Source organism: Gillisia hiemivivida (genome assembly GCF_007997295.1).
Taxonomy (GTDB): Bacteria; Bacteroidota; Bacteroidia; order Flavobacteriales; family Flavobacteriaceae; genus Gillisia; species Gillisia hiemivivida.
In genome coordinates, this window is record NZ_VORY01000003.1 from 115,344 (window position 1) to 173,014 (window position 57,671).

The following is a 57,671-nucleotide window of genomic DNA, read 5'->3' on the forward strand; positions in this document are numbered from 1 at the left end:
TTGAGACTGTTTTCAATGTTTAGGAGCTTGCTATTGGAACACAGAATTATTTTTTCCTTTTTGAAAAATCTATACATATTAAGATGTTAGTTTTCAATTAGTTAGGTCTTACGTCTTAAATCTAGCAGCGCAGCGATCTTATATCTTTTGTCGGACGACAATGATTTTATAACTTTTAATTAAAATATTTTTATATGCTAGAGCACGAATTTCAATGTCCGTATTGCTGGGAGAGCATAACCATGTTATTAGATACTTCTGTAGCTCAGCAAACTTATGTGGAAGATTGTGAAATATGTTGCAACCCTATTGAGATACAAGTTGTTTTTGAAAATAATGAATTACATGCCTTTGAAGCAAATGATATAGAGCAATAGTTAAAAATTACCAAATATTAATGAATATTCAATTAAATAGTTAAATTTATAATTATTAGTAATATTTATTCATTTTCTATTATGATCTCCACTTTCGAACTTGGAAATAATGTTGTAGGGCTTATAATAAATAGGGATATTGAAAAGGGAAACCTTGAAGAGGTTCATAAAATTATTTTAAAAAGAATTTCTGAATCCGGAAAAATCAATATTTTTTGTGAAATCGCTCAGGACAAAAATGTCGCTTTTAAGTGCCTTATGGAAGAATTGAGTTTCAGACATGACAATTCTAATAACATAGATAAATTAGCGATAGTTACGGATCTTTCCTGGTTAAGGGGAGTGATGAATATAAATGATTTTATGGTTCATACCGAAATTCGTTCATTCGAAATAAAAGATCGTCTCGAAGCCATACAGTGGATTTCTGACTAATTAATTTTTAAATCAATTAAAATGATCTCAACTTTTGAGTTTGCAGATAACGTTGCTGGAATTTTAATAAAAGAAGATCTCACCTCAGAGATCATGGAACAGGTACATCAATTAATCTTGGAGCAAGTAAATTTTGATGAAAAGATCAATTTATACGTTGAAATAGAGGATGGATTGCATGTTTCTATGCCGGCTTTCTTTAAAGATGTGACTTTTAAATTCAAGAATTCGGCAAAATTTAATAAGATCGCCGTCGTAACCAATCTCGATTGGTTTCAGAATATGATGGAAATCAAAGACTTGCTTATGGAAGCAGATGTGAAGAGCTTTACGATCGAGAACAGGCTAAAAGCGATAAGTTGGATTGCTGAATAATTTTTTTAAAAAACCTTTGCAGAAGTAGAAAAGCGTTGTATATTTGCCATCCGATAGCGCAGCATAGAAGGAATATGAAGAGCTGAAAAATCGAAAAATTTGACATTTTGAAATCACGATATATCGCGGGATAGAGCAGTAGGTAGCTCGTCGGGCTCATAACCCGAAGGTCACTGGTTCGAGTCCAGTTCCCGCTACTAGGAAAGACAAGGCTTCACAGAAATGTGGAGCCTTTCTTGTTTCTAATAGGTACAACATTCTACCATTATCATAAATCGATTTATTTTGATTCTAAATGATATCTTTTCATATCATCGTTTATGAAAAATCAATAAAATCATAGTCTTCGATCATATTTTTCAATTAGCTGCATCCAATTTTTTATCAAGCATTTAAAAAACTTTTTCTTCAGAAGTGAATTAATTTCCTGATTTGAAAAGTAATTTCACTTAGGCAAGCTTAAAACAAATTTCACTTTCTGCTGTTTTTTCTTCTTTTTCAAAATTATCAAAAATTCAAAATCGATCATTTAGCAACATCTAATATTCTCAAACGTTATGAATTAACTTTTTTTATATCAAATTGCACTATTCTCAACCAAACTAAATGTTTAATCAATATTATTCAATTAATATTGATTTTAATTATCTTTAATCGATGATTTGTCAGTACATTTTTTATCTCATAATTTTTAAATTTGATTTAAAAGAACTGTTTTAAGCTGATGACATTCCAGATTCAGATGAAAATTGAAAGCACATACATAAGAGTAGGGGTCAGTTATTATAAAATAGTTGAAGCACCAACAATTGCTGGACAGATAAATGAAATATTGGTATCCTGGAATGTTGAAACTATTAGGCAGGATCACGGAAAAACATTTTTGGCAAGTATTCCGAAATTTGATGGCTTTACTTGTATCCCAGATCATTTAAATTTCCAATCTACCTATAATAACTTCTACAATACGTACTCTCCGCTGAGTCATAAAGTCTTGAATAGTGATTGTCCAATATCTCTCGATTTTGTACAACATATTTTCGGGGATCACTTTGAACTAGGCCTTGATTACTTGCAACTCTTATATACAAAACCAATCCAAATACTTCCCATTCTTTGTCTTGTATCCCGGGAACGATCCACAGGTAAAAGCACATTTTTAAAATGGCTAAAACAGATCTTTGAAAATAATCTGACCTATCTCACCAATGAAAGTTTCAGCAGCCAGTTCAATTCCGATTGGGCAAATAAGTTACTGATTTGTATCGATGAAGTCTTGTTCAATAAAGAAGAGCTCACCGAGCGGATCAAGTATTTAAGCACGACCAATTATAATAAACTCGAAAAGAAAGGAATAGACAGAAGGGAAGTAGAATTTTTTGGCAAATTTATACTTTGCAGTAACAACGAGGAAAACTTTATAAAAATAGATCATCACGAAACCCGGTTCTGGGTTTTAAAAATTCCTACGGTTAAAAAGGAAATTACTGGTTTTTTAGAGGCATTGGAAAAGGAAATTCCCGCGTTTTTATATTTACTTCAGAATAGATCGCTACATAGTCCGCATCAAACGCGCATGTGGTTCACACCCAAACAAATTGAAACCCCCGCCCTGACTAAACTGGTTCAGAATAACCGAAACAGGGTAGAGAAAGAACTAGCCAGTATTCTACTTATGGTAATGGAGGATCATGATCTCGAAGAAATTAAATTCTGCCCGATGGATATATTAAATGCTTTGAGCAAAACAAGAATCAGAACAGATTTGACCCAGATACGGAAAATTCTAAAGAAAGACTGGAAACTTGAAAATATAGCCAACTCCAACCGCTACCAAAAGTTCACGCTTTGGTCAGATGGCAGTACGAATCTTTCAGATGCTAAAGGACGCTATTTCACTACAAATAAAATTTTCCTCTTAGAGAATTTTGAAGATCAAGATTAAGACGGAATTATAGAAATAAAAAGAGAAATGATGAATTGATGACAAAACGATGACAGGGAAACCCTTGGTTTCAGAAGGGGTTTCAGAGGTTGTCATCGTTTCATCAAAATGAAGTTGATTTTTCTGGTAAACACTTTACAAATTCTCTCTTTTTTTGATGAAACGATGACAGAATCATTTTAGACCAGTAATAATAAGGCTTAAGGCTGTCATCGTTTTGTCATCAAACTGTCATCAAAAAAAAATGATGACAAAAAAAGATGAAAATAGGTGCACCATCAAAGAAGCACATTTCTAGATAAAAAAAATGCTGTTGAAAAAAAAATAAATAGGATTTTCTAATAAATAATTTAAATCAAGTAAATAAATAATTAAAGCAAAGAGAAATGAACTTAAGAAGAATAACCTGCGAAAGAGCCCGAAATCTATCCATCGTAAAAACGCTGGCCAGATTTGGGCACTTTCCAAACAGGACAACGGAGAAAGAAGCCTGGTTTCTGAGTCCCCTTCGGTCAGAAACGCAGGCCTCTTTCAAGGTTTCTTTGATTTTGAACAGATGGTATGACCATGGAACAGGAAAGGGCGGAAACGGGCTGGATTTGATTGTGGCAATGAAAAAGTGTTCGGTTAAACAAGCCCTGGAGCTTCTAAGCAACGAAAAGAATCTTTTTTCTTTTCAGCAGCCAATTTTAAAAAAGGAAAACGCGCCAAAAATTGAAGTTATCGAAGTGAAACCAATACAACATCAGGCATTGATTCAATATATGAGTTCCAGGAAGATTAGATTACCAATAGCGCAATTTTACTGTAACGAAATTGAGTACAGCTTTAAGGGAAGAAACTACTTTGCCTTGGGACTTAAAAACCATTTGAACGGATGGGAACTTCGGAATAAATTCTTTAAAACATCTATTTCCCCAAAAGCATATACCTATTTGAACAACAATTCAGATCATCTGATAATTTTAGAAGGTATGTTTGACCTGTTATCGATGGCTGAATTATATTCTGATGAAGTTACAAATTCAGATGTGATTGTTTTAAACTCGCTTTCTTTTCTAGAACAAGTTTCCTATTTGTTTGAAAATTATAAGGAAGTTGATCTGTATTTGGATAATGATTCAGCGGGAATGAAATATTCGAAAGACTTAATAAGTCACTATGCAAACGTAAAAGATAAAAGCAAATTATTTAAAGGCTATAAAGATCTCAATGAAATGTTGATATCAGTCAAAAGGATAAAAAAAGTGAAATCTGAAATACAATTAGAAATGTAAAAGCCACAAGGGAGATTTCATTTGGGATAGCAAAGCAAGATGTGTCATTGTCATGACAATCTTGCTTTGCTCCCGGAGGTTGCAAAGTATTTTTTAAAAAGGGAAAAGAAAAAATGAAAAGGGAATACATCCAGATACGCTGCTCGATCTACGAGAAGAAGCTACTCAAAAACAGAGCGGCCAAAGCAGGAATTTCCCTATCAGAATATTTGCGATCCACGGCTTTTCAGAAAAATATAGTAGAAAGGATTACCCAAGAGCAGTTAGAATGTTATCAGCTACTTGTACGATACAAAAACAACTTCAGCCGAATCAGCAATATGTTTAAAAAGGGCAATCCAAAACTTGCCAAAGAAGTAAAACAGTTAGCCGAAGAAATAAGAAATCACCTTAAAAATTTCAGTAAATGATTGGCAAGGGACATTCCATAGCAAGAACAGGAGCCTCTATAGATTATGGATGGAATCAGGAAAAGGATGCCGAAGTTGTCCTAAAGGAATACTTGGCTGGGGATACTCCCCAAGAAATCACAGAAGAGTTTAAAATCATCCAGTCGCAAAATGAGCGATGTATCAATAATACACTAAGTTTTATTCTAAGTCCCACTATTGAAGATGGAAAAGACTTAAGCGTAAAAGACTTGGAAGAAATTTCTAAAAAGTTTTTAAAGGAGATGAATTTACAAAACAACCAATCCATTGGGTTTGTTCACCGAGATAAAGAACATACCCACGTGCATATCTATACCAACCGAATCGGTTTTGATGGAAAGGCTTACAATGACAGTTTTATTGGAAAACGTAGTCAGTTAGCTGCAGATAATGTAGCAAAAGAATTAGGTCTAACAAGAGTTAGAGAAGTGCAACAAGAAAAATTACAGGAACTACAACCCCAGCGATTGGCAATTAAACAGATCCATGACCGGGTATTGGAATCCAGGCCGAAATCACTAGATGAATATATTAATAAAATGAAGGAACACAAAGTAACAGTAATTCCAAGTATCAACAAATCAAATCAGTTGCAAGGGCTTCCGGTTTGAATATAAAGGGATCAACTTAAAAGGAAGTGATGTTCACAGATCTATGACTGGAGGTAAACTCATTGGAGAAATCACTAGAAACTCAGCATACACAAGAATGAAAGAAGTACCCAGCAGTTTAAAATTGATGGATAAAACAGTTCAAGTCAGCACTAATATGGCAGCAAGTATAGCTAAAAGCTTAGTGAAACAAGTAATAAAGAGAAGCTTGGATACTGGAATAGGATTTTAAAAAATTAAAGGAATGAAAAAGCTAGACGAAATTATGGAACTCATGGCCGATGAGATGGCCGACTTTAAAGTAGCAATTTTGGAACTCGAACTGCTTTCAAAACAACTCTTAAAAATAAGTATTCCGATTACAACAGAAGCACTCGAAAAGAACCTGAACATTTTCTTGGAGAAACAGGAAGAACAAAACCGGTTAAAAGATGAAGTTCTCAAAGAGATAGAGAAGAAGCTAAAGCATGCCAGGTTAATTCCGAATTACCTGTTGATTTTGTTCGCGACTCTGGGAATAATAGTATTAGTACTGTTGGGTTATTTTGGATATACAACAAAAACAGCAGAGAAAGAAAAGTTTGAAATGTATAGAATAATCTTGGAATCAGAGAATGATGGTTATCAGCAATATTTTTCTGAAAATCCTGAAGTTAAAGATGATTATAACCAGTGGATGGCAGCTAAACAGTAAGCTTTGTCATGACAATTAAGCTTGACGCAAATTTTACTAAATTTACAGTAAATGCCTCCGTAACCCCTGTAAAATGGTAATTTTTTACTGTAACCCAATCGAGATATGTAGAATGCGCCCTATGCTGTTTTTATTTAACGCTTAACTTCCCGTACGCTATAAAAACAGCACAGGATCCACGCGCAAGTTAGTTATGGTAGATATGGGGCTATTAAGAAAATATGTACATTAAGTGCCCCCCCCCCCGATTACACTATCGAAAAAAAATATAGGTCAAATCTGATCTGTAATGCAGCTCGTGGAATGCTCTGATTTGTTAAAATTTTTCGCACACATCAAATCAATTTCAAACACTCTTCTAATTTGTAATACGTTCAAAAGTTTGATTTTCCCATTTGTGAACTTATAAAAGGAATTTTTGGTGCTAAAAAGTATCCTGTTAGGCTTGCGAATAATATGGGTATGAAATAGGTGAACCCTGTAAGAGTTGCGAGCAAGATCGTAGTGCTCATGGGAGTTCGCGTAACACAGGCATTTATTGCAGCCATGCAAGTGATTACTGCCAAGGATAAATTTGTCTGAGGAAATATTTGATGAATAATTAACCCAAGACTAGCACCTACAAAAAATAATGGAATAATAAAACCACCTCTCCATCCAGAAGTTACTGTAATTGAGATTGCTACTATTTTAAAAAATAAAATTAGTAGTAGAAGGTTTATATTAAGTTCATTTGATAAAAGTTCATTTATTTCATGATGACCAAAATATCTGGTGATTGGGAGATAATAAGATATAATTCCAAGTAAAATTCCACCAATTAGAGTTTTAATATATATTGGGATGGGGCGTCTTTCAAATAGGAATTTGAAAAACTTCACACAATAAATAAATCCCCATCCAATAGCGGTAGCGGCAATCGCAAAAATAATTGCTATTCCAAAATCAAAAACACCAGAATATTCATAAGTTGGAAGAGCCCAAGTGGCACCGAGTCCAAGATGTACGATTAAAGCAAAAATGACATAGCTAAAGCTACTTGCAACTAAGGCAGGAATGATTGCTTTGTAATATTCTAGCGCATGTTTATGATGCAAAATTTCTAATGAAAATAAACTTCCTCCTAAAGGAGCACCAAATAAAGCCGTAAATCCAGAAGCCATCCCAGCAATACTTAAAGACCTCAATTCTTCTCCTTTTAGTCTAAATACTTTACCAAGCCAGGTACCTGTTGAACCTGTTACCTGTACCAATGGTGCTTCAGGTCCAAGACTGCCTCCGGAAGCAACACATAATAAGGATGACAAGATCATAGAGGGATTATTCTTGGGGTCAAGTTTTCCTTTATTGAATTTAATGTTATCAACAATCAAATGAATTTCTCCTGGGTCACCAATAAAATGAATTATTAACCCAGCTAAAAGCCCACAAATAGACATAACGGGTATAACTTCCCAACCCTCAAAAACAGCAATTTTATGCGTCAAATACTCAAGAATAATCCAATATACCCCAGCGATAAGCCCACCGAGAAGTCCTAGAAGAGCCCATAATAAAAAAGTCCGACTAATACGAACGGATTAAATCTAATTGGTTGATCTAAAATATTTAGATATGTTATTAATTTTCGCCTTCGTTTCAGTTTCACTTTTTTGGCATCAATTTTAGTAGAAGTCTTTTATTTAAAACAGTTTAGATAACATAATTAAAAAAATATCATCACATTCTATAGACTTAATACTTACATTTAGAAGTGTCCAAAAATAGCACTTTATGATTGATAGCAAATTATTTAATTTCAAACTGTGAAGCTAGTCTAAGAACAAATTTATTTTTCTCAATAAGACTGAAAGTTTAGAGAAGCACAAATTTTCAGAAAAAACTTCATTAAAAATATAGAATTCAATTAGAGTATTAATTACAGTGTGTTCTTTTTTAACTAATTCTCTTCTTGTTTTTCCATAGCATGTTAGGACTATTTGATACATTTAGTTTAAACTATATTAATAGATTCTGATATTTTTGTCCGAATTTAAAAAAGTTTTATATTTGTGCACATTTTAAATAAATTTTAATGTTTTCGAAAGCTTGTGAATATGGAATAAAGGCTTCTACCTATATTGCACTGCAATCTTTGCAGAATAGGAGGGTAAGCTTAAAGGAAATTGCAGAAGAAATTAATTCTCCTGTAGCTTTTACTGCAAAAATATTACATCAACTTGCCAAAAGTGATGTGCTAAAATCTAACAAAGGACCATCAGGTGGATTTGAAATACCTAAAGTTAAGATTGATACGCTTATGTTAAGTGAGATTGTTTTTGCCATTGACGGAAACTCTGTTTACGAAGGTTGTGCCTTGGGATTTAATGAATGTAATTCCAAAATACCTTGCCCACTACACGATAAATTTGTTGATATTAGAGACGAGCTTAAAAATATGCTTACAAAAACTAGTTTATATGAACTAGCAACCGGGTTGGAAGTAGGTTTGACATTTTTAAAACGGTAAAAAAATTAAGCAAATAAAAGATAAAAAGGTAATAAAACCATATTTATGAAAAAATGTATGATAAGGTTCTTCTGGTTATTAATAATTATCCCAAATGTATTAAGTGCTCAGGAGAAAATCACAACAGATAATTGGCTTTCCAGTCCCGGAATTATAGGAACTTTCACATTAATTGCGATTGTTCTAGTTATAGCGATCGTTATATTGTTTGTAAAATTGAATGGTTATGTAGATACAATAAAGCGTAAGCAAATAGATAAAAACCGCATAGCATTTGACGATGATCTCGTGGCAATGGAAGAAGGGGAGATCGATGCCATCTTGGAAAGACGGAAATCTGCCCTTAAATACAAACTAACAGGGAATGAATTAGCTGGTGATGATGAAGTAAGTGATGAAAAAGGATTATTACAACGTATTGATAATGATCCAGATAATGCTTTTTTTGATGAAAAGAAGAAAACATCCCTCAGTTTAGAAACGCCCGAAGAATTAAAGAAAATAGTTATCTACTACATTGGGGCCGCTACTTTGTGGTTGGTTTTGGGCACTTTGGTTGGCCAGTATTTGGGAATGAAATTTCTTTGGCCTGAAATGGACTCTCAGTCATGGCTTAGTTTTGGGCGGTTGCGCCCTGTACATACCAATATGGTATTTTGGGGATGGTCATCTTTGGCAATGATAGGCCTTGGGTATTTTGTAATTGCTCGTACCTCCAATGTCAAAATCTATAACTATAAATGGGCGTGGTACGCTTGGGGGCTTATTAATGCTACTGTAATACTTGGTAGTTTATGCCTAATGGCAGGTATCAATAACGGTGGGGGAGAGTATAGGGAATATATTTGGCCGGTAATGTTACTGTTTGCAATCGGATTGGTTATTACGTTTATTAATTTTTATAAAACTGTTGCCACACGTAAAATTTCAGAAATATATATATCTAATTGGTTTATACTCGCTTCCTTGATTTGGACCATTGTCTTGGCTATCATTGGATATCTACCTTTTTACCAAAATGGCTTAGGTGAAACCGTGATACAGGGATATTATATGCATCAAGGGGTAGGGATGTGGTTTATGACATTTACTTTGGGTTTGGTTTATTATTTCCTTCCTTCTGCGTTGAACAAACCTATTTATTCCTATTCTTTGGGTGTTTTGGCATTTTGGACACAAATGTTCTTTTATACCATGATCGGGACACACCACTTTGTATTTAGTCCCTTACCATGGTGGTTGCAAACCGTTGCAATTGTATTTAGTGCTGGGATGTTTATACCTGTTGTGGCCGGTACAACCAACTTTTTAATGACCATGAAGGGGAGTTGGAATCATATTACTAAAAGTTATGTACTACCGTTTTTTCTTGTAGGAACAATATTTTATTTTGTGGGTTCTACACAAGGAAGTTTGCAGGCTTTTCGTTTTACAAACTATGTTTGGCACTTTACCGATTTTAATGTTGCTCACTCTCATATGACCATGTACGGAATTATTGCATTTTTTCTATGGGCTTCCATTTATGCCATATTACCAAAACTAACAGGCAAGGAACCCTCACAAGTATTTGTTGGAGCCCATTTTTGGCTAGCTTTTATAGGTCTTTTTGCCTACATGGTTTCTCTCATGGCTGGAGGAACTTATAAAGGCTTGAGTTGGATAGAAGGAGAACCATTTATAGAATCGGTAATATTAATGAAACCATATTGGGTTTGGCGTGCCATTGGCGGTTCGCTTATGTTGGCTTCCCATCTAGTGTTTGCTTATAATTTTTATTATATGGTGAAAGACTATAGAAGGGTAAAACCCTCAACACAAACAAAAAATGTAGAAGAAATAACCGCTCAATAAATTTTATAAAATGTTTAATTTTCACAAAGATCATAAAAATTTGGTACTTACTGCGGGTGCTGTATTTATCGCTTTGAGCATTGTGGTTGCCATACTTCCGGCTTTTCAAATGCAAGAGACCGAACCGATACCTAATGAAAAGCCTTTAACAGACAACGAAAGAAAAGGACTTCATGTTTATGTTACGGAAAATTGTATGGCCTGCCACACCCAACAAGTGCGTAACATTGCAATGGATAATGTGTGGGGTGATAGGCCTTCTATCCCATCTGATTATTTTTACAGTAAAAAACGTTTGGATCTATGGAGGCAATCCCCGTCAGTATTAGGGAGTGAACGTACCGGACCCGACCTTACCAGTATTGGTGAACGGCAACCGAGTGAAGATTGGCATTTGCTCCATTTGTACAATCCAAGAGCTGTCGTTTCAGAATCTGTGATGCCGTCTTATCCATGGTTGTTTGAAGAAGTGGATAGTGTATCACTACAAAAGGATGATAAGATAGTGGCAGTTCCTAAAGAGTTTTTGAATAAACCTGGTAAAAAAATCATAGCTTCGGAAGAAGCGCTACAATTAGTGGACTATTTAAAATCTCTTCAACAAACAGAATTACCTAGTGGTAACTTTGGTGATTTTATTCCAGCTTTGGAAAAAATTCAGACGGAGGGAATGAGTGATGGCAATCAATCAGGTAAGTTAGATGGTGCCAAACTGTTTTCACAAGCTTGTGCCGCTTGTCATCAAGAAACTGGGAAAGGAGTCATAGGTGCATTTCCTTCATTGGTAGGGAGCGACATTGTTAATGATGAAAACTCTGAACAACTAATTAGGATTGTGATACAAGGATATGACGCTCGAACCGATTATGGAGTTATGCCACCTTTTGGAGATCAACTTTCTGATGCTGAAATTGCAGCCATAACTACTCACGAAAGAAGCAGCTGGGGCAACAATGCCCCTGAGGTAACCGAAGAGGATGTAAAAAAAATAAGAGAATTTATTGCAACTGAACTAAACCAATAAATCATGAAAAAGATAGTAATTGTTTTCACCTTTTTATTTCTATTAGGTCAACAAGTGGTAATAGCTTGTGAGGTTTGTAAAAAGAATCAACCAGAAGTACTGCAAAATGTTACTCATGGTGCCGGACCATCGGGAACGCTAGATTATATTATTATTTGGAGTGCGGTTATCATTGTTGGAGCTACGCTTTTCTTTAGTCTTAAATATCTTATAAGTCCTAAGGAAAATAATCCCGGTCACATAAAGAACATTGTTAAAAATGAAGGATTTTAAATTATGGAAGACAATAGAATCATAAAAGTTTTTTTGGATAATGATCTCAAACCCTTTGCGTCATTTGCACCTCCGGTTAAAATCGTTTTGGACACAACAAAAATACCCGAAGGTAAGCATAGCCTTAAAATTGTAGCCAAATCCTCAAATAATATAGAGGGAATACGAGAAATCCCATTTGTAGTGCGCAATGGACCAGAAATTACAGTGGTCGGCCTAAAGGAAAATGAAACGGTCGATAGCCAAGTCCCAATTACCATAAATGCCTATGGAAGTGAAACAAAAGACTTTTTCGTAATCCGAGGATCTGAAACGCCAAAAGCGGTTCCTGCTTGGGTTTGGGCATTGTTGATTTCGTTTTTCGCGTTTGGATTATTCTATTTGATTATGTACTGGAGCCCAGATCTTTATAAATCATTCTTTTAGGTATGGAAAACAAAATTATAAATTTAGATGACATTAAAACTCTTGTAGATTCTTTCTACGGAAAAGTTCGCGTAGATACCCTTTTGGCTCCAATTTTCAACAAGGTAATTCAGGATCGTTGGCCAGAACATTTGGAAAAAATGTATACTTTTTGGCAAACCGTATTATTAGAAGAACATACTTATTACGGAAGTCCTTTTGCACCGCATGCAACATTACCATTGACCAAACAGCATTTTGATCGTTGGCTGGAATTATTTTTTGAAACAGTCAATGAACATTTTGAAGGGAGAAAAGCAGATGAAGCCAGGTGGCGCGCAAATAAAATGGCGGAAATGTTCCAACATAAAATAGATCATTACAGAAACTCCGGTTCAAAACCTTTGATATGACTGCAATTGTAAAATATCCTGTGGCATTGGCATCCGTCTTCCTTTGGTTAGGTTTTGTAGGTGCCATCAGTTTTATGGAAGCTTGGTTAAAATTCCGAGCACCTGGCGTAACCCTATCTCTAGGTTTAGGTATTGGTCGTTTGGTGTTTGATGCCCTTAACAAAGTAGAATGGGTACTTGCTTTTGCAGTGCTTGCAAATTTAATTTTTGCCAAAGCAAGATTTTTTTCACTGAAAAATTTATTCTATTTCATTCCTCTCTTACTATTAATTTTTCAAAGCATTTGGGTTTTGCCAGCCTTGGATGCCCGGGCAGAACTTATAATTCAAGGACAAGAATTGGCATCTTCCTATCTCCATTTTTATTATGTGGGTATGGAAATCGTTAAGGTGGTTTGCCTTTTTGTTTTTGGTATCAAACTTTTAGACTTAAAAAATATTAGACGCAAACGATAGAATAATTAAGATATACGAAGAACTTGTTGAAAATCCGGAGACCTATCTGGAAGGACTTCTATACGCCAAACCTATAATTTATTAGGATTTCTTATTAAGGTTGAGATGCTGTTTTAGCTACAAAAACTGCCTGTTCTATTTAATTATTGGATTAGTTCTGAAAAAGTTCTTGTTATTTTTGAAGAAGTGCTAAAATTCTATTTCGGACAATTTTGTCATAATTATTAAATTGATTACTTTTATATAAACTTAAGCGCTTAGTTGTAAAAAGATTCCCTAACGTTTTCCTACCAAGATAAAGAGATGGTAGAATAAATTTATAATCAAAAATACTAATTAAAACATCATGGAATTAATTAATAAACCCGAAGTGACACCTCTGAAATTTGGTGACTCGTTCAAGACATTACAAATTAATGGGCTAGCGGGAACGCAAATGCCCGAGCACCATAGCACTAAAGAAGCTGTAATTGTAGTACAGGAAGGACAAGCTCTGTTGAAAATGGGCAATAGTAATCATAACTTGAAAAAGGGATCCGTTTTTATCATCCCGGCAGCGAATAATCACAGCTTAAAAATAATAGAAGATTTTAAAGCAGTGGCTATAATGGCGAACAATTCGGAAATAAAATTTATATAAAAATCCAAATCTTATGAAAACAGCATCATTAACAAGCAACCTAGAATATCACGAAAAACGACCCGCCATCCAGGTGTTGCTAGAAACGGAAACCGGAAAGGAAATACGGATTGCTTTTAAGAAAGACCAAGTAATGAAAGAGCACAAAACCCCTTTTCCTATCGTGGTTGAAATTTTTGAAGGCAGTATTAATTTTGGGGTCAACGGAAAAGCTCATACCCTAAATAAAGGAGATTTAGTTGCACTAGATGGCAATGTTCCTCATGATCTATCAGCAATAACGGATAGTATAGTTCGGCTAAGCTTAAACAAATCCGATAGTGCCAAACGTGTAGAAGATGTCGCAAAAAATTCTTAATGAAAAGCAAAACCATCAATATTAAAAAAGGCCGTTAAATTCATAACCAGGTGAGTAAAAAAGTGCTGCAGCCATTTTAAAATCAAGTTTATGACACAAAAAGAAAACAAGAAACTGTGGACCATTGGACATTCCACACATAGCCTTGACAATTTCATAGACATGTTGGAATCATACAACATAGTGCATTTGGTAGATATACGAAGATTTCCTAGTTCACGAAAATTTCCGCAGCTCAATAAAGAAAACTTGGAAAAATCATTAACGTATCATAACATTCAATACAACCATTTAGAAGAATTAGGTGGAAGAAGGAAAGCAAATCCCGATTCAAAGAATACAATATGGCGCAATACGTGGTTTATGGGCTATGCAGATTATATGGAAACTTCGGAATTTAAAGAAGGTCTGGAAACCCTTAAAAAAATGGCATTTAAAAAAAGAAAAGTAATTACGTGCTCAGAAGCGGTGTGGTGGCGCTGTCTTTGTTCTATGGTTTCTGATATAATGAAAGCGGAAGAATGGAAGGTAATGCACATTATGGGAATAGGTAAGGAGCAAGAACATCCCTACACCGAACCTGCAAAAATTATCAAATGGAAACTTAGCTATGAGAATCTTTAAGAGAATTGAAATTAGATTTTACTTTTAAACTCTCAATAAAGAATTAAATTGGCTATTGTCGTCCCTTTAACCGGACTTCAATCTTTTTCTTTTTGGCAGTCAGCCGTTTCATCAAGTCCATTAATTTTGAGTCTTTTGTTTCTTTATAAATTTCATTGATGCCTAAAATAAGTCGTTTTACCTCCCGAGATGCAGTAACCCGATCACTAGTGGACATATTACTCATCTTGGCATTTTCAAAAGCTTTGGCTTCTCCTAATATTTCCATATCCTTTTTTTATGGAATTTAATAAAAAATAGGCGCAGGTACTAACCAACACAAAATAAAAATGATAATAAAACCTATTATTATTGATATTATGCCAAATATTTGATTGTTCATCTTTTTCATAATTATCTATGAAGTGCAATTAATGGATTGCTTGGTAATGGGCCCATGCTGGTAATTCGAGAATGTGTTAGCCCAAATCTCCGCCAGAAATCTGGCTTTCTTTCCATCCAAGAAATAATATGATCAGAATTATATTGGGAAAAATTTCTAAGGTCGTGGGGAGTTTCTAGATATTCTATGGATACTGGAATTTCAAAAAGCTTTTCTATTCGAGAACGAACTTTATTTTGATTCGCTTTTTGAATAGGGGTTAATTTATCTTTCCTTGAAAGGCTAATAATCTTTACACTTCCCTTTGTAATTTTCACTATTTCATACCAATTCTCAAGCTCTTTGTTTGGAAGGTTTATCTCAAAATTTGATACGAATATATATTTGGGATTATTCTTAATATGAGCAGAAGCTGGAATAATCATAACTGGACAATCCCTTATTTTATCAATTATCCGTTTTGTGTTTCTACTGTATAAATTGGATCCAATGTTGGTTTGTCCTTTTCCGGCAAATATTAATAAATCTATCTTTAAATCTTTAATGGTCTTTTTGATGCCTTCTACTAGATTGGTGCATTCTGAAATAGCATTAAACCGATGATATTCATTCCTGTTGTTGAGGGTGTATTTTCGAAGGACACGCTGTAATCTAATCTCTGAATTTCGTTTCGGTTCGTTAAACCATTCTTCGTCAGCTTGGAGGAGATCTATGGCATTAAGCCCTTCTGCATCGTAGGTGTAAGTATTGAGAAAGTAGAAGTGGCATTTCTCTAGTTTGAAAAAGGCAACAGCATAGTCAATAGCATCATAACTATTGAATTTAAAATCGATAGGAATTAAAATCTTTTTCATCTCTTTAGTTTTATCTACGCTGATATTTCAATAAATTATGATAGATCATTTGCTTGAGCTGAATGAACTCTTGCCCTAATGCAGTAAAGACATCACGTTTTTTTTCATGTTCTTTTGCCCGCAAGCCATCATATTCTTTTGCTCCGTACTCAAATTCTGTATTCAGTTCTTGTTCATATTTACAAAGCATCCCCATAACCAAGGTGTTCTTTCTTCTCAATCCAAGAAGATTAGTTTCAATCATGCTATTTTTTAATAGCTGTTTTTCAATTAGCTTTAATTGTTCTAGTTCAATATTAAGGGCTGATAAAGTATCAATCCATTGATTCAATTCAATGATATCTTTTTTGATACATAGTTTTCTGTGAACATTTATTTTATATGGTAATTCTATTTTCAAGTAAACAATTTTTAAGAATTCATATTCAGCAAGGTAAATTTCCCTTGTACCTTACTAAAAAAATCATCCTTTAACCTTCTATATTTATCTAAATGGTATAAATAACTTCTTCTATAGGTTTCATGTTCAGTAATAAAGACCATATCACATTGGGTGTCTTCACATTCTGCAATGTTTCCTCTTGATCTCATATATTTGTTAAGCGCTTTGAGCAAAGTTTCATTTTCTGTATCTTTCTTCTGAAATTTCTGAAGTACACTTTGATCATCCGCTTTGTTATTGAAGTCTTTTTCCCAAAGACCTATAAGATTTGTCAATTCTTTTTTGATATATTTTAAATGGTTAATCCAATTGTCCAACTCAATAGTGTTTATTTTATGCGTCATATCAACATCTGTGTCGTGATGATATATTTCCGTTTGTAAGACCTCCATTTTTAAATTTTTAATAAGTATTAATTTTGTTTTGGCTTTCCACTTGAGTTACCGTAACAATTTTAAGTTTTTGCTTGCCAGAAGGAAAATCCCATTCTATACTATCTCCTTCCGAATACCCAAATAGAGCTGCTCCCATTGGTGTGAGAAAGGAAACTTTGTTCTGTTTGGCATCTTTGTCTGGTGGTATTACTAGTTGAATTACTTTCTCCCAACCATTTTCAGAATACACCATTATTTTACTGTTGAAGCGAATCACATCTTCTGGCATATCAGCTTCGTTAACTATTTGAGCGTTTTTTAGTTCTCCAATCAATCTTTGTAATGATTTCTGAGTTTCAAAATCCTCGGCATACCCTGAGATGTTGAGTATGCGCTTTATATACACATACTCCTTCTTTTCCAATATTAAACTACCATACTTCATAGTACACTCTTTAAAATGTTAGCATTAAGGGAAAATTCCTCTTTGTATATATGCTTTCTCAATACGCTTAATAGCAATACAGTAGGCAGCAGTACGTAGATCCATTCCCTCTTTTTCCGAATATTCATAAACCTTATTAAAAGATTCCCGCATTTTTTTGTCAAGTTTGGCCATCACTTCATCCAATTGCCAAAGTTCACCATTACGATTCTGTAACCATTCAAAATAACTGGCTACTACACCGCCCGAGTTACAAAGGATGTCTGGGATAATTGATATTCCTCGTTCTAAAAGAATTTTCTCACCCTCCACATTTGTTGGGCCATTGGCACCTTCTGCAATCAGACGTGCTTTGATGTCTAGCGCATTTTTATCCGTAATTTGATTCCCTAATGCCGCTGGAATACATATATCACATTCAGTTGCAAAAAATTCATTTATATTCAAAACAGTAGCTTCTGGAAAATCAACTATACTTCCACTATTCATCTTACTGTAATTGAATAGATCCTCTACTGTAATTCCGTTTTGATTTTGAATACTTCCGAAGGCATCTTGCACAGCGACTAATTTTGCACCTTCTTTTTCAAGAAAATAAGAAGCCCAATATCCTACGTTTCCGAATCCTTGAACAATAAACTTTTTATCAACTAATGTTTCATTATTAATTTCTGCCCAGAATTTGATATTCAAGAAGACTCCATACCCAGTTGCGCGATCGCGCCCTTCGAGCCCGCCACTCCCTTCTGGTTTCCCTGTCACTACATGCTGATTTGCAGTACGTTCAGCCGGTGGCCGAGTGCTCATATAGGTATCAGCAATCCAAGCCATTGTCTGGCTATTGGTATTTACATCGGGTGCCGGAATATCGTGTTCAGGCCCTATATTATCGGCCAGTGCAAAGGTGAACCTACGTGTAATGCGCTCCAGTTCTCCCTGAGAATATTTTGATGGGTCTAATTGGATACCACCTTTCCCACCACCATAAGGTAAACCTGCCAGTGAAGTTTTCCAGGTCATCCACATTGCAAGTGCTTTAGCCGCATCAATATCAACTGTTGGATGGTATCGTAAACCTCCTTTATAGGGACCTAATGCATTATTGTGTTGTACTCTATATCCTGTGAAAATTTCCACCTCACCGTTGTCCATTTTAACTGGGAAGTGTACAATAATTTCATTGTTTGTAATGCTAAGTATCTTACGGATATTTGGATGTAAATCGATTTGATCTGCAGCACTGTGAAACTGCATCATTACATTGTCCAGCATACCTTTTACAGGTGCTTTTATTGTCTTGTTGTTCAATTCTGCTGTAATTGCTGTCATAAGTATAGATCGCCTAAGCGAATATTTTAATTATTAGATTATTTAAAAAGACGGTTGCTTATCCTTCTTTGATGATATTTATTTCTGAATGAAATTTCATTCGCGTTTGGTTTTATTGAAACTTTTTGCAATTTTCGTTGTTTTATTCTTCCAGTCGTGAAAAATGTGATTAGTGCATTAATAATCATATCATGAAATTAAAATTGTTAAGACATAACCATTTCTGGATGATGCTCTTTTTTTATATTAGAATGTTCTACCGTTCCCTCATCATATTCGCTACACGACCATACTTGGCTTTTTTGATTGGTTAGTACGCAGGTTTCCCTATGCGTGCATGTGGGACATATGTTGAATGAATTTATCTTCATAGTTTGCTATTATTTATATACCAAAAGGCAATGTATATGCCAGTGGATGCCAAGAAAAGTTCTATAAAGAGGAAATCCCTTGTATTACAAGGGATTGAGAGTTTAAAAGAAGTAATAACGAAACTGTTTGACTGATACAATATTTCCCGGTTGGGACAAAATGTATCAGTCAGAAATAGATTTAATCTGAAAGTTTCTCCCGTATTGTTTTACGATCTATACCTAAAATAGCGGCAGCTTTTGTTTTATTATTGTTTGTAGCGTTTAGTACTTTTTGAATATATCGTTTCTCTATTTCTTTAAGTGGAAGTAATTTTTCTTTTGGAAAATCAATATTGAATTTGAGTGCCTCCGGTAATTGTTCAATTTCAATAATTTTATCACACATAATTACAGCACGCTGTATAACGTTTTCAAGTTCTCGTATGTTTCCTGGCCAGTCATATCGCTGTAAAACATCGGATGCTTCCTGGCTTAATTTTATAAAACGATCTTTATATTCAACTCCATATTTGAATAAGAATTTTTCGACAAGCAAAGGAATGTCTTCCTTACGCTCGCGTAATGCTGCGACTTCTATTTCAACTACAGTAAGCCTATAGAAAAGGTCTTCTCTAAAAGTTTCTTTCTTGATCATTTCCTTTAAATCCCCGTTAGTTGCTGAGATGATGCGCACATCAATTTTATCTGGTTTCTGTGCTCCCACTTTTAACACCTCTTTTTCTTGAAGTACACGTAATAAGCGAGATTGTACCGCAGAAGATGCATTACCAATTTCATCCAAGAAAATAGTTCCTCCATTGGCTGCTTGAAAAAAACCATCTCGTGCTTTATCGGCTCCAGTAAAAGCACCTTTTGTGTAACCGAACAATTCAGATTCCAAGAGGTTTTCCGGAATACCACCGCAGTTTACTACAATAAATGGAGCTCGTGAAAATTTGCCGTGGTAGTGAATAGCTCGTGCTACAAGTTCCTTTCCAGTGCCACTTTCTCCCTTAATAAATATCGTGGCTTTGTTATCTTTTACACGCTCAATGATCTGGATGACAGCGTTAATTTTTTCGGAGTTTCCAATAATTTCTCCATAACTATCTGCTTTTTGTGATACTACATTAGTTAATGAACCTTTATCTTTTTTTATACTACTAAACGATTTGGTTATTGCTGTGCTTAATTCATCCTTAGTAAAAGGCTTAGTGAGATATTCTACCACTCCAGATTTGATAGCTGAAAGTGAATCCTGCACAGAAGGATACCCTGTTACAACCAAAGTTGGAAGTTTTGGATAGTGTTCTGAAAGAAATTTAATAAGTTCAAATCCATCTATCTCGGGCATTTTTAAATCGGTAATAAGTAGATCGATCTTAGTTTCCCGTAATATTTGCACCGCTTCTTTTACAGAAATTGCCTTGTAGGTATGATAATCCCAAGATTTTAAATGACGCTGCAGCAGTTCTAAAATATTGATGTCGTCATCTACAATTAATATATTCTCTTTTTTTAATTGCATTAGTTCTTATTTTGGGAGTTTTACGGTAAATGTGACGCCTTTGTCTTTATTGTTTTCTGCTATGATAGAACCATTATGACTTGCAACAATTCCATGTACAACACTCAAGCCAAGTCCAGAACCATCACCGGTTGGTTTTGTAGTAAAGAAGGGTTGAAAAACTTTCTCTTTCGCTTCTTCTGAAAGACCTGTTCCTTCATCTGAAATTTTCAAAAAAATATCTTTTTCTGATTGAAATGCTTCAATGGTGACTAAGCTCTTTTTTGGCGAAAAATAAATAGCATTTATAATTAAATTGAATATGATTTGCGTAAGCTGAATTTTATCTGCTCGCATTAAAAGTGTATCATCTTCAATCTTAACTATATATTTTACTTCTGCTTTTTTAAAAGAAGCATCCAAGAGTGCAATTGCATTTTTAATACTCGGTACAATATTAACTTCTTGCATTTTTTGAGGCATTTCGCAGGCAAAAAACATCAATTTCTTTACAACTTCCCTCGAAAATATAGCATTTTGAATGATTTTATCGAGATCTTCAGAAATTGGATTATCAGTTTTAAATTCCTCTTTCAACAATTCTGCAAAACCTAAAATGTTGGTAAGTGGAGTATTCAATTCGTGTGCAATCCCTGCAGTGATTTCTCCTAAGATACTCAATCTATCTGCTCGCTCCATCTGCCTCTTTAAAGAAGTTTCATTTTGCTGAATTTCGAGACGTTCCAGTAAATTCCCTAATTTAATTGCAACATTGTGTATTAAAGGTTGTTCCTCATTAAGGAATACAGATTCGGATTTATGCTGAGAGGCAACGATTTTTCCTTGTATTTTATTAAAAATGATAATGTCCGAAGAAATAAAATTTTTATAATTTATAGTTCCTGTTTGATATGTTTCAATAGATGTTTCAATGGCTATCTCAGTATTTTCTGGAAATTGGAAACCTTTTTTTAAACTCATTGCGATGGCACGGAAAGTTACCTTCATTGCTTCAGCATCTGAATTTGCGATGATAGACGAGATTTCATAAAGACAGGTGAGCTCTTTAATACGTTCTTTTAAAGCTTCTTCGGTATTACTCATTTCTAGTACATTTCTAATTAATGGATTGCTGATCTCTTTTCATTACTATGGTTCTATATGGAAAAGGGATTTCAATACCTTCTTTATCAAAACGTTTCTTGATACTTTCTAATACTGCAATTTTGAGTTCGAAGCAGTCATTAAATTTTTCTCCCCAAGCCCACGCGCGAATTGTTATTGAAAAATCATTGAGCGAAATGACCCCTGTTTTGACTATCGGTTCACCGTTCTCTTTATCTAGTGCAGATCTATTATCATAGATAAGAGGGTGATTTTCACATTCTTCCTGCATTATCTTTTTGGCCAGGACTATGTCACTATCATAAGATATTCCAATCTCTATACGCTCACAACACTTAAGTTCACCAAGATCATAATTGATTAATTTTTCTTTATTAATAATAGAGTTAGGGATCACAATCATCTTATTTTCAAAGTTCCGAATCACGGTATGACGTAAGGTGATATCAGTCACAGTTCCTACCATTGTGTCAGTTACTTTTACCAGATCTCCTACTTTAAAAGGTTTAAATGAAATTATAAATACTCCACCAACAAGGTTGGCCAAAGCTTCTTGAGAAGCAACACCTATTACAATTGCAATAACTCCGGCACCACCTAAGGCTGTTTGAGCAACTCCACGAAGTGAAGGAAATGCCAATAATCCAAATAAAATACCAGTAAAATAAATAGCAAATACAGCTACATACCTTAAAAATTTGAAACTTGTTGGATCATATTTGTTCTGAATCTTTTTAATGATACTTTTTTTAAACCAGATATTCGCGGAAGTTGCGGCTACAATAGTAAAGACTGCTAAAAAACCTAAATATAGAACCAGTTTGAAATCCTCCTTTTTAGCACCATATTTTTCTTCTTCCACAAAGAGGAAACTCAATGCGATAAGGCCAAGAACTAACCATAGGACGTTGAGCACACGTTTTATCAAATTCACAGGAGTTGTTTTTTCTCCGGGAAATTTTTTATGTTCTTGATTTACCAGCCATTTATGAACAAGACTCGTTAAAAGATATAATACTACAACCACGGTAACCACGATAACCGCGTAGATGATATCCGTTTTGTAAGTCAAAAAAAGATCTTTCATAGTTACTTTTTGATTTTCTATTTTGAGCACGAGACTAATATCTTATATCTCATTCTAAATTATTCTTGTGATACTTTAATTGTAAGTTTTTTATTTTCTGAAGGAGTTCTCCGTTTGCAGGACCTTTTATTACACAATTTTTTATAATTTTTTCAATGGGAATAAAATTAATAGGCACTGGTTTGGCGTTTATTTCTTCTAACCATTTCCCAAGCTGCTCAGCCGAACTGAGATAAACAATTTCTCCCAATCCCACCCAGCCATGTGCTGCGGCACACATAGGGCAGTGCTCACCACTGGTGTATATCGTGGTGTTTTTTCTTTCTTCTGCCGAAAGGTTTTGTGCCGCCCAATTTGCCAGTTCAATCTCTGGATGTGCCAGCACATTAATTTCATTCACCCGATTTCGGGCTGTGGCTATTACCTCATTCTTTTGGTTTATCAGAATCGAACCAAATGGTTCGTCACCCGCATTAAGAGCTTCTTCAGCTAACGCGAGGCAATGTTTGAGGTGTTTTAGATCTTCTCCTGATAAGTTTTCATTTCTTTTCATGATAATATTTTAGATAGGGGATCGCTCAATTTTATTGATCAAATCAATTTTTCACCAATCATGCCCATAGCAAAACCCAGGGTTGCCCCTAAAGAGATGGCGTAGTTGTTCTTTAATTTACTTTGTGGGGCGATATCCTGAAATAATAGATACAAAATTCCCCCGCTGGCAAACATCATAAGGTGTGCAGTTGTTTTAGGATAGCTGCTAAGGAACAAATGTCCAGCCAATGCTGCCACGATACCTGAGAAACTAAGCAAAAAGAAAACAATTAAGGTTTTTTTCTCGCTAAAACCACTTACTACCATATCCCGATACGAGTTGAAAGCTTCTGGTAAATTTTGCAATCCAATAAAAATTGCCAATAAAACTGCAATAGAGTAATCTTCAGCAAAAACGGCTCCTAGGGCTATAGATTCAGGAATAAAATCCATGCACATCGCTAGTAAGGTAGCCATTTTTCCAACTTTTTTGGCCAATATTTTATCGATATAATAAAAGAGAATTGCCCCTAAACCAAAGGAAAGTAAAAGTTCCCATAAGGCAAGTTTTTCCATTCCTCGTGGAATCAATACCAGTGCCACGGCAGAAAGGATGATACCTCCCCCTATAGCGATTATAGTATGTGTGATTTCATCTTTTACAGGACTGTCCTTTACTCGGTGATTGAAACTTTTTGCCAAAAGGCCGCCAATAAAAACGGTTATTCCTGAGAATCCTGCATACAAAATTATGTTCCAAATCATTATCTTTAACTTTAGACTGTCCTATGTTTGTACCCTAAATGTACGACTAGGATGGCTAGAGATAAAATTATTCCTAGAACAGCTACACCAATCCATCCAAAATTTCCCCAAGCAATCGCCCCCAAGCTAGTGCCCAAGGCACCTCCAATAAAAAATCCTACCATATAAATGGTATTCACACGGTTGCGTGCTTCAGGGTTTTTTGAAAATATGATATTCTGATTTGTGATATGCAAGGCCTGTAAACCCAAATCTACCAGAATAATCCCAATGATGAGTCCTGCAATAGAATTTGCTGAAAACAGAAAAATTCCCCAGGACAAAACGAGCAAAATTGCCGAAAACAGTATGATTTTATTTTTGCTCACCTTGTCGTTCATTTTGCCAACTACGGTTGCCGCCATGGCACCAACAATCCCGAAAAGGCCAAATGCGCCGGTCACTCCGCTGCCATAACCGAAGGAGTCTTCCATTAAAAACACCAGGGTAGTCCAAAAAGCACTCAGTCCGGCAAAAGCCAGTGCTCCCCGAAGTGCGGCAAGTCTCAAAGAGGCTTCGGTTTTAAAATAGAACCAAAGAGATTTCATTAAACTCGCATAACTACCTTTATAGGTGGGACTTATTTGTGGTAGCTTGAATTTCAGCAATATAAAGAGCGCAACCATCATAATGGCAGCAACATAATACATCGTCCTCCAGCCGAATTGTTCGCCAACCAATCCACTAATTACTCTGCTACCTAGAATCCCAATAAGCAACCCGCTCATGACGATCCCAATAGCACGCCCTCGCCCTTTGTCATCAGACAATTGTGCTGCCATGGGGACAAAGAGTTGAGGTATGGCAGAAGTGAAACCGATAAAAAAGCTACTTATTATAAGCAAAAGCAAGGAATTTGAAATTGCCGCGGCTACCAAGGAAAGGATCATTAGCAGAAAATCGAGCTTTAGTATTTTTTTGTTGGATATTTTATCCCCCAAAGGTATGATTATGAGCAAGCCAAAAGCATAACCTAATTGGGTAGAAAGAGCGACATTACTCACGGCAGATTCTGTGACACCAAAAGTAAGGGCGATTTGATGTAGCAGTGGTTGATTATAATACAGGTTTGCCACCACCAAGCCAGCCGAAATGCTCATAAGGTATAAGACAGAGTTGGAGAGCTGTTTCAAGAGATTTTTTATTGAATTATAAAATATTTGCGACTTAGAGATAGTGGTGGGAATCCCGCAGACCGGCATGAGAAATGCCGGACGAGGAATTGAAACGGATAGCCCGCTCGAACGCCCGTATAAAAACACTTTTGCCTCCCCCGATAAGTTATATATCCAAAATCAGAAAGCATTGTGGGCACGTAGTAATTCTTTGCTAAAATATATATTTAAGGTCTTAAAAGTTCACGATATTGATTTCTATAGAAGTAAACCATTGTAATGTTCAAAGCTAATAGTACAAGTGCACCCCATATTTTTTCTGGATCCAGGCTAATGTGAAATAGCACGGCGTTAATGGAAACACTCATTAAAATTAATGCCATTAGGCCTCCAAACTTATTGAAAATAAATGCCAATCCTGCAAGGATCTCCACAACTCCAACAAGCTGCATCGCGCCTGTAGAAAGTAAATTACCAAAATATTCATTGGCTTCTGGAGCCATTTCCGGAAAGGGGATATAATTGAAGAAGTGATCTAAACCGAAGAAGAGTAAAAAGACTCCAAAAAAGATTCGTATTGCAAGAGTTAATTTTTTATTCATAGCTTGAAAATTTCGAATTAGTAATTTTATTTCTGAATTGCAAAGTTGAATGTTTTTTATGAGCTAAACCTTCACCTATGTCAAGATAGTCAAAATACCCTATCAATTATTCATAGGATTATTGGGATCCTGTGCTTCCTGTCTTTTAATTTCTTTTTTCACAAATTTTTCATGTTGCATTTCTGCGATATAATCCTTTTTTCTTGCATAAACATTGCTTATACCTTCTGCTTTACCATATACCGTGATCATATCTTCAGGAAGTAATTTAAAATCTCCTGAGGGTGAGCCAAAGTAATCTGTATCTATCCTGTCTATTCCTAAGATAGTTATCCCCTCATGTCTTAAATCGAGTTCTATCAAGGTTTTGTTAGCGAGCCAATCATTCTCATCAATTTTCTTTTCGCTTATTTTATAATTATCCTTTAAGTGAAGAACTGCTGCATAATCTTGTATTTCTAAATCCGTATATTTTTTTAGCATTCTGTCTATCAGTTTAGAGAGACCACGATCTACCCATTTACTTTTTATAGCCCACCAGATAGCACCCATACCAACAATCACGATACCTAAACCGTATAATTTTGAAGATAATGTATTTGGTAGAATAAAAGTTAAAATTAAGGAGGACATTACCGTCACTATCCCAGCATTTCCAACCAGCATTAGATTAAATATTATTTTTCGACGGACGGGATGATTCATTATTTTTTCAGATTCCGCCGTAGTAAAACCAGCTCCAGTATAGGCAGAACGAGCTTGAAATCTAGCGCTTTGTGAAGATAGACCTGTATAGGTTAATGCTATTGTGGCAATTCTTGTAATTAAGGCCGAAAGTGCTACCACTAAAAATAAAGTTATTGCTGCAATCATGAATTTTAACTTTTAAATTAAATAATCGTATTCGAAAATATAAATTACGAATTCAGCGTGGTTTCTGCAACGAAACATTAATTACAATTTCGCCTTGGTTCTACTTAATGTTGATGGCGAAATACCCAAATAGGAGGCTGCCATTTTATTAGAAACTCTTTGTAATATTCTTGGTTGGTTTTTTATGGTCCATTGTACTTTTTCCAAAGCGTTAAATCCCTGAAAACCATAAATTCGTTTTTGAGAGGTAATAAAACCAAGTTCAAGAATTTCCCGGTATAATCTATCTAATTCTGGATAGAGCGATATTAGTTTATAAAAATCTTCGCGCTTACAAACTAAAAGTGTAGATTTTTCGATGCTCTGTAAATATTCACAAGCAGGTTTTTGATCTATAAAACTTGGCAATGCGGTGCAAAACATATTCTCGAAAGCAAAAAAGCGGGAAGTTTCTAAACCTTCAGAATTGATATTAAAGATGCGCAGAATTCCCTTATTTATGAAGTAAAAATCTTCACAAACAGACGAATAGTCTACTAATATTTCATTTCGACTGGTTGTTTTAAGGCTAAAATGTATCCCAATCTGCTTTATTGCATTTGCATCTAAATTGGTATTCTTCTGTAGATGTTTCTCAAATTCTTATAACACAGTAGCTTGGACTATTTTAATCCCTCATTGAGGGTTTGTACTCTAGATTAATTGAAAGATCAAAAAAGACACTATGAAAACTACAAAATTTACAATAGGAATTACTTTCTGCGTTCTGGTGATTGTAGCAATTGTTAGTTTTTCTTTTCAGAAGAAATCAACAAATAATAATAGATCTACAGAGTATTCCATCGCAAAAGTTTGGGAATTACCGGCTGTTTTGGACGAGGTGAGCGGCATTACATGGCTTCCAGACGGAACTATTGCGAGTGTGCAAGATGAAGATGGTGTAATTTTTATTTATGATTTAGCTAAAAAGGAAATCATTGAAAAAATAGAATTTGCAGGTTCAGACGATTATGAAGGAATAGCTGTCCATAAAGATGATGCTTATGTATTACGTAGCGACGGAACTATTTATGAGATTTTAAATTTTCGTAAGAAAGAAAAAACTACAACTAGTTTTGAAACCGGATTTACTGCCAAAAATAATATGGAAACACTGGCTCTCGATATAAAGAATAAGAGCTTGATTTTAGCACCTAAAGACAGGGATAATGCTGATGAATTTAAGGGTGTTTACCATATCCCATTAACTTCGAAAACAATAGATAGAGTGCCAATTATAAAAATTAATATGGACGATGGGGCACTCAAAACTTATCAAAATAAGAAATTGTATAAAACCTTTAGCCCATCAGATATTGCAATACATCCCAAAACTGGAGATTATTATGTGTTGGATGGTAAAAATCCCAAACTCTTAAAATTAAATTCTAAAGGATCTATTAAAAAAGTTTATGAATTGGAGGAAAGCCAATTTCCACAACCAGAAGGAATAACTTTTAGTCCGGAAGGAACCTTATACATTTCTAATGAAGCTAGTGATGGAGATGCAACTATTATACAGATAAACTTGAAGTAATGCGGGAAACAGAGAACCAGCAAGATTCAAAAAGCAGATTTCCTCTTTACCTTTCTATTGGATTGATAGGTGGCCTTGTTGCTTGCTATTTTTTAGTGCCAAGTATTCAGCAATTTTTTGATGAAGCATGGAAAGTATTAACCAGTAATGATAAGAAGCGAATTGAAGGATGGGTGTCTGGGTTTGGATGGTTAGGTCCTATTGTGCTGATTTTGGCGATGATTGGGCAGATGTTTTTACTAGTGATCCCTACGCTACTTCTTATGGTAGTATGTATTTTAGCTTATGGACCCTTCTTGGGAAGTCTTCTCATTTTAGTATCTGTAGTAGCAGCCTCATCTGTAGGATATTTTATTGGTATTCATTTAGGAGAAACGCTTGTTGTTAAACTAATGGGGCAGAAAAATAAATATAAAATCGAGAAATTTATTGATACTTACGGATTTTGGGCTGTAATTGTTACAAGGTTGAATCCTTTTTTATCCAATGATGCCATAAGTTTTGTAGGTGGAATTTTAAGAATGGGCTATTGGAAATTTATTGGAGCTACTTTAATAGGCATTTTGCCCTTAACTGTATTTATAGCCATTCTTGGAAAGAGTACGGAAACTTTGAAAACTGGGTTACTCTGGGGTTCTTTAGTAAGTTTGTTAGCTTTTGGGATTTATGTATGGTCGGACAAGTCTAAAAAAATGAATTATTGTTAGTTTTACTGTCTAGCAATGTGATACTTATATTTTTTTTGATTCCTAAGTGAATTGCAGCACTATTTAATGCACGCTTGAGATTTCTGTTAATCGATCTGAAATATTAGTCACATTAATTATATTCAACTTTTTAATATTTGTTTCGGTCGGGGCTAATGCTGTCTCAGTTATTAGATGATTATATATGGCATTATTTTCTTTTAGGCAAAACTAGTTTATTGGTCAGGAGATTATTAAGTTTCTCTGCATTAATTAAATGGATCGAATAAAAACGACACATCAAATGTTTATAGTGAAAAAGTTAAAAATATGTGAAATATACCCCTTTTTGGGTATTTCAGAGTCCTGTTTTCCGACTTAATTTAGTCCTCCGTTTATTCGGTAATGGATATAAATTATGTTATTTCGATGTAGGGTAGGAATACTTAAGTCGTATCCAATTAATATTACCGGATTAATACTAAAACCTTTCAGTTCGCTGAAAGGTTTTTATTTTCTGTATACTTCTTATATCTCATTTATTAAGTAGTTTATAAGATCCATATTATTTTGTTCTCAAATGATTTTATTAGCTTTATAAAGCTAATGATTCAGTCTGGAAATAGATAGCCCAAAATTTCTGATAAAAAGTTTCGTCGCTGTATTTGGTTTGATAGTTTTGGGTATATAACGTAAATTCAAGGAAATGCCGTGAGGCTTAAAAACTTCTACTCTTGTTTTTCTTGGAGCTTCAGTTTCTATTATTATTTAGCTCTGTTAATCAGCAGCTATTACAGATATGATCCGTATCCTTGGCTAAGTGGTGATAGTTTAGGTTTATTTGGTACCGCTGTGATACTTCTGGAGGGGAGAGAATCAAAATAAAAAATCTGACCACAGCAGCCAACATCTAGTAAGGAAGAATATTAGGTTTTTTTAAAGAATTTGATATTTAACATCCTCTAAATATCTTGTGATAGCACTCACCTTTAGTGTTTGGTTGTTTGAACGAATAAGTCAAGAGGCATAGAAATGCAGAATAAGAATATGGATCATAAAAAAAAGGTATATGTATGATAATGATAAGGTTATAGATAAAAACATTAATATTACTATTCCGGTTATAGTGGGTTATCAGGTCTTGGATAAATATCTAGGGGAAAAGCTGGTTGGGGAGATACTATCCAAGGAAAACAAGGATGGTGAGAAATCTAAATATGCTCAGGTAATAGATATTTCTGTAGAAAAAAGCTATTTGGAAGGATTTGATCTTCTGTTGAATATAACTTTAAAAACACTAACAAATCTTTTCAAGAACAGGGAGGTTAAGATGTTTTTTCATGCGGCTCTGGAATTTGATAAAGATCTTCAGCATATTTCCCTGAAAGATTATGAAGTAGATGGAAAAACCAATAATTGGTTTACCGATAGGTTGCTGGAAACTATTGTGAATAAATGGATGTATAAAAGGCTCAAAAAGAAAATGAATTTCGATTTAATGCCTCATATAGTGGAAAAAGTTGATGCTATTAACCTAGAATTGGAAAATAAACTAGAGGCAAAAGACGGCGTCTTCTTAATCGGTTCATTAGATAAAGTAGAAATTTCCAACATCACGGCTGGGGAAAAAGAACTCTGGATTTCGGTATCGGTAAGTGGCACTGGACTTCTAGAACTGGAAAAACTCTAGCTGTAGATCTAGCAAAGCAATTTGATCTTACCAGCCTTATTCCATGTCAAAAGCCTTCACGTACATTATTACGTCTACCAAAGATTTTATTTCGAGTTTGTTTTTTATGTTTTTCCAATGCTTGCGAAGTGTTTGAACAGAAATAAATAATTCGTCTGCAACTTCCTGATGTCTCATTCCTTTTGAAAAAATGACCAGAATTTCTTTTTCCCGTTTAGTGAGTTGAGTGAACTTGGAGATATTTGTTTTAATAAAACTGTTTTCTTCAATAAGAGCACCAAAAGATTTTATGGTATTAGAAATATCACTGGATGGTCTTTTTATTTTTATGATAGAATTCCCTTCTTCATCTACTCCTTCAAAAAGTATAGTAATCTTGTTGTTAGTTATGGGATTTGGTTTGGTCTCAGTTATCCAAGTTCTGGCCTCCTTTTCCGTGGCAAAGTGCAAGGGGGAAATGATGGATTTTCCTTCCTTGAAAGAATTCATAATGCTTAAATGCACCAAAACGTCTTTTCCTACTACAAAGGCGACTTTTCTATTTCCATATTCCACACAGGGAATATTAACATGCTCTTCTATCCAATTATATATATCTGCGTTGAGGGGTAGGCAGAAGTTTTGCTGTACCCATAATGCATTCGTGGGTTTATATTCCTTATAGAAGTCAGTAAAAACGAGAAATTCTTTTTTTAGACAGCAATAAGTTTCGGGAGATTTTTTCCAAAATTGCACAAAACTATCGGTTTCTTTCTCAAAGTCTATAGTGAGTAGGTCACTTTCGTAAACTTTCATTGTTTAATTTTTAGCCTTTATGGCTAAACTATAGAAAATATACTAAAATATCAGCAATTATAACAACAGAGTATTAGTAAGCTTATCAAAAATTAGCAAGGAATATGGATAAATCGGAATGATTTTTATTTAGTTCAGGAAATAGCTACCTAGACATTAGATCTCTAAAGTAGTTTTTAACTCATCCTCTACAAATCTTTTACTTTTAATGATAATATTGTCCGAAAAAAAACAGGATTTCGGTGAGGCTAGAAGTAACGGGGATTAAGACTGTTTTCAATGTTAGGATCTTGCTATTGGAGCACAGAATTATTTTTTCATTTTTTAAAAATTTATACAGATTAAGATTTTAATTTTCAATTAGTTGGAATAAAGTCTTGAATCTAGCAGCGCAGCGATCTTATATCTTTTGTCGGACGACAATGATTCTTTTATTGAATTTTATAAATTTGAGTTTTAAAGTACAGAAGTCAAGGCTTATACTTTTCTTTCAATTGAAATTAAGCAAAACAACCTGTCGTTCAAATGGCTTAATTTTTATTTATTATAATTTTCAAGCGATATCAAAAGATAAGCTGGTTAAACTTCATTTATTAATTCTCGGTCTTACTCAATTTCAAAAAAATATATTGATTATCTTGGGAGGGCTTCTGCTTATTACTAATATTGTGATTATCTATAAATAAATCGTGAATTCTTAAATTATTCAATGATACAATCTAGACTTTTTGCCCTTTTGGCACTGTTGCTCATTACCATATCTAATTCTACCGCTCAAGTTCTAACTAGCGGTGAAATGGAAGTTTACTTAGAAATACTCAATCCTTCCTCCGAAATTAATAATGGAGTGGTAAAAGTATCGATAGAAGGAGGTCAGGCTCCATATCAATACAAATGGAGTAATGTAGACACTCCTTTAATTGCTTCAGAATCGGTTGGTTTGATCGAGGGATTGGAGCATTCTGTAATTATAAGTGATGCCAGCGGAAATACAGTTTCCAAGAAATTCACCATCCCTGCAAAATCAATAACCGAAATTTTCAACAGTAAAGTACAACCAGCGGTAGATGTGCTAGGAGCCGTTCTATTTTGGGATGCTTTTGCTACCCTCGGAATATATGATCCAGTAGTTTACGTTTCTCATAAAAATATACCCCTTCCACGAATCGAAGTATCTACCGATGAGGAATATCAAGTAAAAAAATGGTTGGCTGAGGAAGGAAGCCAGGTAAAAAAAGGTGATACAATTGCATTGCTGGAAAGCAATAATAACATGGAAATATCCATTCATGCTCCGGCCGACGGAACGCTAGAACAGGTTTCCAAAGAAGGATCTGTAATTTCCAGAATGCCTGAAACTGGTTCTTTCAAGGCCTCTCTCTTGGGGGTAATTCAATTTCAAAATCCCCAACCTCTTTTGTATCCAAATGGAGATATAAAAACCAATAACATTCCTTTCATTGTTATTTGGCTTATTTTGGGAAGTATTTTCTTTACCATTCGCCTAAAGTTTATAAACATTCGCGGATTTAGACATTCTATAGATTTAGCAAGAGGAAAGTATAATGATCCCGATGCTCCTGGCACGATAACACATTTTCAAGCTATGGCCACTGCAGTTTCGGCTACTGTGGGATTGGGGAATATTGCGGGTGTAGCCGTTGCAATTTCTCTGGGAGGTGCAGGAGCGACTTTTTGGATGTTTCTCGCCGGGTTTTTCGGAATGTCTTTAAAGTTTGCCGAATGTACTTTGGGAGTAAAATATCGCTTTATAGATGACGAAGGCCGCATATTTGGAGGACCCATGAATTATTTACGCTATGGTCTAGAAAAGCGAAACCTAAAGCGTTTGGGAAAATTCTTAGCTATACTCTTTGCAGTTCTAGGGGTTGGTGCCTCATTTGGAGGTGGTAATATGTTGCAGTCAAATCAGGCTTTCAAAATAGTTTCAGAGCAAATTCCCGTTTTGCAAGGTCAGGGATTTTGGTTCGGAATTGGGTTTGCCGTGTTGGTAGGAGCCGTGATTATTGGAGGAATTAAAAGTATCGCCAAGGTCACAGAAAAAGTAGTTCCTGTTATGGCAATTTTATATGTGTTAGGTTGTTTAGTGGTGATTGGGTATCATTTCGAATATCTTGGTGGCGCTTTTGTAGCAATTTTCGATGGTGCTTTTTCTGCGGAAGCTTTAAAAGGTGGATTTATTGGAGTGCTGATCATAGGTTTGCAACGCGCCGCATTTTCTAGTGAGGCCGGAGTAGGTTCAGCAGCAATTGCTCACAGTGCCTCCAAAACTAATCATCCTATTGCCGATGGCTTTACTTCTTTGGTTGAGCCCTTTATAGATACTATGCTAATTTGTACCATGACCGCGCTGGTTTTGATATTTACAGGCATGCACGAAATTGACAGCGGAATAGGCGGAGTAGAACTTACCGCTGATGCCTTTGGAAGTGTAGTTTCTTGGTTCCCTTCTGTGCTGGCAGTCGCTGTGTTTTTATTTGCCTTTTCCACCATGGTTTCATGGTCATATTATGGAATGCGTTCTTGGACCTTTCTTTTCGGAAGAAGTAGAAAAGTAGAACTGGTCTATAAAGTTATGTATTTAGGTTTCGTAGTATTAGGTGCATCGGTAAGTTTAGGAGCAGTTTTAAGTTTCGCAGATATGATGATTCTGGCTATGTCATTTCCAAATATAATAGGATTGTATATTATGGCTCCTGAAATAAATGCCGATATGAAAATTTACTGGCAGAAATTAAAAGACGGTAAATTGTTTATCAATCCAAAATTCATCAAAACTGAAGATTAATTTATCGTAATATATAACTCTAAAGGGGAGGCAGAAATGCTAAATCTTGAAGAAGTTATTCAGTCCATAGTTTTCCAACGGAATAGGTACGTGCATCGCCGGCAATTTCGACTCTGTCGCCTTTGTTTCTGCACTCAAGACTGCCGCCACGCTCAGAAAGCTGGCGGGCAATTAGTTCCTGTTTTTCAAGTTTTTCACTCCAATAGGGGGTGAGGGAGCAATGTGCAGACCCGGTGACAGGATCTTCAAAAACCGAAGCTTTAGGTGTAAAGAATCTAGAAACGAAATCACAATCAGAGCCTTTTGCGGTAACGATAACTCCACCGGTTCCCAGTTCTAGTTGATCGAACCAGGAACGGTCAATCTCTATGTTCTTTATAGCCTGCTCGTCTTCATATACCAGCACAAAATCCCGTGCCTTCAAAACTTCCTTTGGCAGAATGTTCAAAGATTTTTGAAGAAGTTCGGGTAAGGAAGTGGGAACAGGATTTCTCGATGGTAGGTCCAAAATATATTTGGAGCCTTCAGTAGTAACATTAAGGTCTCCGCTTCGGGTCTTAAAAATTATGTTTCTACTACTATATTTTCTAATCTCCTTTAGGGCATGAGCGGCTGCCAGGGTAGCATGTCCGCAAAGATCCATCTCCATTTCGGGAGTAAACCATCTTAAGTGAATTTTGTATCCTTCGTCTACAAAGAATGCAGTCTCAGCCACCGCATTTTCTCTGGCTATCGTCAGAAGCAAATCGTCGGAAAGCCATTCTGATAATGGAACCACACAAGCGGGATTTCCGCTAAAAAGTTGATCTGTGAACGCGTTGATTTGGTATAGGTGTAACTGCATGCTTTAAAATTAATGATTACTTGGTTCAATGGGACATTTAATTTGTGATAAATTAATTTGGAAGGTTGTTTCAGCACTTGATGTGCGAAAATCTTCCAGTTCAAAGCTGAGAAATCCATGAATTATTTTAGAGGTTTGAACTAAATCGATAATTTGAGGTGATTTTTTTATAGTCGTTCAGTTTTTCTTTATCGAATATTTCTATATCAAGCATGACATATCATGGATATTCTTATCTATATATTAATTGGAAGCCAGAAGTAATTCGGCTATAGGTTTCTGATAGGTATTTAAATATGGATTGTGTTTTTCTACTCAAAATCATTTCAAAAACAATGGTTTGTTGGTCAAACTGTCTAATTGTAAAGCAAGCTTCCACACTAATAATTTTTAATCCCTCATTAAGGGTTTAATTCCCTTGTCCCGATGATTCGGGATGCCTCGAATTTTTAAAAGTATTTTCTCCCGAACCATCGGGACATTCCTCGTGGGCTTGCTCCGAGGTTCTTGATTTATAATTGGCAGTTATAAATTTATATCAATTCCGTATATTTTGTTTAATTATTTATTAAAAATGTTAAACGTATTGAAAAATTTATTAATTTTAGTAGAAATAAAGTCAAACTAAATTATTTTGAAATGACACAAGAATTAGGAAATGCCAATTTTGAAAACTTTATTGGTGCAACAGAAGGATTCTCAGAAATTGCATATCAGTTTACATCGCACATTCTAACATTAGGTTATGCTGTGATGCTCGCTGGACTACTATATTTTATCTTGACGATAAAAAATGTAGATAAAAAATATCAAATGTCCAATATATTATCTGCAGTGGTAATGGTATCTGCATTTTTGCTTTTGTATGCGCAAGCCGAAAATTGGACCACAAGTTTTACTTTTGATATTTCCAGAGGAAGGTATTTTTTAAATCCGGAAGGTGATTTATTCAACAATGGATACCGCTATCTCAACTGGCTTATCGATGTACCGATGTTGCTTTTCCAGATTCTTTTTGTAGTAAGTCTAACCAAATCTAAATTTAGTTCTATACGAAATCAATTTTGGTTTTCTGGGGCGATGATGATTATTACCGGTTATATAGGTCAATTTTATGAAGTAAGTAACCTTACCGCATTTTTTGTTTGGGGAGCCATTTCTTCGGCATTCTTTTTCCATATCCTTTGGGTCATGAAAAAGGTAATAAATGAAGGCAAAGAAGGCCTTCCAGCTGATGCTCAAAAGATTTTATCAAATATCTGGGTACTCTTCTTAGTCTCCTGGTTCTTATATCCTGGAGCTTATCTTATGCCATATCTTACAGGGCTTGATGGCTTCTTATACAGTGAGGATGGAGTAATGGCAAGGCAGTTAGTCTATACTGTTGCTGATGTTTGTTCCAAAGTAATATATGGTGTGCTTCTTAGTAATCTGGCATTAAAACTTAGCAATAGCAAAGAAATGGTTGAAGTAACGAACTAGACACCTATTATGAATATATTTTTGAACAAATAATTAGAAAAATATGTAGCACCTGGTCTGCCTTTGTAGCGCAATTTTGTTAGACATTATTCCGAATCTAAGTGTTTGTGAATATGTATTTGCCAGGCAGGCCGAACCAAAATGTTGCTTATTTGTCTTAATTAGAGTAAGTAGCGTGAAGGAGGGACGGATCCCCGTGGCTATCGGGATTCTCGGCTTAATCGTTTTCTTTGTTGTGCTCTGAAGCATTACTTTTCAGTGCAATAAACTGTATTTGTAATGGATATTTTTCGCAAACTTTTTATTGATATTTATTTAAAAGTCCAAAATCGAAGGGTGTCCATAAACTAGATTTTAATCCACTTTCTTTAAATCCCTTATTTACCCAACTATTGCAGGTATTAAAACAAGAAAAACTACCCTTAGATTTATAAAAATCATCTGTTGGAGAGTAGCCTTTGTTTTCGAGTAAAATTTTCATTCCATTTTCATCTAATTGAAATGTATTCAGTAGGTAAGTATTCAGTTTTTGTAGTTCAAACTCATTTACTTTTATTTCTCTCCAATCTGTACGTTTCTGTTGGTAGCGAGTGACGTGCATTAATGTACTGCTTTTCAAAAACATCGCTTTGAATGCGGTGCTAAAAGTCAAGTCACCCCAAGTTGGTGTGTTCAAATAAAAATTCTCATCTCCCCAACCGAATGACAAATAATCTTCAGTTTCCTTGCGTTTTATTCCAGACAATACTAAACTATCTATATCCTTCTTTGGTATAACAATATCTAAATGAACTCCGTTTGTGCTTAAATATATTGATTTACTGAAATTTTCATCATTCGCTTTTCTGTCAATTGTTATTACAGATAGAATTAAGGAAATAATTATATAGGTTACAGGAATTAGCAAAAAGTATAAAATATATTTAAATATTTTCTTAGCTATTTTCATAGAGTTTGGCTCATTTATTTGCTATCGGTTAACGGAAGTAACCTGTAGTAGGGACGCAGATTTTTCTGATTAACTCTTTTGATTCTTATAAACCTAAATTAACCTTTTATGGTGGAACCTGTTATTTGTGTAGAAGCATTTTTTGGCAAAGTGTTTTTATCGGTGTTTTGTTGGCGTCTATAGCAAAAATGCTAAATTCGTCCGAAACTGCTTTATCTCTAAAATCAGAATTAATTTCATCGACAAAAAATTTTAAATCTACTTTTGAGCTAGTATTTCCAAAGTGTGTTAACTAAACTATTTTTCCTGCAGAAATCGGTATTGAAATCAATTTTAGTGCTACGTCGATTAAGCATTTGATGATGGCTAAATCTTGTCTCGGCCATCAACTGCATTGCTGTTTCTACGAATAGATAAGATTTAGTGTATTCGGAAACCCTGCTTTAAAAATTTTTGTTGTTTACGTTTGTATTCGTTCTGCTATTTTTATACGACTTGCTTTTCTATTGCTAAAAAGTGAGTTACATTTTCGCTATACATTGGAATGATTTTAACCTCGCATTCGTAAGGTGTATTGTCTTTTCTGTAATTGGTTATGATTTCCGTAAATGGTTTTAAATCATTTAATCTATTTCTAAATCGCTTCTTTGTGCTCGTAGAAGTATGGATGCCTTGTAAAAAATAAGGTTTTTTATTAAGTGCAAATGTTTTAGAATATCCTGTCATTTGGGTAAAACCGTCATTAACCCAAAGTATTTTCTGTTCTACATCTGTGATTATTAAAGCTTCGAAATCTTGGTTTTTAAAAATAGTATCGATTTCGTTTTTCCATTTTGATTTTTCTGCAAAAGATTTTACCATTTTAATATCTTTTTTTATTTTCAGTTTCTCGATTGTCTGAAAATAATACTGGTTAAAGATATCCCAACTCAATAACGGCATAACTTTAGTTTTTGAGGGTTTGATTTGAAGCCTAATTTTGTCATATTCTTCCTCCGTCAAAGAGGATAGATAGATATCTAAACACATCATTTCAGAAAGATTATATTTCATAGTAGTCTGTCTTTTAATATTGTTGCAATGGTCTTAGTGCAAAACTAATATAAATTATTAATCAAATCTTTAGGGATAAATTTAATTTTGATTTATATTCAATAAAATTATTACTTCTACACTTAGGAAATTATAAAAAAATTCAGTGAGTGATGGAAAGTATTAGAAGAATACTGAGATAATTCAAGTTGTTCACCCGATAAACCCTCCAATTAGTAAAGTAATAGCCCTTAATTAAAAGTCCGACTAAAAACGAACGGGTTAATCTAATGGTTTTGTCTAAAACATTTAAATAGATTATTAATTTTCGTCTTCGTTATTCATTCTGGAAAATATCTTCTATACTCATTTTGAATAGCTTGGAAATTTTGAAGGCTAAGGGTAAACTGGGGTCAAATTTTCCTTTTTCAATAGCATTAATTGTTTGCCTGGAGACATCTACTTTTTCTGCAAGTTGTTCTTGGGTTAACTCATATTCTGCTCGAAGTACTTTAATCTTATTTTTCATCGGTATCGAGAATTTCCAATTAATATTGCAGCCATATAGCTAATACCAATTAATATTACCAAATGTGAGATCTCTGCATTGTAGCCAATTATATTGGACTGATCTAATGAAGAGTAAGCAAGACCTCCCACAACGGCTAGTCCAAGGGCAATTCCCATGGCTTCTAATTGGATCTTGCGTTGTAATTCGTCTAAACTATTCAAATGACGAATGTTCGCTAAAATCATTCCTATTCCAACTGCAAAGTTCAATAAGATAGCCAATACACTAAGTAAGGCATTGCTTTCCCAAAGGTACAATGATCCAAAGGTGCTTATTGCCATAGTTATTACCCATGCTCCAGTCCAAAATGCGAGACTGAGGATATTTTTTCTTTCAAGTTTAGCTCGAGGTTCTTTCTTTTCTTTCATGATTATAATATTTATTATGTAAAGTTTGTTTTACAAATATATAATTAAAATTGAATTAAGTAAAGTTTTAATTACAAAAAGTAAATAAAACTTTACTTTTATCTAAAATAAGAATGGCGTGCCTTATTCAAATTCGTTTATTGTTTAAAATAAATGTGGATCTATTTATTCTTTCTAAATGATTATAATTGAGGTAGTTTGAAATGTATAAAATGTTATACTTTTTATAAAAACTTGATTGTGCCGAGTGTTTGTTTTAATTTATAGTCTAACTAAAACTTAATCATGGGAAAATTTGAAATTAAAAAGGATGCTTCTGGTCATTTTAGATTTAATTTAAAAGCAACAAACGGACAGGTAATTCTAAGTAGTGAGGCATACAGGCAGAAACCTTCTTGTGTAAATGGAATAGAGTCTGTTAGAAAAAATTCTCAGGATGATGCTAATTTCGACAGAAAAGATGTAGATGGGAATTATCGTTTTAAACTACGAGCTACCAATACTCTAATTATAGGTGTTAGTGAATCTTATAATACATCTGCGGCCATGGAAAACGGGATTGCTTCAGTTAAGAAAAATGCTCCGGACGCAGATTTAGAAGATAATAGTTAATTTCAGTCTTACAAAATATTTAAAGGCTACCTTTTTTGAGGTGGTTTTTTATTTCATTTATTCTAAAGACTGAATATATTTCGGTTAATAACCTCTTGATAAATCAATTTTAATTCTCTTGTTAGCAGTCAATTATCTCTATCCTTATCAGTAAATTGTTGGAATTAACAACATTAAATATTTAAGATTTGGGGAATTTTAAATTGAAAATATTTCTTGCGGGTACACTTATTTTATTGGGGAATGCATTAAGTGATTGTTTTGCGCAAGAGGTACAGGGAATTGAAAAACTTACAGAGATCAATGAAAGTTTTGAGAAAATAAATGAAATCCAACAGGATAGTATTGGTAATCTTTGGATTGCATCAGATAATCACGTGCAACGCTATAATTCCTTCTTTTCAGAATTTTATTCCCAGTTCAAAGGAATGCCCGAAAATGTGGGGCAAATTAATACCCTCTTTATAGATTCCCAAAATCGCATCTGGACAGGCACTGAAAACGGGCTATATCGCTATGATCCGGAAAAAAATGTTTTTGTTAGTGTTCCTTCAGAAAGAGCAAATGCAAAAACGAATGTGCAGCAGATCGCTGAAGATGAATTGGGGAAAATATGGATAGGCTCCAATAGCGGAATCTGGAACTTCAGCCAAAATCAATTGGTGCTAATTTCACCGTTTCCTTCAATGCAATCTGTTAACAAACTAGCTCCCGTAGATAAGCGAATCGTATTTGGAACTTCAAAAGGATTATTCAGCTTAAGTAAAAATAGCGGTCATTATAAAAAAATTCCACTATCAAGTAATAAAGATTTTAATATAAGAAGCATATTATTTACGGGTGAATATTATTTAATTGGAACACAAGAAAACGGATTATTTAAAATAGATAAGAATTTCAGCAATCCAGAAAAAGTTTATAGCCTTCCTTATTCTACCCAAAAAACGCCCATTGCAGATATGTCTCTGGATAAGGCTGGGAATGTTTATATAGCTTCTGTTGGAGATGGATTATTGATTTTAAATGAAAATTTAAAACAGACTTCTCATTATTTACACGAAGAAGGAAATAACTTGTCATTGTCTGATAATGGTTTAAATGGATTGTTTTTAGATAAATACAATACTCTTTGGGTTTCTACAGAATCTGGTAAGATAAACTCCATAAACCTTAAGCAGAACAATTTTATATTCTTGCGGCATGATCCTAAGAAGTATAGTAGTCTTGCCGATAATTTTACAACCGCAATTGAAGAAGACAAGAATGGGAATGTTTGGTTTGGCACTAGAGAGGGCTTAAGTGTTTGGAATAGAAGCTCTGATTCTTGGCAGCATTTAAAAAACCTTTCATTTAAATACCAGAGCAAAATTCCAGATATTATTAGAGATCTTCAGGCAGATGATATGCATATGTGGGTAGCTACCTTTAATGACGGAGTTTATAAGATCAATATCAATACATTTTTGAGAGCACAATATTCCACAGATGCCTCAAATAAAACCGGACTTCAAAAAGTGAACGCTTTGTTGGTAGACACCAATAAAAACCTATGGGCTGGGGGAGAAGACGGAAATCTAACTCGCATTAGTCCTAATAACGAGATCAAAAGTTTCACTTTACGAGGTATAAGTGCCATGGCTCAATTAGTTAATGGAGATGTCCTTGCAGCTGGGAAAAATGGCGTGTTCAATATAAATACCGGATCAAATATATTTCAGCCAATAAAGAAATTGGAACCTAACACCAAAAACCTTCCTTATTTTAATATTAACGCTATAAGCGAAACCTTAGCCGGAGAAATAGTACTGGCAACAGAAGGTGCGGGAATTGTGATTTACGATCCTCAAACTGGTTCTGTGAAGGTTATAGATGTAAAGGCGGGATTGCCCTCTAATAGGATTCAAGGCTTATTGATCTATGGTAGAAATGAAATTTGGGCAGGAACAAATAAAGGATTGGTGAATTTTGTAATTGAAGATAATCCAACAATACGCGTTTTCGATAAAGATGATGGCCTGTTAAGTGCTGTTTTTACTAGGGGAAGTTTTGCGCAATTAGATAATAAACTGGCCTTTGGAACCTTAAAAGGGGTAAGTGTTTTTAATCCGAATAAATTGAAGAGTAAACCCGAAACCGTTCCTAATATCTTGTTCGGTTCTTTAGATGTGAGGTCTAAAGAGGAAGGAACAAAGTCTCTAGCCAATTTCAGTTCCGGCAAGAAGTTGAAGTTAGACACAGATCAGAATTCTTTTCATATAAAATTCTACGGAATGACGCCTGGAGATTATTCTCAATTGGCATATTCATGGAAATTAGAGGGTTTAGATTCAGAATGGTCTGAGCCAAGTACTCAAAATGAAGCGAATTATGCGAACCTGGCACCGGGGAATTATACTTTCTTAGTAAAGGGGAAAAAGACAAATGGACAATGGAGCTCTGTGAAAGAAGTTTCTATGAGTATTGCAGCTCCATGGTGGATGTCTACTGGAGCATACTTGATCTACGGACTTTTATTGCTTGCATTAATTGTGATTCCGTTTTATCTTTTCAGAATTCATAAAAAACGAGAGAATAAGGCTGCACGTTCTAAATTCTACAGCAACTTGAATCAGGAGATTGGAACACCACTTACTATTTTATTGACCTCTTTAGAAACAATTGCTGAAGAAGAGTCTAAAGCAAAACACCGTCTAAAAAATACTGTAAATAGGTTGAAGGAATTATTAGAACATATTTTAAATTTTCATCCTTCTAAAATGAGGAAAGAGAATACTACTCCCGTAATTTCTAAAATCACACTTAATAGTTATTTTGAAGAATTGGTCAAGGATTTTAATCCGCTTCTGCGTCAAAAGCATTTGGAGATCATCATAAATAATCAGTGGAATAAAGAATTCTTTTATTACGATGCCGATAATTTGAATAAGATCTTCTTTAATCTTATTTCCAGTGCTATAAAATATTCTTTTGATGAAGGTAAAATTATCATAAATCTTATTGGTACCAATAAAGGGGATCTTAAGATACAGGTAGCGGATAATGGTTTAGGGCTGCCAAGAGGGGATCAAAAAGTGATCAAAGAGTATTATAGAAGTTCCCGAAGCGGACCGGTAGCAGAGAATTCTGAGCATATTAATTTGTTATATGTAAAAGATTTTATAGATAAATTGGGAGGCACCATAGTTTTTGAAAGCAGTAAAAACCAAGGAACTACTTTTACATTGATCCTCAAAAATCATATTAAAGATGAGGTTACAGAAACTCCTAGTTCTAAAGAAATAAAAGAAGAACTTGTAGAGGAGCCAATTCTTAAAAAAGAACCGGAATATAAAATAACTAGAACGGTTAAGCCAATTGAGCTTGATAAAAATGTTGAGAATATAGAAAGTATTCCTCGAGAAACAGGGGCAAGAATTGAGATCACTTCAAAAGACATCAGGATCTTAATAGTGGAAGATAATGATGAACTTAGAAAAGTATTTGTTCAATCTTTTAAGAAATTAGGCGAAGTTTTCGATGCCAAAAATGGGTTGGAGGCTTATGAGATTGCGAGTAGAATTATACCCAATGCTATAATAACCGACTTTGATATGCCGGGGATGGATGGAATTACTCTTTACAATGCGCTCAAGGAGAATACAGATCTAAAAAACGTGCCTGTTTTTGTTATGATTACAGAAGAAGATAAGATGCAATTATCTGTAGAAGATCAATCTGAATCTCTTCAATTAATTTCGAAACCGGTAAATTTAGAACTATTGTTGGAAAGAGTTGGAGAGCAGATAAATGCTTCAGACTCCCGGCCCTTCGTGAACACTAAGTTAAGTGAAAGAAATAGTAATTTGCTTAAGGGTGGTTTAAATGATAAATTTATTATCAAATTGGAGAGACTGATCATCCAAAACATTCAGGATAGTAGCTTCACTGTAGAAGATCTAAGCGAAGCTATTGGAATGTCTAGTAATTCTTTCTATTTAAAGCTGAAAAAATCTAATGGGCTTACGCCATTAGATTTTATTAATACAACCAAACTAGTATTTGCAAAGTCGCTAATTAATAAAGGAGAATCAGATCTTTCTGAAGTTGCCAGGCAAGCCGGTTTCCAGAATAAAGATATTTTCTTTTCTTCCTTTAAAAAACATTTTGGGTTTATGCCTGTAACTAATATGGAAAAGGATACTCGTTCTAAATAAGAGTTATTCTTTAAATAAATTTTTCTCCTTAATGAGGTTGGTGGTACTTTCTGGCAACATGTTTTCCCAGCCAGATTTGCCTTCCAAGATCATTTGATAAACTTCTCTGGAGTTGATATCTAGTATAGATGGTTCATAATCTGTAATATCCACAACTCTTCCATTATCTTTAAAGAATTTATACAATTCTTTCATTCTAGGATGTACTTTCAAATTTTCACTAGTTGTTATTTCTCCAGTTTCAGGATCCTTAAGAGGATACAAATAAATCTTTAGATCTTTAAAAAATAATTTTCCAAAAGCTTCTAAGATACCCCCGCTAAGATGTCTGTAATATCTTTCGTCAAAAATGTCTATAAAAGTATTTACACCCATGGTTAGACCCATGCGTTCTGAGGTATGTTGTGCAAAGTATTCTACAACTTTATAGTATTCTTGAAAATTAGAGATCATTACTGTTTGCCCAAGTGAACAGAGTAATTTGGCTCTATCCATAAAATCTTTTTCGTCTATTTCTCCTTCTGCGCGTAGGTTGGAAAGTGTCATTTCAAAGATTACCATCACTTGGTCCTTGTCTACCTTTTTTTCATTCAGAAAAAGTTTTAAAGACTTTTCATACATACTCATATTCACCTTGGTTACCGGTCTAAAGCTACCACGAAGAGTTAAAATGTTGCGTTTGTAAAGAACATTGGCGGGAAGCACGTTGTGCCCATCTGGTGCAAACATCACAGCATCTGTCATTCCGTTTTTAACCAATTGTAGGCTCATTAATCTATTATCTACCTTCTCAAAAACAGGACCTGTAAAATTAATGGTATCTATCTCGATCTGGTCTTTATCTAGCTGATCATAAAGATGGTTCAGAAGATTTTTTGGATCGTCATGAAGATAGTAAGCCCCATGTATTAAATTCACACCCATGGTTCCAATTGTTATTTGCTGAAGAACAGCCAAGGTCTCGTGAAATTGTACATGTAATATGATCTCACTATATTCTTCCTCTGGTTGACTTTGAAAACGAATACCTATCCAACCATGACCTTTATATTTTTTGGCGAAATCTATGGTAGTTACCGTATTGGCGTAGCTAAAGAAAAGTTTGTCTGGATGCTTTTCTCTAGAAATCCGATTCTCAATAAGGCCAGTTTCAAAAGAAAGAATGCTTTTTAACCTATTTTCGGTAACATATCTTCCGTCATCTTCAATTCCATAAATGGCATCACTAAAATCCTTGTCATAAGCACTAATTGTTTTTGCAATAGTGCAGGAGGCATCTCCAACTCTAAAAAAATTACGCACAGTTTCTTGTCCTGCACCTATTTCAGCAAAAGTTCCATAGATATTTTCGTTAAGATTTATTCGGAGACATTTGTTCTCTATAGATTGGATAATTTCGAGATCCTTATCACCTTTTACGCTAACAGGCATATAATTATAATTTTAGAATTGACAGTTTAAATTTAAGAATATTCTAGCTCTTAAACTGTGTATTTAAAGAAGGGTTTAACATCTATGGAGTACAAAAAAGTCTCTCGAATTAATTTTCGAGAGACTTTTTGCAGTATTTATAAGGTTATTAATCCTGATCTACAACGACTTTATAACTTGGGTCTTCCATAATATTAACATCAATAATTGCTTCAGCATTTTTTAATAATACAATACAATCATTACTTAAATGTCTTAGATGTACTTTTTTACCTAATTTATGATAACGCTGTGTCACCACGTTTAAAGCTTCAATAGCCGACATATCTGAAACCCGACAATCTTTAAAATCAATTATCACTTCGTCTGGATCGCTCCCCACGTCAAATTTTTCAATAAATGCAGTTGTAGACGCAAAAAATAATGGACCATATATTTCATAATGTTTTACTCCATCCGCATCAATATGTTTTCTGGCTCTAATTCTTTTTGCGCTTTCCCAAGCAAAGAACAATGCAGAAATGATTACACCCACTAAAACTGCCAAAGCCAAATTATGTAATAGAACAGTGATTGTTGCAACTATTAGGACTAGAAAAACATCTTTTTTGGGGACTCTATTAATAATTTTAAAACTTGCCCATTCAAAAGTTCCAATTGCAACCATGATCATAACACCTACTAAAGCTGCCATTGGTAATTGTTCAATTATTGGAGCGCCAAATAAAATAATAGCAAGAATGGTTAGTGCGGCAATAATTCCTGACAAACGGGCTCTAGAACCAGCCGATAGGTTAACTAAAGTTTGAGCGATCATAGGACAGCCTCCCATTCCAAAGAAAAAGCCATTTAAAATATTAGAACTCCCTTGAGCAATACATTCTCTATTTCCGTTTCCTTTAGTTTCTGTGATTTCATCTACTAAATTTAGTGTAAGTAAGCCTTCTGTTAATCCTACAGCGGCCATGATGAGCGAATAGGGAGCTATCAATTTTAAAGTTTCCCAATTTATCGGAATATTAGGAATATGAAAAGGAGGAAAACCACCACTAACAGACGCAATGTCTTTTACTGTTTTTGTATCTATACCCATAAAATAAACCAATACGAATACTACTATAATAGCCACTAAAGAAGAAGGAACCGCTTTTGTTATCTTAGGCAATAACACAACAATTGCGATAGTTAAGGCTACTAGCCCTGCCATGATTAGCAAAGGACTTCCAGTTAGCCAAACAATATCACCATTAAACACCGTTTTAAACTGGTCTAATTGTGACATAAAAATAATGATTGCCAATCCATTAACAAATCCAAACATAACAGGATGAGGTACTAATCTTATAAACTTTCCAAGTTTGAAAACCCCTACTAAAATTTGAAATATTCCTGCTAAAGCAACCGCGGCTAAAACATATTCTAAGCCGTCAGAATTCATTAAAGCGATCAATACAATAACCGTTGCGCCAGCTCCTCCAGAAATCATTCCTGGTCTTCCTCCAAATATTGCTGTAACCAAGCCAGCTATAAAAGAAGCATATAATCCCATTAATGGAGGGAAACCAGCTAATATAGCGAACGATAGAGACTCCGGAATCATAGTCATAGCGACAGTTAGACCTGCCAATACTTCGGTCTTGTAATTTACTTTTTGCGAAAAATCGAAAAGATTAAAAATTTTTGTCATTAAATGTGTCTAAAACTATGAAGATATAGTGCTAATTGAATATTTAAAAATTATTCTCTTAGGATTTTAACTAATTGCTTCAAAATTAAAAGCTTAGCGGTAAAATTCCTAAGAGCCGGCAAAAATATCGATTTTAATTTAAATCATACTTGGAAAGCTATTTAATTCCAAAGTTTTCAACCTTCATATAAATGCCAAGAGAGTTTTATACCTCAGGAATATTTCTAAACCATTCGAAAACACATAAAGTTAGAAAGCCTTAAAAAGTTAGGAATGGCTTATTAAATGAAATATCTTTGCAAAAATTCTTTCTTATGGCACATAAAGCCGGTTTTGTAAATATCATTGGAAATCCAAACGTTGGTAAATCCACATTAATGAATGCTTTCGTAGGTGAAAGATTATCTATTATCACCTCTAAAGCCCAAACTACCAGACACCGTATTCTGGGAATTGTTAATGGAGAAGACTTTCAGGCGATCTTAAGTGATACTCCCGGAATTATTAAACCCGCATACGATCTTCAACAATCTATGATGGATTTTGTGAAGTCTGCTTTTGAAGATGCAGATATCCTTATTTATATGGTGGAAATCGGAGAGCAGGAATTAAAGGATGAAGCTTTCTTTAAAAAGATCACCAATGCCACGATTCCTGTATTGTTATTGCTTAATAAGATAGATATATCAAATCAAGGACAATTAGAAGAGCAGGTAGCTCATTGGACAGCAAAGGTTCCAAATGCAGAGATTTATCCTATTTCTGCCTTGCAAGGTTTCAATGTTGCAGAAGTTTTTAACCGCGTGATAGAATTATTACCGGAATCTCCGGCATTTTACCCAAAAGATACTTTAACCGATAAGCCGGAACGTTTCTTCGTAAATGAGATCATTCGTGAGAAGATCCTAATGCACTATAAAAAGGAGATCCCTTATTCTGTAGAGATAGATACTGAAGAGTTTTTTGAAGATGAAGAGATCATTAGAATGCGTAGCATTATAATGGTGGAACGCGAAACCCAAAAGGGAATTATTATTGGGCACAAAGGAGCAGCTCTAAAAAGAGTAGGAGTAGAAGCTCGAAAGGATCTTGAGAAATTCTTCGGGAAGCAAGTACACTTAGAACTTTACGTTAAAGTAAATAAGAACTGGCGAAATAGTTCTGCACAGTTAAAACGTTTTGGGTACAATAAGAAGTAATCACGAATTTAAGTATAATAAAAAGCCTCAATAATTTAAGTTATTGAGGCTTTTCTTATTTACAACACATAAAAAGTGTTTTTTCAATTAGACCTCCAATGTGCCTTTAGCAGATGATCTTCCGGACATTTCCAGTAATTCCTCGACATAACAACGTTCATTGGAAAGTCTTGGGATCTTATGTTGTCCTCCCAGTTTGTCATTTTTCTTCAGCCAGTCGTAAAACAATTTTTCTCTTGCCTGATGTACTGTTGGCATATTCAGCGTCATGTTATTATGCCGTTTGGCTTCATAATCACTATTTAATTGTTGTAAAGCCAAATCTAGTTCAGTAATAAATACTTCTAAATTTTCTGGTGGTGTTTTAAACTCGATGATCCATTCATGAGCTCCTTTTTCTTTTCCTTTCATAAAAATGGGAGCAGCTGTATAATCAATAATTTGGCAGCCGGTGATCTGGGATGCTTTTTTTAGAGCATTATCGGTATTCTCAATAATTAACTCTTCTCCAAAAACATTTATATGATGTTTAGTTCTTCCAGAAACCTTAATCCGGTAAGGACTGGTAGAGGTAAATCTCACGGTATCTCCAATTCTATATCGCCATAAACCTGCGTTTGTAGTAATAACAACCGCATAATTCACATCTGTTTTCACCTCACTTAGTGGGATTATTTTTTGTTCTGGTGTACCATAGGCATCCATCGGAATGAATTCATAAAAGATCCCATAATCCAGCATTAATAATAGCTCGTTGGAATTATTGTGATCCTGGCAAGCGAAAAAGCCTTCAGAAGCATTATAGATCTCATAGTATCTAAAAGAATCGCTAGGAAGTATTTTTTTATACTGATCTGCATAAGGCTGAAAATTCACTCCTCCATGAAAATACACTTCCAAATTCTGCCAAACTTGAAATAAGTCTTCTTTTCCACTAGTGTCTAAAACCTTGTTTAGCAATACTAACATCCAAGAGGGAACTCCTGCCAGACTGGTCACTTTTTCTTTGATAGTTTCATTTACAATCGCCTGCATTTTGATCTCCCAATCGTTCATTAGGGAAACTTCGCTACTTGGTGTACTGCTAAACTCTGCCCAAAAAGGCATGTTTTCAATAAGTATTGCTGAAAGATCTCCATAAGAAGTGCCATTATTTCTGTAGATCTCCTTGCTTCCGCCTAAACGTAAGCTCTTTCCTGTAAATAATTGAGATTGCGGATTATTGTTTAGGTACATGCACAACAAATCTTTCCCAGCGGCATAATGACAATTCTCTAAAGAATCTTCGCTAACAGGAATAAACTTGCTTTTTGCGTTGGTTGTCCCACTAGATTTTGCAAACCACTTAATAGGTGTCGGCCAAAAAATATTGTTTTCGCCTCTTCTACTGCGTTCTATAGCTGGTTCATATTCTTCATAAGAATGAATAGGCACACGCTCAGCAAAAGTTTTGTAGTTGGATATTTCTGAAAAGTTGTGTTTTTTCCCAATTTCAGTATGTCTGGCTTTGCTTATAAGTGACCTTAAAAGTTCTTGCTGAACTTCATTAGGATACTTCATAAACAACTCCATTTGATGGATGCGCTTCTTTAAAAACCAAGAGGCGATAGAGTTTACTAGTGGAATTGGCATTATTCTTTTATCTTTAAACCTGATTTAAAACGCTTGGTAATATACGTTATATCGGCTAAAATTAAAACTTATCCAGTAGCATACAAATAAATACAAATAAAATAGCATGAGATACGAAGGGGTACTAACAAAAATGAAAACAGAGCTGCAAAAGGAAGTAGAATATTACATGGTATTTGAGTCTGATTTCCTGAATGTTAATCAGATTCTCAATAAACGAATCAGCATTAATTTTTTGAGGTATCAATGCATGAATTGTGGCTTGGAGAAAAAAGTATTTGCTCAGGGATTTTGTTATGATTGTTATACTTCCATTCCGCAAGCTGGAGATTGGATCATGAACCCGGAGATGAGTAAAGCTCATCTGGATGAAGAGGACCGAGATCTGGAATATGAGAAGCAGGTACAGCTGAAGCCACATATTGTATATCTGGCAAATTCCAGTAATGTAAAAGTGGGAGTTACTAGAAAAACACAAGTTCCAACAAGGTGGATAGACCAGGGTGCGCATGAGGCTATTGAGATCGTGGAAGTGCCAAATAGATATTTAGCGGGGATAACTGAAGTTGCACTAAAAGCTCATGTTGCTGATAAAACGAACTGGCGAAAAATGCTTACCAATGACATTAAAGATCTAGACCTTGCAGAAGAGCGGGAAAAATTGAAGCAGTTTATTCCTGAGGAAGCAATGCAATACTTCTTGGCAGATAATAAAGAAACAGAAATTCATTTCCCGGTTTTACAATATCCAGAAAAGGTAAAAACCCTAAACCTAAGCAAAGCACCTTTTTATGAAGGAGTGCTAAAAGGCATCAAGGGACAATATTTATTATTTGAAGACGGCACTGTTTTTAATGTGCGCAGTCATGAAGGTTTTGTGGTTGAGCTATCTATTCTATAGTTGAAACTGATAGTAATCATGAACGGTTACGGTTAACGCAAGTTGCTGGAGTAGGGATACGAACTTGTTGGATTAACTCTTTTGTTTCTTCGGATTCTAAATTGGACTTTCTCGATTAAGCCCGTTAATTGCGATAAATGATGTTAAGTAAAGTATTCAAATCTCTTTTCTATATATATCCCGAGCAGAATGATGAATAGTTAGGATATCTATTCTTTCTGGATCAACTATTTTATAAATAATTCTGAAATTTCCTTCTATCAGTTCTCGAATATCTTATGGGTCCGTTTCATCTACAACTTTTCCCGAATAAACCTGAGATTTTAAAATTTTAGTACGAGTAATGATTCTTGAAATTTGAAGTTTTGCTTATTTTATGGAATCTTTAGAAATATATTTGGCAACATCTTGAAGATCATTTTTTGCATGAATAGTCCAATTTATTCGAACCATTTGTCAATTTCTTTATTTAGATTAGATTCTGAAATCATTTCTCCGTTCTCAGATTGTTTATTACCATTATCAATTTTTTCGATTGAGATCAATCGTTCCACAATTTCCTCAATTGAAAATTGCTCTGGAAAACTATCAATTTGTTGTTTTAAAGTTGCCTTGGTTAACATGTCCTAATTTTTATAATCCGAAGATACAATTTCATGTTCTTTACTATTTAAAAATTTCTATCTAAGGTAACATGTTCAGAATCTATAATCTTTAGCTAAGCAAGAAAACTATATTATTTCAATTCACTTTCGTAGTATCTTTTTGCGTGGTTTTCTTTTTCAGAAATCCGCCTAAAATATCTCTTGCTACGTCTTTAACTTGTTGCTGTTGTTGGGTTCTTAGGGTATCTTTTGGAGTAGTTTGAATAACAGCTCCAGTAGAATCTACAGTAGTTTTTGGAGTTTGCTTATTTTGACCGGTAAGAATATTACCCAAAGCATCTATCCCTTTGTTAGTAAGTTCCTTTTTTTGTTGTGCAATTATCTGTTGTGTCAGTCCGCTAATGGCTTGTTGCATATTTAGATTTATCTGCGGACTTTGGAAATTTCCTCTTAGACCAATTGGTATGGCAACAGTCGTGTTTTGTAGGTCTTGCGCGCTAAGTTTAGAAATTGCATTTCCAATTTCGCTACCTAGCATCTTTGCAGGCACATCCAGCGTGAGCTTGTAATCCATAATATTATCGAAACTATGATTTCCAGCTACAGTTACTTTTATTCCTTTTACAATAAAATCGAATGGTTCAACATCTACACTTCCATCGTTAAAGGTTAATCTCCCTTTCAAATTATCAAGATTAATATCGTTAAAATCAATAAAGCCTAATTTTTCGTCCAGCTGGGAAAGTAACGCCATTTGTTCTGGATTCACTTTTGCAGTTAATATTTGCGCTAGTGCCTGCCCTGCAAGACTAGAAAGTTGTGGTGTGAAATCATCATTTAGATTTCCCGATAGATTTAATTGGGTTTGAATTTTCCCTTGTAAAGCTTTTGCGATAGGAGCGAGATTTTGAAGTAATTCTAGTCCTTCAAAAGATTTTGAAATGTCCAAAGCATTTAATCCCATATCCATAGAGAAAGTTGGGACCGCATTTTTCGTGGAAACATTTCCGCTCAAGGCGATAGAACCATCAAAGATATTGGATGTTACATTTTGAAGGGTAGCAGTTTCATCTTTAATGATCATGGTCCCAACCACATTTTTCAGCTCTAAATTATCGTATAATACTGTATTTGCATTAAATGCTAAGGTAGCATCTAAAAAAGAGGGTATTTTTATTGCTTCTTTTCCTGTGGTAGCAACTTTAGGTTTTTCTACAGGCACCCCATTTTCATCAGTCTTAGTAACATCTTTAGTTTCTGCGATCATAAAGTCGTTAACAGAAAAGGTGTTGGATCTTACTTTAAAATCTCCTTTTAATTGCTGATCTGTAAACAGATATCCCATTAGATTCTGAATAGATCCTGAAGCATTCATATCGGTTTTTCCAGTGGTCATTAATAATTCCGGAACCTGTACATTTCCCTGATTAAATTTGAAGTTAGCACTGCTAATTTTTACCTCATTTGGTATTTCAGGAGTTTTATATGAGAAGTTTTTGATGCTCGCCACTCCGCTGCTATTTACATTTTGATATTGTTCTTTTTCAATAGAATTCATATCGAAGGAGGTCTTTAGATCTGCGGTCAGGATTCCGTTGAGATCTTGTTGCAACTCTAAAGGATATGCTTTTTCAAGATTAGCCAAGTTAATGGTTCCTTTTACAGCCATATCTACCAACATATTCCCAGTTAGGTTCTTAATATTTCCACTTCCGCTGAAGGTGTCCTCATCTATTCTAAAACTCATCTTGTTAATATCTAGAAAGGTATCATCTATAAGACCGGTTTCATTGATTATTGCAACATCTATGTCAATATTATCTACACTTTTTGGAAGATCTGGATATTTAAAGGAGGCGTTGCTGGAGCTTATCTTAATATCCATTTTTGGAATATAAGTATCATCTATAATTCCTTTAATAATTCCGCTAACTACGAAATCTCCATTTGTTTCAACATTTTCTATGTTTTTAGCATAGGTCTCGGGAATAACTGCTAAGAAATTTTTGAAGGACGATGAAGGAGTTTTAAAAGAGATATCTACTTCATTATTATTTTCATTAACCTGAACATAACCATTAAAAGTAAGAGGCAACTGATTTAAGGTAGCTTGATTTTCTAAAAAGGTATATTTCAATTTATCCAGATCCATCTGGATTATAGCATCTAGTGCTAGTTTGTTTTTATTTAAATAATTGGTTCCATCATAATCTAGAGAAATAAGGGAATTGGTTTCTGTATTCAATTCAGATTGAGCTAAAGAAAAATCTCCGGTTCCCTGATGGTCTAAATTCTCTAAGAGCAAGGCCATTTTATTACCATCATCTACATACTTAAGCTTGGAATTATTTATTTCGTAATGTTTAAGATCTAATTTAAAAGGATTGGAAGTAGTGTCGGCATTGGTATTTGTAGAATCTATAATCGCAATATCGTAATTGTTGTTCCCTAACGAATCTACTTTAATATTAACGAAAGCATTGTTCAGGATAAGTTCATCTATCTTTTTAGGCTCATCACCTCCTTTGAAAAGCTCTTTAATAGACATCTCTAAAAGCAATTCTTCAGTAACAGCAAGCGTATCTCCAGCAAAGGGAGCTTTATTTATAATACTTAGATCTTTTAATACTAAGGTGGCTTGAGGAAAACTTCGGAAAAGGGTGAGATCTAAATCGCTGAATTCCACTGTGGCGTCTACATTCTTATTAATGGTTTTTTTAACCATGTCTTTTAATTGGGCTTCAAAAATAAATGGAGCGGTAATTAAGAGAATGATAATTACCAGCAGCGAAAAACCTATAATTTTAAATGCTTTTTTCATATTTTTTGTTTTCAATATTTAGACGTAAGGCTATTAAGCCAAAATATTCCTAAAATTATATCCAATTACTGCGCCAATTTCTTAAAATATTATCAATTAAATTGTGTTTTAAGATTTAAAACCACTTAGCAAAGTTAATAGTATGTAATTTTATTTTACTTAAATTGTTGTGAAAATTAGCAAAGACTTTATTGGTGTGAAATGACTGATTTTAGTGGGAGCTAAAGTATATTGTGCGTTCTAAGAAACGGAATTAAATTTATTTAGATCACTAGTTATATACATAAGGAATGGGTTATAATATTGTACTTATGGAGCCGGAGATCCCAATGAATACTGGGAATATTGGTAGGTTGAGTTTGGCTTCGGGATCTACTTTGCATTTGGTGAAACCTTTTGGTTTTGAACTAGATGATAAAAGAGTGAAGCGAGCCGGACTGGATTATTGGAAGCATATATCCTTAAAGATCTATGAAAGCGCAGAGGAGTTTTTTACGCTGAATAAAGATAAAAAGATGGTGTTCTTCTCTAGTCACGGTGAAAAAGAATATTGGGATATCGATTTTTCTGATGAGCTATTTCTTGTTTTTGGAAAAGAATCTGCTGGATTGTCTTCAGAAATCATAGAAAAGAATCAAGAAAGTGTTTATAAGATCCCCATTTACAGTGAACATATAAGAAGCTTGAATTTGGCAAATGCTGTTAGTGTGGTTGTATATGAAGGGATTAGAAGCCTTAAACCCCCAAACTGATCGATAAAATTATATTCTAAGGCTGTTTTTTAGTTAAAGCCTCTTCCGGAAATGGAAATATGATCGTAGAATTTTTCTCGGCCGCGATATTAGATAAGGTTTGGTAAAGTCTTAATTTAATAGCAGAGGGAGATTGATCTATTAATTTTCCTGCTTCTAATAGTTTCCCGGCTGCTTGCTCTTCTGCCAAGGCGAGAATTATTTGAGATCTTCTGGATCGCTCTGCTTCAGCTTGACCTGCCATCATACGTTTCATGTTTTCGGGTAATTGGATGTCTTTAATTTTCATTCCTATAATTTCAATTCCCCATTCCCGGGTTTCCTCCTCTACGATCGTCTTGATATTCTTGCCCATTTCCTCGCGTTTAGATAAAATGGTGTCTAGTTCCACTTTACCACAAACATCTCTTAGTGCAGCTTGAGATAATTGTGTGATCGCATAATTATATTCTTCTACTTGTAAGACCGCTTTTTCCGGATCGTTAATTCTAAAGAAAACCACCCCATCTATGCTACAGGGAACGTTATCCTCCGTCATTACTTCCTGAGAAAGGATATTAATGGTGATAACCCGAATATCTACTACTTGAATTGTTTCAACCAAAGGAATTATCCACTTAAAACCTGGTTTTAAGGTCTTGATATATTTACCAAATCTAAATTTTAAAGCTCTTTTGTATTCAAAAACAATACGAATCCCGCTAAGGAAAAACAGAGCAAATAAAATAAGAAAGAAGATAGATGGTACCATTATCTAAAAATTTAAATTGTTACTGAAATTTGACTATTGGGGGCTTTACTTTTGAGCTAAAATAAGAGAAGGGTAATTTTTGATATTGGGCTGGAACCAAGATAAGGATGAATTATAAAATAACTCCTTATATGATACTTCTATAAAATTAATAAAAAACAACCTATTTTCCTAAATATTAATTTTTCTGTTTGTATTTCACTAAGGATTATTTAATTAAGATATATGTATGTTTTAATTCTCTTTTAAACCGATATTTTTTGTGCCTCTCCTTAATAAAACTAGGTGAAAGTAAATTAGTTTTAGTTAATTTGCTATACTATTAGTTTGTACTTCCATAACCTTTAATTACACCTTTTGAACTCTCCAAAACTTTTCTATATAGCCTTAGGCAGCAATGAGGGAGACCGTATGTATCTATTACAAACAGCGGTAGATTTGATTTACCTAGAAATTGGGGATGTACTTAAGCTTTCTCCTATTTATGAAACACCTGCTTGGGGTTTTGATGGAGCAGCTTTCTTGAATATGTGTGTTGCGGTTAATAGCAGGTTTTCTCCAAGAAAAGTGCTTCAAAAATTACTGAAAATTGAAACCAAGTTAGGAAGGACCAGAAATACTAACGGAGCTTATAAGAACAGAACCTTAGATCTTGATATTTTATTGATGGATGAGGAAGTGGTCTCTACAGAGAATTTACAGGTGCCACATCCGGAAATGCAAAACAGAAAATTTGTATTGATGCCTTTGGCAGATATTGCAGGAAAAGAAAAGCATCCAAGCTTACACCAATCAATTTCTCAGCTTTTGGAAAACACTTCAGATAAAAGTGAAATTAAAAGACTTCCGGAAACTTTAAAAAAACCAGGTAAGAAATTCAGCTTTATCAACTATAACTATATTGCGGTAGAGGGAAATATTGGTGCTGGAAAAACGAGTTTATCTACCATGATGTCTCAAGATTTTAATGCCAAATTGATCTTGGAGCGTTTTAAGGATAACCCGTTTCTGCCTAAATTCTATGAAGATCAAAATAGATATGCATTTCCTTTAGAGATGTCTTTTCTTGCAGATAGGTATCAGCAATTATCAGACGATCTTGCTCAGTATGATCTTTTTACAGATTTTGTGGTTTCAGATTATGATGTTTTCAAATCGCTGATCTTTGCTAAGATTACCCTTCAAGAAGATGAATATGCCTTGTACGATAAGCTTTTCAGGATAATTTATAAGGAATTGGTAAAGCCAGATCTGTATATATATCTGTATCAGAATACCGATCGATTACTTGAAAACATTAAAAGTAGAGGTAGGGATTACGAGCAGAATATCCAACCAGACTATTTAATTGAAATCAATAAAAGTTATTTGTCTTTCATAAAATCTCAGGCAAATATCAAGGTGAAGATCATTGATATTTCTGAATTGGATTTTGTGAATAACCGTAAAGATTATTTACAAATTCTAGCGAAGATTGAAGAGACTATTACTTTGGCTTAAACGTTTATAGACTGATCTTGCTAAAAAGATCCCATAACACAACTCCCGTACTTACAGAGATATTTAGAGAATGCTTACTTCCTAATTGAGGGATTTCGATTATTCCATTACTCGCAGTTACTACGCTTTGTTGCACTCCCTTAACTTCATTTCCAAACACCACGGCATAGGTTTTACCCTTTTCTGGCTGAAAATCATTTAGCATGGTAGCGCCTTCTGCTTGTTCAATAGCTAAGACCTCTACCTGCTCGTCTTGAAG

The 57,671-nt window shown here is 34.6% G+C and carries 59 protein-coding genes and 1 tRNA gene (1 of these 60 only partly in view); 31 read left to right on the plus strand and 29 right to left on the minus strand.

Features of this window, described 5'->3' with window-relative positions; all coding sequences use genetic code 11:
- Positions 1 to 194: 194 nt before the first annotated feature.
- From ES724_RS04580 to ES724_RS04620, 10 genes are all read left to right on the plus strand, one after another.
- Complete coding sequence (locus tag ES724_RS04580; RefSeq protein ID WP_146930187.1) at positions 195 to 377, plus strand: CPXCG motif-containing cysteine-rich protein; 183 nt, start codon at positions 195 to 197, stop codon at positions 375 to 377.
- A gap of 81 nt (positions 378 to 458) precedes the next feature.
- The gene (locus ES724_RS04585) at positions 459 to 812 is read left to right on the plus strand and encodes a SpoIIAA family protein (RefSeq protein WP_146930189.1); all 354 of its coding nucleotides are present in this window, start codon (positions 459 to 461) and stop codon (positions 810 to 812) included.
- A gap of 21 nt (positions 813 to 833) precedes the next feature.
- Positions 834 to 1,187, plus strand: coding sequence for a SpoIIAA family protein (locus tag ES724_RS04590; RefSeq protein WP_146930192.1), 354 nt, complete (start codon positions 834 to 836; stop codon positions 1,185 to 1,187).
- A 124-nt stretch (positions 1,188 to 1,311) separates the two neighbouring features.
- Positions 1,312 to 1,384, plus strand: a tRNA-Met gene (locus ES724_RS04595).
- A gap of 527 nt (positions 1,385 to 1,911) precedes the next feature.
- On the plus strand, positions 1,912 to 3,132 hold the full coding sequence (locus ES724_RS04600) for a primase-helicase family protein (protein WP_246136819.1): 1,221 nt from the start codon (positions 1,912 to 1,914) through the stop codon (positions 3,130 to 3,132).
- A 386-nt stretch (positions 3,133 to 3,518) separates the two neighbouring features.
- Positions 3,519 to 4,409, plus strand: a complete 891-nt coding sequence (locus ES724_RS04605; RefSeq protein WP_146930198.1) for a toprim domain-containing protein — start codon at positions 3,519 to 3,521, stop codon at positions 4,407 to 4,409.
- Positions 4,410 to 4,522: 113 nt separating this feature from the next.
- On the plus strand, positions 4,523 to 4,819 hold the full coding sequence (mbpA, locus tag ES724_RS04610) for a mobilization protein MbpA (protein WP_146930200.1): 297 nt from the start codon (positions 4,523 to 4,525) through the stop codon (positions 4,817 to 4,819).
- Positions 4,816 to 5,451, plus strand: coding sequence for a relaxase/mobilization nuclease domain-containing protein (locus ES724_RS04615; RefSeq protein ID WP_246136820.1), 636 nt, complete (start codon positions 4,816 to 4,818; stop codon positions 5,449 to 5,451). The genes mbpA and ES724_RS04615 overlap by 4 nt, the downstream gene beginning before the upstream one ends.
- A 43-nt stretch (positions 5,452 to 5,494) precedes the next feature.
- Positions 5,495 to 5,683 carry a hypothetical protein gene (locus tag ES724_RS16685; RefSeq protein ID WP_246136821.1) on the plus strand — a complete coding sequence of 63 codons (189 nt, stop codon included), beginning with the start codon at positions 5,495 to 5,497 and terminating at the stop codon, positions 5,681 to 5,683.
- 12 nt (positions 5,684 to 5,695) lie between these two features.
- The gene (locus tag ES724_RS04620; RefSeq protein WP_146930203.1) at positions 5,696 to 6,145 is read left to right on the plus strand and encodes a DUF6730 family protein; all 450 of its coding nucleotides are present in this window, start codon (positions 5,696 to 5,698) and stop codon (positions 6,143 to 6,145) included.
- Between the two features lie 374 nt (positions 6,146 to 6,519).
- Here ES724_RS04620 and ES724_RS04625 read toward each other — a convergent pair whose 3' ends face one another.
- Positions 6,520 to 7,632, minus strand: coding sequence for a chloride channel protein (locus ES724_RS04625; protein ID WP_246136822.1), 1,113 nt, complete (start codon positions 7,630 to 7,632; stop codon positions 6,520 to 6,522).
- Between the two features lie 587 nt (positions 7,633 to 8,219).
- Here ES724_RS04625 and ES724_RS04630 point away from each other — a divergent pair.
- The 10 genes from ES724_RS04630 to ES724_RS04680 all read left to right on the plus strand — a co-directional run bounded on the left by ES724_RS04630 (position 8,220) and on the right by ES724_RS04680 (position 14,700).
- On the plus strand, positions 8,220 to 8,654 hold the full coding sequence (locus tag ES724_RS04630) for an RrF2 family transcriptional regulator (protein WP_146930206.1): 435 nt from the start codon (positions 8,220 to 8,222) through the stop codon (positions 8,652 to 8,654).
- A 45-nt stretch (positions 8,655 to 8,699) separates the two neighbouring features.
- Complete coding sequence (locus tag ES724_RS04635) at positions 8,700 to 10,508, plus strand: cbb3-type cytochrome c oxidase subunit I (protein WP_146930209.1); 1,809 nt, start codon at positions 8,700 to 8,702, stop codon at positions 10,506 to 10,508.
- Positions 10,509 to 10,518: 10 nt separating this feature from the next.
- Positions 10,519 to 11,532, plus strand: a complete 1,014-nt coding sequence (locus tag ES724_RS04640) for a cytochrome c (RefSeq protein ID WP_146930212.1) — start codon at positions 10,519 to 10,521, stop codon at positions 11,530 to 11,532.
- Positions 11,533 to 11,535: 3 nt separating this feature from the next.
- Positions 11,536 to 11,805 carry a hypothetical protein gene (locus tag ES724_RS04645; protein ID WP_146930215.1) on the plus strand — a complete coding sequence of 90 codons (270 nt, stop codon included), beginning with the start codon at positions 11,536 to 11,538 and terminating at the stop codon, positions 11,803 to 11,805.
- Positions 11,806 to 11,808: 3 nt separating this feature from the next.
- Positions 11,809 to 12,231, plus strand: coding sequence for a cytochrome C (locus ES724_RS04650; protein ID WP_146930218.1), 423 nt, complete (start codon positions 11,809 to 11,811; stop codon positions 12,229 to 12,231).
- A gap of 2 nt (positions 12,232 to 12,233) precedes the next feature.
- Positions 12,234 to 12,623 carry a group III truncated hemoglobin gene (locus tag ES724_RS04655; protein WP_146930221.1) on the plus strand — a complete coding sequence of 130 codons (390 nt, stop codon included), beginning with the start codon at positions 12,234 to 12,236 and terminating at the stop codon, positions 12,621 to 12,623.
- On the plus strand, positions 12,620 to 13,078 hold the full coding sequence (locus ES724_RS04660) for a hypothetical protein (RefSeq protein ID WP_146930224.1): 459 nt from the start codon (positions 12,620 to 12,622) through the stop codon (positions 13,076 to 13,078). Before ES724_RS04655 ends, ES724_RS04660 begins: the two co-directional genes overlap by 4 nt.
- 346 nt (positions 13,079 to 13,424) lie before the next feature.
- A complete protein-coding gene (locus ES724_RS04670; RefSeq protein ID WP_146930226.1) occupies positions 13,425 to 13,718 on the plus strand; it encodes a cupin domain-containing protein in 294 nt (97 codons plus the stop codon).
- A gap of 13 nt (positions 13,719 to 13,731) precedes the next feature.
- Positions 13,732 to 14,076, plus strand: coding sequence for a cupin domain-containing protein (locus ES724_RS04675; RefSeq protein WP_146930229.1), 345 nt, complete (start codon positions 13,732 to 13,734; stop codon positions 14,074 to 14,076).
- Between the two features lie 90 nt (positions 14,077 to 14,166).
- Positions 14,167 to 14,700 (plus strand): DUF488 domain-containing protein, encoded by a 534-nt coding sequence (locus ES724_RS04680; RefSeq protein WP_146930232.1) that lies wholly within the window; start codon positions 14,167 to 14,169, stop codon positions 14,698 to 14,700.
- A gap of 52 nt (positions 14,701 to 14,752) precedes the next feature.
- On the opposite strand, the gene ES724_RS04685 is transcribed toward ES724_RS04680, so the two are convergent.
- From ES724_RS04685 to ES724_RS04755, 15 genes are all read right to left on the minus strand, one after another.
- Entirely contained in the window at positions 14,753 to 14,968 is a 216-nt protein-coding gene (locus tag ES724_RS04685) for a hypothetical protein (RefSeq protein WP_146930235.1), read from the minus strand.
- A 125-nt stretch (positions 14,969 to 15,093) separates the two neighbouring features.
- Positions 15,094 to 15,936 carry a universal stress protein gene (locus tag ES724_RS04690; RefSeq protein ID WP_146930238.1) on the minus strand — a complete coding sequence of 281 codons (843 nt, stop codon included), beginning with the start codon at positions 15,934 to 15,936 and terminating at the stop codon, positions 15,094 to 15,096.
- Positions 15,937 to 15,946: 10 nt separating this feature from the next.
- Positions 15,947 to 16,336, minus strand: coding sequence for a hypothetical protein (locus ES724_RS04695; RefSeq protein WP_146930241.1), 390 nt, complete (start codon positions 16,334 to 16,336; stop codon positions 15,947 to 15,949).
- 11 nt (positions 16,337 to 16,347) lie between these two features.
- The gene (locus tag ES724_RS04700; RefSeq protein WP_146930244.1) at positions 16,348 to 16,770 is read right to left on the minus strand and encodes a hypothetical protein; all 423 of its coding nucleotides are present in this window, start codon (positions 16,768 to 16,770) and stop codon (positions 16,348 to 16,350) included.
- A 10-nt stretch (positions 16,771 to 16,780) separates the two neighbouring features.
- A complete protein-coding gene (locus ES724_RS04705) occupies positions 16,781 to 17,197 on the minus strand; it encodes a GreA/GreB family elongation factor (RefSeq protein WP_146930247.1) in 417 nt (138 codons plus the stop codon).
- A 24-nt stretch (positions 17,198 to 17,221) separates the two neighbouring features.
- Positions 17,222 to 18,526, minus strand: coding sequence for a Glu/Leu/Phe/Val family dehydrogenase (locus ES724_RS04710; protein ID WP_146930250.1), 1,305 nt, complete (start codon positions 18,524 to 18,526; stop codon positions 17,222 to 17,224).
- A 552-nt stretch (positions 18,527 to 19,078) separates the two neighbouring features.
- On the minus strand, positions 19,079 to 20,407 hold the full coding sequence (locus ES724_RS04715) for a sigma-54-dependent transcriptional regulator (RefSeq protein ID WP_146930253.1): 1,329 nt from the start codon (positions 20,405 to 20,407) through the stop codon (positions 19,079 to 19,081).
- Between the two features lie 6 nt (positions 20,408 to 20,413).
- Entirely contained in the window at positions 20,414 to 21,490 is a 1,077-nt protein-coding gene (locus ES724_RS04720) for a sensor histidine kinase (RefSeq protein WP_146930255.1), read from the minus strand.
- A 13-nt stretch (positions 21,491 to 21,503) separates the two neighbouring features.
- Positions 21,504 to 22,598: a mechanosensitive ion channel family protein gene (locus ES724_RS04725; protein WP_146930258.1), complete on the minus strand. Its 1,095-nt coding sequence runs from the start codon at positions 22,596 to 22,598 to the stop codon at positions 21,504 to 21,506.
- Positions 22,599 to 22,647: 49 nt separating this feature from the next.
- On the minus strand, positions 22,648 to 23,151 hold the full coding sequence (locus ES724_RS04730; RefSeq protein WP_146930261.1) for a nucleoside deaminase: 504 nt from the start codon (positions 23,149 to 23,151) through the stop codon (positions 22,648 to 22,650).
- Between the two features lie 38 nt (positions 23,152 to 23,189).
- Positions 23,190 to 23,897, minus strand: a complete 708-nt coding sequence (locus ES724_RS04735) for a ZIP family metal transporter (RefSeq protein WP_146930264.1) — start codon at positions 23,895 to 23,897, stop codon at positions 23,190 to 23,192.
- 11 nt (positions 23,898 to 23,908) lie between these two features.
- Positions 23,909 to 25,036: an MFS transporter gene (locus ES724_RS04740; RefSeq protein WP_246136823.1), complete on the minus strand. Its 1,128-nt coding sequence runs from the start codon at positions 25,034 to 25,036 to the stop codon at positions 23,909 to 23,911.
- Between the two features lie 242 nt (positions 25,037 to 25,278).
- Positions 25,279 to 25,653, minus strand: coding sequence for a DoxX family membrane protein (locus ES724_RS04745; protein ID WP_146930270.1), 375 nt, complete (start codon positions 25,651 to 25,653; stop codon positions 25,279 to 25,281).
- Between the two features lie 102 nt (positions 25,654 to 25,755).
- On the minus strand, positions 25,756 to 26,526 hold the full coding sequence (locus ES724_RS04750; protein ID WP_146930273.1) for a cation:proton antiporter regulatory subunit: 771 nt from the start codon (positions 26,524 to 26,526) through the stop codon (positions 25,756 to 25,758).
- Positions 26,527 to 26,607: 81 nt separating this feature from the next.
- A complete protein-coding gene (locus ES724_RS04755) occupies positions 26,608 to 27,120 on the minus strand; it encodes a Crp/Fnr family transcriptional regulator (RefSeq protein ID WP_146930276.1) in 513 nt (170 codons plus the stop codon).
- 130 nt (positions 27,121 to 27,250) lie between these two features.
- Here ES724_RS04755 and ES724_RS04760 point away from each other — a divergent pair, with 130 nt between their 5' ends.
- The 3 genes from ES724_RS04760 to ES724_RS04770 all read left to right on the plus strand — a co-directional run bounded on the left by ES724_RS04760 (position 27,251) and on the right by ES724_RS04770 (position 30,478).
- Positions 27,251 to 28,102: an SdiA-regulated domain-containing protein gene (locus tag ES724_RS04760; protein ID WP_146930278.1), complete on the plus strand. Its 852-nt coding sequence runs from the start codon at positions 27,251 to 27,253 to the stop codon at positions 28,100 to 28,102.
- Positions 28,102 to 28,809: a TVP38/TMEM64 family protein gene (locus tag ES724_RS04765; RefSeq protein WP_146930281.1), complete on the plus strand. Its 708-nt coding sequence runs from the start codon at positions 28,102 to 28,104 to the stop codon at positions 28,807 to 28,809. The genes ES724_RS04760 and ES724_RS04765 overlap by 1 nt, the downstream gene beginning before the upstream one ends.
- A gap of 1,048 nt (positions 28,810 to 29,857) precedes the next feature.
- Positions 29,858 to 30,478: a DUF4403 family protein gene (locus ES724_RS04770; RefSeq protein ID WP_146930284.1), complete on the plus strand. Its 621-nt coding sequence runs from the start codon at positions 29,858 to 29,860 to the stop codon at positions 30,476 to 30,478.
- 36 nt (positions 30,479 to 30,514) lie between these two features.
- Here ES724_RS04770 and ES724_RS04775 read toward each other — a convergent pair whose 3' ends face one another.
- A complete protein-coding gene (locus ES724_RS04775) occupies positions 30,515 to 31,273 on the minus strand; it encodes a response regulator transcription factor (RefSeq protein WP_146930287.1) in 759 nt (252 codons plus the stop codon).
- 709 nt (positions 31,274 to 31,982) lie between these two features.
- Here ES724_RS04775 and ES724_RS04780 point away from each other — a divergent pair.
- Entirely contained in the window at positions 31,983 to 34,082 is a 2,100-nt protein-coding gene (locus ES724_RS04780) for an amino acid carrier protein (protein ID WP_146930290.1), read from the plus strand.
- 55 nt (positions 34,083 to 34,137) lie between these two features.
- On the opposite strand, the gene ES724_RS04785 is transcribed toward ES724_RS04780, so the two are convergent.
- Complete coding sequence (locus ES724_RS04785) at positions 34,138 to 34,926, minus strand: PhzF family phenazine biosynthesis protein (RefSeq protein WP_146930293.1); 789 nt, start codon at positions 34,924 to 34,926, stop codon at positions 34,138 to 34,140.
- Between the two features lie 639 nt (positions 34,927 to 35,565).
- Between ES724_RS04785 and ES724_RS04795 the strand changes: the two genes are divergently transcribed.
- Entirely contained in the window at positions 35,566 to 36,408 is an 843-nt protein-coding gene (locus ES724_RS04795; RefSeq protein ID WP_146930295.1) for a bacteriorhodopsin, read from the plus strand.
- Between the two features lie 301 nt (positions 36,409 to 36,709).
- Here the strand turns inward: ES724_RS04795 and ES724_RS04800 are convergent, their stop codons facing one another.
- The 4 genes from ES724_RS04800 to ES724_RS04820 all read right to left on the minus strand — a co-directional run bounded on the left by ES724_RS04800 (position 36,710) and on the right by ES724_RS04820 (position 39,328).
- Positions 36,710 to 37,357 (minus strand): DUF2459 domain-containing protein, encoded by a 648-nt coding sequence (locus tag ES724_RS04800; RefSeq protein WP_146930297.1) that lies wholly within the window; start codon positions 37,355 to 37,357, stop codon positions 36,710 to 36,712.
- 486 nt (positions 37,358 to 37,843) lie between these two features.
- The gene (locus ES724_RS04810; RefSeq protein WP_146930300.1) at positions 37,844 to 38,410 is read right to left on the minus strand and encodes a PAS domain-containing protein; all 567 of its coding nucleotides are present in this window, start codon (positions 38,408 to 38,410) and stop codon (positions 37,844 to 37,846) included.
- 316 nt (positions 38,411 to 38,726) lie between these two features.
- Positions 38,727 to 38,918 (minus strand): helix-turn-helix transcriptional regulator, encoded by a 192-nt coding sequence (locus ES724_RS04815; RefSeq protein ID WP_026837540.1) that lies wholly within the window; start codon positions 38,916 to 38,918, stop codon positions 38,727 to 38,729.
- A complete protein-coding gene (locus ES724_RS04820) occupies positions 38,915 to 39,328 on the minus strand; it encodes a hypothetical protein (RefSeq protein WP_146930303.1) in 414 nt (137 codons plus the stop codon). Before ES724_RS04820 ends, ES724_RS04815 begins: the two co-directional genes overlap by 4 nt.
- Before the next feature lie 285 nt (positions 39,329 to 39,613).
- On the opposite strand from ES724_RS04820, the gene ES724_RS04825 reads away from it, so the two are divergent.
- Together ES724_RS04825 and ES724_RS04830 are read left to right on the plus strand one after the other, a co-directional pair.
- A complete protein-coding gene (locus tag ES724_RS04825) occupies positions 39,614 to 39,940 on the plus strand; it encodes a YegP family protein (RefSeq protein WP_146930305.1) in 327 nt (108 codons plus the stop codon).
- 188 nt (positions 39,941 to 40,128) lie between these two features.
- The gene (locus ES724_RS04830) at positions 40,129 to 44,133 is read left to right on the plus strand and encodes a hybrid sensor histidine kinase/response regulator transcription factor (RefSeq protein ID WP_146930308.1); all 4,005 of its coding nucleotides are present in this window, start codon (positions 40,129 to 40,131) and stop codon (positions 44,131 to 44,133) included.
- 3 nt (positions 44,134 to 44,136) lie between these two features.
- Here the strand turns inward: ES724_RS04830 and ES724_RS04835 are convergent, their stop codons facing one another.
- Together ES724_RS04835 and ES724_RS04840 are read right to left on the minus strand one after the other, a co-directional pair.
- Positions 44,137 to 45,564: a TonB-dependent receptor gene (locus tag ES724_RS04835; RefSeq protein ID WP_146930311.1), complete on the minus strand. Its 1,428-nt coding sequence runs from the start codon at positions 45,562 to 45,564 to the stop codon at positions 44,137 to 44,139.
- Between the two features lie 148 nt (positions 45,565 to 45,712).
- Positions 45,713 to 47,251 carry a SulP family inorganic anion transporter gene (locus tag ES724_RS04840; RefSeq protein ID WP_146930314.1) on the minus strand — a complete coding sequence of 513 codons (1,539 nt, stop codon included), beginning with the start codon at positions 47,249 to 47,251 and terminating at the stop codon, positions 45,713 to 45,715.
- A gap of 314 nt (positions 47,252 to 47,565) precedes the next feature.
- Between ES724_RS04840 and era the strand changes: the two genes are divergently transcribed.
- Complete coding sequence (era, locus tag ES724_RS04845) at positions 47,566 to 48,450, plus strand: GTPase Era (RefSeq protein WP_146930317.1); 885 nt, start codon at positions 47,566 to 47,568, stop codon at positions 48,448 to 48,450.
- A gap of 87 nt (positions 48,451 to 48,537) precedes the next feature.
- On the opposite strand, the gene ES724_RS04850 is transcribed toward era, so the two are convergent.
- A complete protein-coding gene (locus ES724_RS04850; RefSeq protein WP_146930320.1) occupies positions 48,538 to 50,082 on the minus strand; it encodes a GH3 auxin-responsive promoter family protein in 1,545 nt (514 codons plus the stop codon).
- A gap of 106 nt (positions 50,083 to 50,188) precedes the next feature.
- Here ES724_RS04850 and ES724_RS04855 point away from each other — a divergent pair, with 106 nt between their 5' ends.
- The gene (locus ES724_RS04855; RefSeq protein ID WP_146930322.1) at positions 50,189 to 50,983 is read left to right on the plus strand and encodes a DUF2797 domain-containing protein; all 795 of its coding nucleotides are present in this window, start codon (positions 50,189 to 50,191) and stop codon (positions 50,981 to 50,983) included.
- 440 nt (positions 50,984 to 51,423) lie between these two features.
- Here the strand turns inward: ES724_RS04855 and ES724_RS04860 are convergent, their stop codons facing one another.
- Entirely contained in the window at positions 51,424 to 51,606 is a 183-nt protein-coding gene (locus tag ES724_RS04860) for a hypothetical protein (protein WP_146930325.1), read from the minus strand.
- Positions 51,607 to 51,724: 118 nt separating this feature from the next.
- Positions 51,725 to 54,409, minus strand: coding sequence for an AsmA-like C-terminal region-containing protein (locus ES724_RS04865; protein WP_146930328.1), 2,685 nt, complete (start codon positions 54,407 to 54,409; stop codon positions 51,725 to 51,727).
- Positions 54,410 to 54,699: 290 nt separating this feature from the next.
- On the opposite strand from ES724_RS04865, the gene ES724_RS04870 reads away from it, so the two are divergent.
- Complete coding sequence (locus tag ES724_RS04870; RefSeq protein WP_146930331.1) at positions 54,700 to 55,161, plus strand: tRNA (cytidine(34)-2'-O)-methyltransferase; 462 nt, start codon at positions 54,700 to 54,702, stop codon at positions 55,159 to 55,161.
- Positions 55,162 to 55,177: 16 nt separating this feature from the next.
- Here ES724_RS04870 and ES724_RS04875 read toward each other — a convergent pair whose 3' ends face one another.
- On the minus strand, positions 55,178 to 55,912 hold the full coding sequence (locus ES724_RS04875; protein WP_146930334.1) for a slipin family protein: 735 nt from the start codon (positions 55,910 to 55,912) through the stop codon (positions 55,178 to 55,180).
- A 357-nt stretch (positions 55,913 to 56,269) separates the two neighbouring features.
- Between ES724_RS04875 and folK the strand changes: the two genes are divergently transcribed.
- On the plus strand, positions 56,270 to 57,412 hold the full coding sequence (gene folK, locus ES724_RS04880; protein ID WP_146930337.1) for a 2-amino-4-hydroxy-6-hydroxymethyldihydropteridine diphosphokinase: 1,143 nt from the start codon (positions 56,270 to 56,272) through the stop codon (positions 57,410 to 57,412).
- Between the two features lie 4 nt (positions 57,413 to 57,416).
- On the opposite strand, the gene ES724_RS04885 is transcribed toward folK, so the two are convergent.
- Positions 57,417 to 57,671, minus strand: the end of a protein-coding gene (locus ES724_RS04885; protein ID WP_146930339.1) for a TrmH family RNA methyltransferase. Its footprint extends 285 nt past the window's final position; only the last 255 of its 540 coding nucleotides appear in the window; the start codon falls outside the window, past its right edge; the stop codon is at positions 57,417 to 57,419.

Excerpts from the sequence above, each read along its gene's own strand:
- ES724_RS04605 (WP_146930198.1), top strand. The coding sequence starts at position 3,519 with ATGAACTTAAGAAGAATAACCTGCGAAAGAGCCCGAAATCTATCCATC.
- ES724_RS04770 (WP_146930284.1), top strand. The coding sequence starts at position 29,858 with ATGTATGATAATGATAAGGTTATAGATAAAAACATTAATATTACTATT.
- ES724_RS04815 (WP_026837540.1), bottom strand. The coding sequence starts at position 38,918 with ATGAAAAATAAGATTAAAGTACTTCGAGCAGAATATGAGTTAACCCAA.
- ES724_RS04855 (WP_146930322.1), top strand. The coding sequence starts at position 50,189 with ATGAGATACGAAGGGGTACTAACAAAAATGAAAACAGAGCTGCAAAAG.
- ES724_RS04590 (WP_146930192.1), top strand. The coding sequence starts at position 834 with ATGATCTCAACTTTTGAGTTTGCAGATAACGTTGCTGGAATTTTAATA.
- ES724_RS04765 (WP_146930281.1), top strand. The coding sequence starts at position 28,102 with ATGCGGGAAACAGAGAACCAGCAAGATTCAAAAAGCAGATTTCCTCTT.
- ES724_RS04675 (WP_146930229.1), top strand. The coding sequence starts at position 13,732 with ATGAAAACAGCATCATTAACAAGCAACCTAGAATATCACGAAAAACGA.
- ES724_RS04825 (WP_146930305.1), top strand. The coding sequence starts at position 39,614 with ATGGGAAAATTTGAAATTAAAAAGGATGCTTCTGGTCATTTTAGATTT.
- ES724_RS04700 (WP_146930244.1), bottom strand. The coding sequence starts at position 16,770 with ATGGAGGTCTTACAAACGGAAATATATCATCACGACACAGATGTTGAT.
- ES724_RS04840 (WP_146930314.1), bottom strand. The coding sequence starts at position 47,251 with ATGACAAAAATTTTTAATCTTTTCGATTTTTCGCAAAAAGTAAATTAC.
- ES724_RS04835 (WP_146930311.1), bottom strand. The coding sequence starts at position 45,564 with ATGCCTGTTAGCGTAAAAGGTGATAAGGATCTCGAAATTATCCAATCT.
- ES724_RS04660 (WP_146930224.1), top strand. The coding sequence starts at position 12,620 with ATGACTGCAATTGTAAAATATCCTGTGGCATTGGCATCCGTCTTCCTT.
- ES724_RS04740 (WP_246136823.1), bottom strand. The coding sequence starts at position 25,036 with ATGAGCATTTCGGCTGGCTTGGTGGTGGCAAACCTGTATTATAATCAA.
- ES724_RS04720 (WP_146930255.1), bottom strand. The coding sequence starts at position 21,490 with ATGAGTAATACCGAAGAAGCTTTAAAAGAACGTATTAAAGAGCTCACC.
- era (WP_146930317.1), top strand. The coding sequence starts at position 47,566 with ATGGCACATAAAGCCGGTTTTGTAAATATCATTGGAAATCCAAACGTT.
- ES724_RS04685 (WP_146930235.1), bottom strand. The coding sequence starts at position 14,968 with ATGGAAATATTAGGAGAAGCCAAAGCTTTTGAAAATGCCAAGATGAGT.
- ES724_RS04600 (WP_246136819.1), top strand. The coding sequence starts at position 1,912 with ATGACATTCCAGATTCAGATGAAAATTGAAAGCACATACATAAGAGTA.
- ES724_RS04795 (WP_146930295.1), top strand. The coding sequence starts at position 35,566 with ATGACACAAGAATTAGGAAATGCCAATTTTGAAAACTTTATTGGTGCA.
- ES724_RS04870 (WP_146930331.1), top strand. The coding sequence starts at position 54,700 with ATGGGTTATAATATTGTACTTATGGAGCCGGAGATCCCAATGAATACT.
- ES724_RS04640 (WP_146930212.1), top strand. The coding sequence starts at position 10,519 with ATGTTTAATTTTCACAAAGATCATAAAAATTTGGTACTTACTGCGGGT.
- ES724_RS04655 (WP_146930221.1), top strand. The coding sequence starts at position 12,234 with ATGGAAAACAAAATTATAAATTTAGATGACATTAAAACTCTTGTAGAT.
- ES724_RS04630 (WP_146930206.1), top strand. The coding sequence starts at position 8,220 with ATGTTTTCGAAAGCTTGTGAATATGGAATAAAGGCTTCTACCTATATT.
- ES724_RS04735 (WP_146930264.1), bottom strand. The coding sequence starts at position 23,897 with ATGATTTGGAACATAATTTTGTATGCAGGATTCTCAGGAATAACCGTT.
- ES724_RS04670 (WP_146930226.1), top strand. The coding sequence starts at position 13,425 with ATGGAATTAATTAATAAACCCGAAGTGACACCTCTGAAATTTGGTGAC.
- ES724_RS04705 (WP_146930247.1), bottom strand. The coding sequence starts at position 17,197 with ATGAAGTATGGTAGTTTAATATTGGAAAAGAAGGAGTATGTGTATATA.
- ES724_RS04820 (WP_146930303.1), bottom strand. The coding sequence starts at position 39,328 with ATGAAAGAAAAGAAAGAACCTCGAGCTAAACTTGAAAGAAAAAATATC.
- ES724_RS04745 (WP_146930270.1), bottom strand. The coding sequence starts at position 25,653 with ATGAATAAAAAATTAACTCTTGCAATACGAATCTTTTTTGGAGTCTTT.
- ES724_RS04620 (WP_146930203.1), top strand. The coding sequence starts at position 5,696 with ATGAAAAAGCTAGACGAAATTATGGAACTCATGGCCGATGAGATGGCC.
- ES724_RS04780 (WP_146930290.1), top strand. The coding sequence starts at position 31,983 with ATGATACAATCTAGACTTTTTGCCCTTTTGGCACTGTTGCTCATTACC.
- ES724_RS04875 (WP_146930334.1), bottom strand. The coding sequence starts at position 55,912 with ATGGTACCATCTATCTTCTTTCTTATTTTATTTGCTCTGTTTTTCCTT.
- ES724_RS04585 (WP_146930189.1), top strand. The coding sequence starts at position 459 with ATGATCTCCACTTTCGAACTTGGAAATAATGTTGTAGGGCTTATAATA.
- ES724_RS04760 (WP_146930278.1), top strand. The coding sequence starts at position 27,251 with ATGAAAACTACAAAATTTACAATAGGAATTACTTTCTGCGTTCTGGTG.
- ES724_RS04785 (WP_146930293.1), bottom strand. The coding sequence starts at position 34,926 with ATGCAGTTACACCTATACCAAATCAACGCGTTCACAGATCAACTTTTT.
- ES724_RS04615 (WP_246136820.1), top strand. The coding sequence starts at position 4,816 with ATGATTGGCAAGGGACATTCCATAGCAAGAACAGGAGCCTCTATAGAT.
- ES724_RS04690 (WP_146930238.1), bottom strand. The coding sequence starts at position 15,936 with ATGAAAAAGATTTTAATTCCTATCGATTTTAAATTCAATAGTTATGAT.
- ES724_RS04750 (WP_146930273.1), bottom strand. The coding sequence starts at position 26,526 with ATGATTGCAGCAATAACTTTATTTTTAGTGGTAGCACTTTCGGCCTTA.
- ES724_RS04860 (WP_146930325.1), bottom strand. The coding sequence starts at position 51,606 with ATGTTAACCAAGGCAACTTTAAAACAACAAATTGATAGTTTTCCAGAG.
- ES724_RS04635 (WP_146930209.1), top strand. The coding sequence starts at position 8,700 with ATGAAAAAATGTATGATAAGGTTCTTCTGGTTATTAATAATTATCCCA.
- ES724_RS16685 (WP_246136821.1), top strand. The coding sequence starts at position 5,495 with ATGACTGGAGGTAAACTCATTGGAGAAATCACTAGAAACTCAGCATAC.
- ES724_RS04715 (WP_146930253.1), bottom strand. The coding sequence starts at position 20,407 with ATGCAATTAAAAAAAGAGAATATATTAATTGTAGATGACGACATCAAT.
- ES724_RS04710 (WP_146930250.1), bottom strand. The coding sequence starts at position 18,526 with ATGACAGCAATTACAGCAGAATTGAACAACAAGACAATAAAAGCACCT.
- ES724_RS04650 (WP_146930218.1), top strand. The coding sequence starts at position 11,809 with ATGGAAGACAATAGAATCATAAAAGTTTTTTTGGATAATGATCTCAAA.
- ES724_RS04680 (WP_146930232.1), top strand. The coding sequence starts at position 14,167 with ATGACACAAAAAGAAAACAAGAAACTGTGGACCATTGGACATTCCACA.
- mbpA (WP_146930200.1), top strand. The coding sequence starts at position 4,523 with ATGAAAAGGGAATACATCCAGATACGCTGCTCGATCTACGAGAAGAAG.
- ES724_RS04580 (WP_146930187.1), top strand. The coding sequence starts at position 195 with ATGCTAGAGCACGAATTTCAATGTCCGTATTGCTGGGAGAGCATAACC.
- ES724_RS04725 (WP_146930258.1), bottom strand. The coding sequence starts at position 22,598 with ATGAAAGATCTTTTTTTGACTTACAAAACGGATATCATCTACGCGGTT.
- ES724_RS04865 (WP_146930328.1), bottom strand. The coding sequence starts at position 54,409 with ATGAAAAAAGCATTTAAAATTATAGGTTTTTCGCTGCTGGTAATTATC.
- ES724_RS04775 (WP_146930287.1), bottom strand. The coding sequence starts at position 31,273 with ATGAAAGTTTACGAAAGTGACCTACTCACTATAGACTTTGAGAAAGAA.
- ES724_RS04810 (WP_146930300.1), bottom strand. The coding sequence starts at position 38,410 with ATGAAATATAATCTTTCTGAAATGATGTGTTTAGATATCTATCTATCC.
- ES724_RS04730 (WP_146930261.1), bottom strand. The coding sequence starts at position 23,151 with ATGAAAAGAAATGAAAACTTATCAGGAGAAGATCTAAAACACCTCAAA.
- ES724_RS04645 (WP_146930215.1), top strand. The coding sequence starts at position 11,536 with ATGAAAAAGATAGTAATTGTTTTCACCTTTTTATTTCTATTAGGTCAA.
- ES724_RS04800 (WP_146930297.1), bottom strand. The coding sequence starts at position 37,357 with ATGAAAATAGCTAAGAAAATATTTAAATATATTTTATACTTTTTGCTA.
- ES724_RS04850 (WP_146930320.1), bottom strand. The coding sequence starts at position 50,082 with ATGCCAATTCCACTAGTAAACTCTATCGCCTCTTGGTTTTTAAAGAAG.